The following is a 57,519-nucleotide window of genomic DNA, read 5'->3' on the forward strand; positions in this document are numbered from 1 at the left end:
CAACCCGCTCAATACATTAGGGACCTGGCAGCAGGGCTCGAAGGGAAAATCACGCTGTTCGAACGCTCTCCGATTATTGAATTGACCAAGCAGGGAAGCGGTTGGAGCGCTCGATCTCATAACGGGACGGTGCACGCACCCAAGGTCATCCTGGGGGTTAACGGGCACATTGAGGACTTTGGACATTATCAAGGACGCCTGTTGCACGTCTTCACTTACGCCTCCATGACGGCTGCGTACAGTGATGATGCATTCAAGAAAGACGTGCCGGGTAGAGCCAAGTGGGCATTGTTGCCAGCTGATCCAATGGGAGCGACTGTTCGTAAAATCTCTACGGACGGTCTCTCGCGTATCGTCATCCGGACAAAATTCACCTATGACCCGAGTATCCAGGTCACCCCAGAGCGTGTGGCTGCGGTTGCCAAAGAACAGCGACAGTCTCTGGATGCACGCTTTCCCGAATTGAAATCCACTGCGTTGGAGTTCAGTTGGGCCGGCCGTCTGTGTTTGAGTCGTAACAGCGCCGCTGCATTTGGCGAGATCGAAGAAAACCTGTATTCGGCTTGCTGCGAAAATGGGTTGGGAACGGTCAAGAGCACGCTGGCAGGTGTAATGGCAGCGGAATTGGCTTCGGGTATACGTTCTGATTTTCTGGATAGTTTCAGTCACGCGCCAGGACCCAGCAGGCTCCCCCCCCAAATAATAACGAAGCTGGGCGTCAGTTCGGTCATTCGTTGGCATGAGTTTTGGGCCGGACGAGAAGGTTAGCACGTTTAAGTTGTCGGCTTTTCCTATAAAGGCCGTTTAATAAGTCACTAATAAGAACGGAACAATCCATGAAGAATATTTGGAAGGCATTCTGCGCGCTCGCGTTTGTGGGCATGATGAGTTTGCAGGCACACGCTGAAGAAAAAAACATAGTAATGGGGACCATGTCTTGGGAGGATTTGGTGCCCATTACCGGCATTACCAAGAAGGTACTTGAGAACGCTGGGTATACCGTAAAAGTCGTGGAGTTTTCCGAGTGGGGTATCGCTTACGCTGCACTCAGCAAAGGGGATATTCAGGTATTGGCCTCCCAGATTGATTACGCCGCCGCCGATTATTGGAAAAAGAACAAGAACAAAATCGAGAAGCTGTCACCGGTCTCCTTTGGTCTTTATCAGGGCATGGCAGTACCCAGTTACGTAGACATCGACTCCATCGAACAGCTGAATGCAAACGCGGACAAACTGGGGAACAGAATCATTGGCATCGAACCAGGTTCGGGTTTGATGAGTGACGCGAACAACGTGGTCAAAGCGTACGACATCAAGCTCAAGCTGGTCGAGGGCAGTACTTCGGCCATGACCGCGGCTTTAAAGTCGGCAGTCGACCGAAAAGAATGGGTGGCGGTAACCGTCTGGGATCCTTCCTGGATGACCAGGAAATTTGATCTCAAATTCTTGAAAGATCCAAAAGGGGTCTTCCCGCCGTTGCAGGGTTATTACTGGATTGGACACAAAGGCTTCGCTGAAGCCAATCCGCGTGCGCGTGAACTGATGGCCAGTGTTTATGTGCCTATCACGGACATCACCGCGATGAATGCTGAAGTCAAGGATGGCAAGACCATGGACGAGGCTATCAAGGGTTGGATTGATAGTCATACAGATCTTGTAAATCGTTGGGGAAATATCAAGAACTATTAAGTTTTGTTTGTTTGCCACTGCCGCCCTTTGATTAATTAAAGAAACCAGCAAACAACTGGTTCGATGGATTGCGAAATGACAATGGCCACAATTAATACTGACGAAGTGCTGGTAGATTGCCAGTCGGTTTGGAAAATCTTCGGTAAAAATGCACCGGCAGCCATGGACGCGGTTGTCCAGCAGGGTCTTTCAAAGACCCAGATCCTGCAAAACCATGGCTGCGTGGTCGGGGTTTCCGATGTCAGTCTCCAGGTTCGCCGGGGGGAAATTTTTTGCATCATGGGTTTGTCCGGCAGTGGCAAATCCACCCTTATAAGGTTGCTGAACAAGCTGATCACCCCAAGCTCGGGGAAGGTGCTGGTCAAAGGCAAGGACGTTTCATCCTTGTCGCCGGCACAACTGCGAGAGGTGAGGGCGCGTCACATCGGTATGGTCTTTCAAAGCGTTGCCTTGCTGCCTAACCGTACGGTTCTTGAGAACACCGCGTTTGGCCTGGAAGTCCAGGGCGTGGGCAAGGCTGCACGTTACAAAGTGGCCGAGCAGGCGCTGGCAAAGGTTGGATTGAGCGAGTGGACTTCACGCTATCCAAGCGAACTGTCAGGCGGCATGCAACAACGGGTCGGACTGGCGCGTGCACTCACAGCTGACCCAGAAATAATTTTGATGGATGAGCCGTTCAGCGCGCTTGATCCGCTGATTCGCCGACAGTTGCAGGATGAGTTCCGCCTGCTGACCAAGGAGCTGGGCAAGTCCGCGGTGTTTATTACACACGACCTGGACGAGGCCATCCGCATCGGTGACCGCATTGCAATCATGAAGGATGGCGCCATCATTCAGGTTGGCACCGCCGAGGAAATCGTGCTCAACCCGGCTGACGACTACGTGGCGGAATTCGTCGCCGGCATTTCCCGATTGCATCTGGTCAAGGCTCACTCGGTCATGACGTCTGTCCAGGCCTACAAGGCTGCACAGCCGACTTGCGATATTTCCCGGCTCATCCAAACCTCGCTTGACGCCGATATCGATGAGCTTATCAGCTTGACGATGAAGTCCAGGCGGGACGGGCTTGCCGTGGTCGATAACGGAACAGTGGTCGGGATCATCACGCCTCGTGATCTGCTGCGTGGCGTTCAAGGTATTCCCAACGAGTTGGCGCCCGTAGCTACGGCCAACGCGATGGAGGCGTCCGCATGAGCATGCCGGATTTTTCCAGTCAGTTCGATGCATCCATTGATACAGGACTGGAATGGCTTTCAGATAATGGCGAGTTCGTGTTCGATGCCGTCAATGCGGTGCTCAATGGCATTTACGAAGGCGTGCTGTGGTGTGTCGCCTATCCACCGCACTACGTTGTAGCGATTGTCATGGCGTGGATTGGCTGGCGTCTGGCTGGCGTTCGCTTTGCAATTCTTGCAGGTTTGGCCCTGTTGTTTTGCGACCTCATCGGCTTGTGGCCAGAGACAGTCAGCACGCTTGCCCTGGTGCTCACAGCAACTGTCCTGGCACTGGTTGTCGCCATTCCGCTGGGGGTCATTGCCGGTCTGGCGCCGGCCTTTGATCGCGTGGTTGATCCTTGTCTGGATTTGATCCAGACGATGCCGCCCTACATCTACCTGCTACCGGCCATTGCACTGCTCGGCTACGGCCCTGCCACGGCGCTGTTGGCGACTTTTATCGTCGCGCTTCCCCCTGCGCTACGACTGACCTCCCTGGGTATTCGCATGACACCCAAGGAGTTCATCGAGTTGGGAGAGGCCAGCGGTGTGACTGGAATCCAGATGTTTTTCAAGATCCGCTTACCGTTCGCCTTGCCCAGCATCATGGCCGGTGTCAACCAAAGCTTGATGATGGCGTTCGGTATGGTCGTCATCGCCGGTATTGTGGGTTCGGGCGGTTTGGGCGAGGCGATTTACGGTTCCATCCGTACGTTGGATATCGCCAAGTCGATCAACGCGGCCATCGCTATCGTTATCCTGACCATGATCCTGGATCGTCTGGCGCAGAGTGCTGCACAGGCGCGGGTGAGGGCTTCCCAATGACAACGCACATTCAATTTTCTCCAGGCGATTACCTGGCTCCCGCCGTTGACTGGCTGAACACTAATTTACATGGATTGTTCAAAGGGATCAGTCAGGTCATTGAGGCGGTACTCGGCGCAGTGGAGGGGGCGCTGCTTGCTCCCCATCCGTACTTCTTCATCGGTATTGTCGTCGTTGCGGCGTTCTTTTTTGCCAATAAACGAGTTGCTGTTTTCGCTGTGCTGATGTTGGCTTTCTGTTTGTTCGCGGGCCTTTGGGTCGCGTCCATCCAGACGATTGCGCTGGTCAGCGTGTCGGTCCTGATCTCTGTCGCCATCGCTTTCCCGCTGGGGGTTCTGGCCGCCCGGGTGAAGCGTGTAGATGAAGCGTTGCTGCCGATTCTGAACATCATGCAAACGGTGCCGCCCTGGGTATACCTGATCCCCGCCGTGATGCTGTTCAGCTTGGGACGGGTGCCCGCGATCATCGCAACGATTGTTTACGGCATCCCGCCGATGCTCAGATTGACGACCCTGGCCTTCAAGCAGCTGCCCAAGGATCTCCTTGAGTTGGGCCAGGCGTCCGGTGCTTCACCTAAAGACATTCTGTTCAAAATTGAACTGCCGACTGCCGCTCCCACGCTGTTGGTAGGCCTGAACCAATGTATCCTCATGTCGTTGGCGATGGTGGTGCTGGCAGGTTTGGTGGGGGCGGGCGGTCTGGGGGCTGAAGTGACTCGTGGCCTCTCGAGGATGGAGATGGGATTGGGCCTTCGAGCAGGCCTGGCCATTGTCGCTATTGCGCTGCTGTTGGATCGACTGTCACGGGGCGCGTTGCAGCGTCACTCGCCCAGTAAACTCCTTTGAAGGGGGCGGCTGAACGTCGGCGACGTTCGTCAGTGTAAACAAGCGAGGCTTAAAGTGATCGAACGACGAGACTTCAGCGGGTGTATGAAAGGTAAAAACCTGCGCTATGTGGAAGAGACCCGGAGTGAGTCGACGGCCCATGCCCGGGCAGGATTTTTACTGCTCGAGCACTTCTCGTTGCCTGCATTTACGCAAGCGCTCGATACGATTGTCACTGCCAACCTTTTGCGTCCGGCGTTGTTCTCTTCACGAACCTTCGGGGTGCAGGATGGAGAGGTTACCAGCGACCTTGGCCTGGTCATTCGACCGGATGCGCGTTTGGACGTGGCAGCACTCAAAGACCTTGATTTGCTGGTCATATGCGGCGGCTATCGCACCGAACTCAAAGTCAATCACGAGCTGATCAGCATCCTTAAAACGGCATCGGAACTGGGTATCACCCTGGCCGGGCTGTGGAATGGGGCGTGGTTTTTGGGCGTGTCAGGTTTGCTTGAGGGATATCGTTGTGCGATTCATCCCGAACACCGACCCGCGCTCGCAGAAATTTCAAAAGTCACGCATGTCACCAGTGAAGCATTTGTCATGGATCGAGACCGGCTCACGGCTTCGAGTCCGGCGGGTGCCTATCATATGGCTCTCGAGTGGATCAAAGGGCTGCACGGCAAGGCACTTGTCGAGGGCATCGAAGACATTCTGTCTTTCGAAGAGTCGCGGTATCGGCGTATCAAACCGACACAGAACATCTCGTTGAGTGCCCCCCTCAAAGAGGTGGTCAAACTGATGGATGCCAACCTGGAAGAACCGTTGCAAATGGACCAACTTGCGGTCTATGCCGGTCGTTCCCGTCGACAAATAGAGCGCTTGTTCAAAGAGCAACTGGGTACCACGCCGCAACGGTATTACCTGGAATTGCGCATTACCGAAGCACGGCGATTACTTCAGCACACAGAGCTGTCTCAGGTTGACGTGCTGGTCGCGTGCGGCTTTGTTTCACCGAGCCATTTCAGTAAATGCTACAGCTCGTACTTCGGTTACCGGCCTTCGAGAGAAACGCGGTTGGTGAAGTAAAAACCGGGCTGTCGCAAAAAGTTAAGGGAGGAGGGCATGACCGAGTTGCGATTGAAGTGCGACCAAACAAAAAATGCTGCGCCCACCGTTACCGCTGGTGCTGGCGTCGCAAGGCCTCAACTCGGGATTTTTTTATGCCTGCTTTCAATGCTTATCTTTGCGAGCCAGGACGGACTAACCAAGGTGCTTGTCAAAGACTTCCCGGTTGCCCAACTGGTCATGGTGCGCTATTGGGTGTTTGTCGTTTTTGCCCTCGGATATGCCGCCTGCCAAGGTAGGGGCAAAGAGTCTTTTCGCAGTAAGCACCCTTGGCTCCAAATCATTCGAGCGCTGTTAGCCGTGGGTGAAACCATACTGTTTGCAGTGGGGCTACGATATTTGGGCCTGGCCGAAATGCATGCGCTCTATGCCGTATTTCCGCTGATGGCACTGGCATTGGCGGGGGCCATGCTTGGGGAGTTCATAGGTCTGCGGCGCTGGATTGCCGCCGCCATAGGGTTCACCGGGACACTGATCATCCTTCGACCAGGCGCGGGCGTTTTTGAACTCGCGGCGCTGATTCCCCTGCTGGCTGCTTTAGCATTCGCGGTGTTCAACGTACTGACGCGCCGGATTAGCCAGCACGACGCCTTTGCTACGAACATGCTCTTTATGGCAAGTGTGGGTGCCCTGACAGTCACATTTGCGGGGCTACCCGCATGGGTTTCTCCGACTCCGGTCCAGGGCCTCTTGATGGGGATCCTGTCATTGACGGGCGTAGTCGCTCAGATTCTGTTCATTCAAGCACTGAAATACGCAACCGCTTCTACCCTGCAACCTTTCAACTATGCGCTTCTGGTGTTCGCCACTTTGATTGGTGTGATCGTCTTTGCCGAGCACCCCGACACATGGGTAGTTGTCGGAGCAGCGTTGGTTATTATCGGTGGGCTGTATGCGATTAAAGCCAAGGCGTGAACACTCCAGAGGAAGAGAATGCAGCGAAGTATGTCCCGGTTGGCAGGGCAGGTCGCCCAGGGGAACTGGCTGCTGCCGTTACGCTCCTGGCGTCACCGGAGTCCGGTTACATTACCGGTGAATTGCTGGTGGTCGATGGTGGCAATTGCCTGATAGAGAACAAAGCGCCCAAGCAATCAATACGTGCCCGTCACGAAATTTTGCAGCGGAGGAGAGTAAGTGACTCCCTCCGTTGCAAGTCAGGTTGTCAGGCTGATTCGATCAAAACGGCAGTGGCAGTTTCGCTGTGCGCCCCCCATCCACCACGAGCACCTGTCCGGTAATGAAGGCCGATGACTGCGAAGCGAGGAAAACGACTGTCCCGCCAACATCCGCCGGCAATCCGGTACGTCCGACCGGGTGAAGACGCTGGAGTGCCTGGCGCGCCGCATGCGGATCAGCTTGAGCGGCGAGATATGCATCACTCAACTCGGAGTTTATCCACCCTGGAGCAATGGCATTGCAGCGAATGCCGTCCCGTCCGAGATCGACTGCCAAGGCTCGGGTCAGCCCATGGATGCCAGCCTTGGAGGCACAGTACGCGGCATGTTCAGGGTTGGCGCCTATCCCTTCGATCGACCCGATGTTGATGATGCTGCCACCGCCTCGCTGACGCATCTGAGGCACCAACGCCTTGCACAAGAACGCTGGTGCCCGCAGATTGACAGCCATCATGCGATCCCAGTCCTGCTCGGTCATCTCATCAATCGATTTCTCGAACATGAACCCCGCATTATTCACCAGGACATCGACTCCGCCGAGCTGCTCCCGGGCTATTTGCGCGATCAAACCTGGAGACTCCACCGAAGCGAGATCTGCCTCGACGAAATAGACCTGAGGGTGACTTTGCAAGTCGACGTCCAGTGCCTGACGCTGAGCGATCAACACAGTAGCTCCCGCCTCAAGCAATTGTTCGGTGATGCCTCGGCCAATCCCTCTGCCGCCCCCGGTCACCACTACATTTTTACCGTTGAGCATCGCTACCTCTCCTTAGCCGGACACCGGCTTGGCGCCTGTGACTTCTACCGTTTCACCGGCGATGTACCTGGCCTCGTCGGACGCCAGAAATGCGATGACATCCGCAATGTCTTCGGGCTCGGCGATACGGCCTAGTGGGACGCTCTTGTTTAGCTCTTGCACGGCTTTGTCCGGATCCAGGCCGCGACGTTCAAAGCCGCTGCGTATCATCGGGGTATTGATTTCGTGCGGGCACACGGCGTTGACACGGATGCCCAAAGGGGCGCAATCGCGGCCCAGATTTTTGGTTAAAGCCGCAACGGCCCCTTTGCTTGTGCAATACGCCACGTGGGCGGGGCCTGGATAAATTCCCCAGACAGATGATGTGTTGACGATTGCGGCGCCCGGGCGATTTTTCATGTGCGGTATCGCGGCACGGCAGATGAAGAACACCGCATTCAGGTTTACGCCCATGGCGTCGAACCACATGTCGTCAGTGGTTTCCTCTATCGTGCCACGGGGAATGATGCCCGCATTGTTCAATACGATATCGATCCCCGAAAAAACATCGACGGCCGTTTGGACAATCGCTTCGCAATATTCTTTTCGGCGTAAATCGCCTGCCACATAGAGTACTTCCGCGCCCAGGTCACGAACTTTGGCTAAGATTGATTTGCAACCGGCTTCGTCAAGATCAGATAAAACAAGCTTTGCGCCTTCTCGGGCGAACAATAATGCTAACGCCTGTCCGACACCTCCGGCAGCGCCCGTAATGACCACCACTTTATTATTGAATTTCATAGGACAACCTACCTGGTAAGTTTTTGGCGGAGTCATTATTTAATTTCAATGGATCGCAGCGTCCAGCAACTTTTTTACAGGGCCAAAGATAACGTGGCGTTATCCTGAAATTTCTGACTCGATAGTTTTTCTGGTGTCGGCGAAGTCTTGATAAAAGTGTCCGCACTTTTTCAAAAAATTAATTGATTCGGGTCATTGATGGCGTGCTCTATTGATTTGGCGATTGATCGTCTCGAAAATGTACGCCCCTGTACATGCCGTGTACGCCAAAGATCCTGGGGTGTACAGTGTCGAAGAATTTTCAAATAAAGGTGCACCCGAATGTCACAGACAGGAAGGGCGAAAACCAAAGCGCAGGACGCCGGCTGGCGAGGCTCCGTCGATGGTTGGCTGGACGCCGCCTATGATGCCCTGAAGGAGTCGGGTGTTGATGCTGTGCGGGTGATGCCGCTGGCCAAACGCTTGAATTTGTCCCGTACCAGCTTTTACTGGTTCTATGAAGATCGCGAACAGCTGCTCGCGGCACTCCTGGCTCGATGGCGGGACAAGAACACCGGCGGTATGGTCAGCCAATGCGAGAGTTACGCAGAAAGTATTTCCGAAGCGATTCTCAACGTCTTCGAATGCTGGGTGAACCCTGAACTGTTCGACTCGCAGTTCGAATTTGCCGTGCGCAGTTGGGCGCTGCAATCGGACGAGGTCACTGCTGAAATCGCTTTGGCCGATGAGGCTCGGATGAATGCCCTGGCCGCGATGTTCCGACGGTTTGGCTACGACGGCGAGGGTGCCGACGTTCGGGCCAGGACGATCTACCTCACGCAGATTGGCTACATCTCCATGAAAACCAGTGAAGATATCGTCGTTAGATTTCGACGGATTCCTCAGTACGTGAGTGTGTTCACCGGCAAAGTACCTAAGCGGCGAGAGCTGGACCGCTTTTATGGAAAGTTCGGCTACGCGGAAAAAGAGCCCGGCGTTTTCGTTCCCTTGGTCGATACATTCGAGGAGTCGACTGCCGATGGAGAATAGAACTCTGGGCATCATCGGAGGTACCGGCTGGCTCGGGCGCGCAATCGCCCAGGCGCTGCTCGATAGCGGGGTCATCGGGCCTGACCGCTTATTGATCTCGAACCGCTCCGGCGTCAGTCCCTTCGAGCCAGGCGTGAGACTGCTGGCTGACAACCAGCAGTTGGTGGACCTCAGCGATATTGTCGTGCTGTCCATCCGACCGGAGCAGTTTCGTGAACTGCAGATCAACGCCCGCGGCAAGCGGGTGATTTCCCTGATGGCCGGAGTTCCGGCGGCATCCATCAGCGCGGCCACCGGTGCGGATGCAGTGGTGCGGGCCATGCCGAATGCGGCCGTGGAAATCAGGCAGTCGTTTACGCCCTGGTACTGTGCCGGAAACCTTGTTGAATGCGACCGCCAGTGGGTGCAACGACTGTTCGAGTGCGTAGGTTCAGCGGACGAAGTGCCTGATGAGGACTGTATTGATTACCTCAGCGCCTTGTCCGGGACTGGGCCGGCCTTTCCGGCAATGTTGCAAATGGCACTGACTAATCAGGCGGTGGCAGCGGGAATTCCCCTTGCCATCGCACAGCGCGCTGCACAAGGCGTGGTGGTGGGGGGCGGCCAGATGCTTGCCAGCCGCGATCCGCGGCAAATGATTGAGTCGTTGATGGCTTACCGTGGCGTGACGGCAGCAGCGCTGCAGTCGATGGCCGATCAGGGCATCGACTGCATTGTGGGGCGGGCAGTCAATGCAGGCGCTGAGGTTGCGCGGCGGGGAATGTAGCAGGGCAGGGGATAACAGTGAAGGGCCGTGAAGGGCCTTCACTGCCGAAGGCGTCATGGGAAGCTCCGTGCGTCCCTTGACCGCACCAGACGTGCCAGGGGTTCAGATTTCTTTCACCAGGCGCAAAGCGTCGTAGATGGCCGCGTGAGTGTTGCGAGCAGACACGGCGTCGCCGATCCGGAACAGTTGGAAGCGTCCTTCGGGATGGGTGACGATGTTCTGTGCCGTGCCAGCGATCAGGTCATGCTGCTCTACCGCGCCGCCATTGGTGGAGAGAGGACGCAGCTCGAAGTACAAGTCATCCAGCGGAAGGGTGCCGTGGTTGACGACCACCTGATCGACCACGCGCTGCTTGTGAACCTGTCCGTAATCGCTGCCAAAGGTTGCAACGAGCCCGCCATCACGTTTTTCCACTGTATCGACCCGGTAGGTCACGGTGAAGGTGACGTCCAGATCCTGCAGGCTGCGCATGTAGGGCACCAGGTTCATGGCCATGACTTCAGGTGCAAACGAGCGGTCAGGGGTGACGATTTCGACTCTCGCACCGCTTTGCGCGATGACCTCGGCAGCCTGCAGGGCAGCATGATCCCCCGCATCGTCGAAGATCAGTACGTTGCGACCGGGCTTGATGTCGCCAGAAATGATGTCCCAGGTTGAAACCACGAGTTCGTTGCCTTTGCTGAGCACCTCGGTATCCGGCAGGCCGCCGGTCGCGACGATAACCACGTCTGGCTCGAAGGCTTGCACAGTGTCGGCTTCGGCCCAGGTATTGAAGTGAAACTTCACCCCCAGCCGTTCGCATTGTGCCATCCGCCAATCAATGATGCTGATCATCTCGCGACGACGCTCGCTCAGCGCAGTCAGACGAATTTGCCCACCAGGTTGATCAGCCGCTTCAAGCACCGTCACGTCATGGCCGCGCTCACCGGCGACCCGCGCCGCTTCCAGCCCGGCAGGGCCGGTTCCGACCACCAACACCTTGCGCTTGACCGCGGCTTTGGGAATGTCATGAGGCATGGTGGTTTCCCGCCCCGTCGCGGCGTTGTGGATGCAGTAGGCCGCGCCGCCCTGATAGATGCGATCCAGGCAATAGTTGGCGCCCACGCAAGGGCGAATGTCTTCTTCGCGCTTCTCGATGATTTTGCGCACGATGTGCGGATCGGTCATATGCGCGCGGGTCATGCCCACCATGTCCACTTTGCCCGAGGCGATCGCGTAGCGCGCGGTGGCCACGTCGGGAATCTTCGCCGCGTGGAAGGTCGGAAAGCCCGTAGACGAGCGGATCTCGCCAGCGAAGTCGAGATGGGGCGAGTTGCGCATACCCTGAATCGGGATGACATCGGTCAGCCCTGCATCCGTATCGATGTGACCGCGTACGACGTTCAGGAAGTCGACCAGTCCGCTGTCCTTGAGCATGTGAGAAACCTGCATGCCCTCGCTGGCAGTGAAGCCGCCGGGCAGTTCTTCATCACCGGTGTAGCGAACTCCCAGCAGAAAATCTTCGCCTACCCGCTGGCGGATGCCACGCAGGATGTCGAAGGTAAAGCGCATGCGGTTTTCCAGCGACCCGCCGTAAGGGCCGTCGAGGTCATTGGTCAACGGCGACCAGAACTGATCCATCAAATGCCCGTAAGCCTGAAGCTCCAGGCCATCGAGACCTGCCGCCTTCATGCGCTCCGCGGCGTCTACATAGTCCTTGATGATCCGCTCGATGTCCCACTCCTCCATTTTCTTCGGGAAGGAGCGATGCGACGCCTCGCGGCGGTGTGACGGCGACACCACCGGCAACCAATCGGCCTTGTCCCAGCGGGTGCGACGGCCCAGGTGAGTCAACTGGATCATCACTGCCGCGCCATGTTCGTGGCATTCATCGGTCAGGTCCTTCAACCATCCGACTACTTCGTCCTTGTAGGCAAGCACATTGTTGAACACCGGCGGGCTGTCTCGGGATACGGCAGCGGAACCGGCGGTCATGGTCAGGGCGACACCGGCTTTGGCGCGCTCCACGTGGTAGGCGCGATAGAGATCCTTGGGCATACCGTCCACAGGGTAGGCCGGTTCATGGGAGGTGGTCATGATCCGGTTTCTGAGGGTCAGGTTTTTGATTTTATAGGGTTGCAGCAAGGGATCGCTGGACATCGTGGTGCGCTCCAAAGTGGGCCTCATCAGGCTCGACGACTTAAAATTAGGATAAATGTACACCTGTGTCAACGATTGGTGACACATGTGTACATTTTGCTTGCGTGCCAAAAAAACCAGGATTAACATCCGCCCAAACAAGGACGAATGTCGCTCGTCCGCGTCTGTCATCCATTTAGAAAGGAGAGAAGCGTGACTGAGTTATTTGATATTCGTTTGGCCAGCAAACAAACTGCCTTCACTGAAATCCCGGTCATTGATATTTCGCCACTCATAAACGGCGAAAATCCGCTGCGGGTGGCAAGCCAGATAGGTGAAGCGTGCGAAAAGGTGGGGTTTTTTTATATAAAAAACCATGGTGTTTCGCAGCAACTGATAGACGAGATGTACAGGCTCACCAAACTTTTTTTCAAGCTTCCAGCCGACGAGAAGAACTCACTTAATATCGTGAACTCTGGGCTTACGCTACGTGGTTACATCCCGATGTATGCGGAAAACGTAGATCCAGCCAATACGCGCGATTTCAAAGAGTGCTTTGATTACGGCGCCCATTACGATGAAGTTTCTCCGTTTTTTGGCCCTAATCAAATGCCGGCCGGGCTGCCGCAATTCGACACGGTTGCCGAGGCTTATCATTCAGCTGTATTGGCGCTTGCGAGAACGCTCATCGGCGGCATCGCGCTGAGTCTGGATTTGCCGCAAAATTATTTTGAACAACGCCAACGCAAGCCCATCACTATTCAGCGCGTTTTGCGTTATCCGCCTCAGATAGGAAAGGTCTCCCTGGAAGAGATCGGTATTGGTGCTCACACGGATTACGGCTTCCTGACAGTCCTGTCTCAAGACACAGTTGGCGGTTTACAAGTCAAGAACCGTGCAGGGGAGTGGGTTACTGCCCCACCCGTTGAAGGCACTTTTATCGTCAACATTGGTGATCTGGTTCAAACCCTCACCAACGATCGCTACACCTCGACAATGCATCGCGTCATAAATACTAGCGGTCTAGAGCGCTATTCAATTCCTTTCTTTATTGATTTGGATTTTGATGCAATTGTTGAGCCTGTGCCAACCTGTGTGAGTGAAGCGCTACCCGCGAAGTATGAAGCGTACACTTGTGGTAAACACAAATTTAAGCGTTTCGTTGATAGCTATGCGCACCTGAAAGTCGAATAGGGAGTTTTCTATGTGCATCCTGTATATGGCCGACCCCGCCGATGCGCAGAAATGGCGAGATTGCCTGGCAACGCTCGCCCCACAACTAGAGTTCCGCCAATGGCCTGATATCGGTAGCCCGGCAGGGGTGCACTACATCCTGGCTTGGGAGCCTCTAACCAACCTGGTGGAACAGTTTGGTAATCTTCGGCTTCTCTACGCTGCAGGGGCTGGAGTTGATCAGTTCGATCTGGCTCGTTTGCCTGCTAACGTGTCGCTGATACGGCTGGTAGATAGCTCGATGGCTGACATCATGGCCGAATATGTTCTGTTTGGTGTTCTTGCCTTGCATCGAGAAATCCTCGCTTACCAAGAGGACCAGCGAAGTGGTCGCTGGCAACCTCGACCAATCGTGCATGCTTCACAGCGGCGTGTTGGTGTCATGGGGGTTGGCAATCTCGGACGTGCCGCGCTTGATCGCCTTCAGCCATTGGGATTTCAGCTCAGTGGCTGGAATCGTTCTTTGAAGGAGGTGCCAGGTGGTCACTGTTACGTCGGCCCGGACGAACTGGAGGCGTTTTTAGGGCAGTGCGACATCCTTGTGAACATGTTGCCACTGACTCCCGAAACAGACGGGATACTCAATGCTGCGAGGCTCGATTGCCTGCCTCATGGAGCTGGACTGATTAACGTGGGGCGTGGCGCCCACGTTATAGAAACGGCTTTGCTTTCAGCGTTGGATGAAGGCCGTATGGGAGGAGCCATACTGGATGTCCTGGTACAAGAACCTCCTTCTCAAGACAACCCACTTTGGAAACACCCTCGAGTGCTCCTGACCCCTCATGTTGCAAGCGATGTGCAGATTGAGGGGGGTGTGGCAGTGATAGTTGAGAATCTCCGAAGAGAGCGTGAGGGAATGCCTCTGTTGAATGTGGTTGATCGGTCTAAAGGCTATTAGTGAGGGAGGGGAAGAGTGGAAGCTCCAGTCGAATACCATCGATACTGACCTATAACTTAGCTAAACTAAACAACCATTTAGTTTAGTTATAATTTCTGGTTATTAATGAAGGAGGGGAGTTGACCAGATGATCCAGAGGCAGCTCACCCTTATTCGCTATCTTCCAAATATGTGCTGTATCTTTCAAACATACGTGTATTCGGTAACAAGCCCCGTAAATAAAGGGCTACAGCCATCTGCGGTGGCCACTCAAAGGAGTATGCAATGGCTCATTTTCCAAGCTGGATGCTTTAATGCGCTCACAATTACCTGAAAGCCGCTGAGATTCTGGATGTGCAGAACCTACCGCACGTTGCCCAGGTCGATGCGGCGATTGACATGGAAACCCTGCTCAAGAGCTTTATTTCCGTGCCTGACCAGCATCAAGGCACATCCGGCGAGATCTACAAACTCGACGTCTAGCGTTGGCCGCGGCATAAGCACGATCTATTGACGTTGTTCCATGCGATGCCCGAACCGATTCGTAGCGGCTTGGCCCTGGACAGCCAGGAAGATTCCTTCGAGAGATACCGCGACGTGTTCACCAACAGCCGGTATCCGTATGAGTCGAGCAGCTGGAAATTTTCCGATCCGGTACTGATGAGGAGCTGCGGTGGACTCTGGCCAATATGGTTGGCTATTCAAGGTGCAAGGTTCTCACGATCCGTGAGGTCCTGGATTACCTGATTGAGGTGCAGGCACGAACTGCAGCAGAGTGATCGAGGCCTGTGCCTGGCTTCAAATCTGACCACCATGCGCTCCCAACTCCGCGTATGATGTTACGCATAATGTATATTATGTTAAATGGCATATCATTTGTCGCTCATTGTTCGACAATCAACCATCCGGGGCTTGACGGCGAATTGGCTTTTGGTGTTTCCTGAAACCGGTTTCAGTGCTATCTCACGAAGCACCCGACCTTATAAATCCAATAAGAAGGTTTCAGACCGTGAACGATTTCTCCGCCGCCCAGCGCAGCCGCGTGACCATGCTCGACGTGGCCGAACACGCCAAGGTCTCCAAGGCCAGCGTTTCGCGGTTCATTGGCGATGATCGCGCCCTGCTTTCCGATGCCATTGCCCAGCGCATCGAACAGGCAATTGCCGAACTCGGCTATCGCCCGAACCAGATGGCCCGTGGCCTGAAACGCGGGCGCACTCGCCTGATCGGCATGCTGGTGGCCGATATCCGCAACCCTTATTCAATTGCCGTGATGCACGGGGTGGAAACCGCCTGCCGTCAGCACGGCTATAGCCTGGTGGTGTGCAACACCGACCGCGACGACGAGCAAGAGCGCCAGCACCTGGCCCTGCTGCGCTCGTACAACATCGAAGGCCTGATCGTGAACACCCTCGGTCATCATCGTGACGAATTGCACGAACTGCACCGGGAAATGCCCCTGGTACTGCTGGATCGCAAGGTGGAGAACCTTGGAAGCGATATGGTCGGGCTGAACAACCCGCAGGCCATCGACATGGCCCTTAACCACCTTGAAGAACGCGGTTATTGCGATGTATTGCTGGTGACTGAGCCGCTTGATGGCACCAGTTCGCGAATTGAGCGGGTCAGCAGCTTCAAGGCACAAATCGAGCAACGCCCGGCGCTTCGCGGCACGCACATCGAAACAGGCAGCGAACTGACCGCACAATTGAAATCCTTCCTCGACACGCCTGGCCCCGGCCCGAAGGCGCTGTTTTGCGCGAACGGGATTGCCGCGCTCGCCAGCACTCATGCGTTGCGTGAACTCAAGTGCAACCTGTTCGATGACGTGGGCTTGATTGCCCTCGATGACCTGGATTGGTACCCGCTGGTGGGCAGCGGCATTACCGCCCTCGCACAGCCGACCACCGAGATGGGCGCCAGTGCTTTTGAGTGCCTGCTCAAGCGGCTGCGCGGGGATGACGGGGCGGTGCGGACGCTGGATTTTTCGGCGCGGCTGATTGTGCGGGGGTCGACCCGTGGGAATTTGCGTTGAATGTTAAGGCCTGCTCGCGAAGAGGCCCCAAGTAGCACTGAAAATTTTTTTGAACAAAAATGAAACCGGTTTCAGAGGTAGAAAAACAATGAATAGACCAGCCGTTTCCATCAGCCTTTCCAGCTACGGCGCCGACCTTGTGCGTCAACGCGGCCAGGGCAGCTTCATCGAGATTCTCGCCGCCGCCGGCGCCACGCGCATTGAGTGGCGCGAAGAGTTACTGACCATCGAAGACCCCGCTCAACTGGCCGATGCCACACAAGCAGAAGGCCTGCAGAGCGTGTATTCGTCGCCCATGGAGCTATGGCTGGCCGGGCAATCCAAACCCAACGCCGAACTGATCACGGCCCTGCAACGCGCCCAGGCATTCGGCGCCAAATGGCTGAAGGTGTCGCTGGGCTATTTCACCGACAACAGTGATCTGCAAACCCTCGCCCGTGTGCTGGGCGAAAGCGCCGTGCAGTTGCTGGTGGAAAACGACCAGACCCTGCACGGCGGCCGAATTGAACCCTTCCAGCGTTTTTTCGCGGACGTCGAGCAGCACAACTTGCCGATAAAGATGACCTTCGATATCGGCAATTGGCACTGGCAGGACCAGTCTGCCGCCAGCGCCGCGCGCTTGCTCGGGCGTCACGTCGGTTACGTGCACTGCAAAGCGGTGACCCGCCGCGCCGACGGCAAGCTGGTGGCCATCCCACCCGCTGCCAGCGATTTTCAACAGTGGGAACACCTGCTGCGGCACATGGCCCAAGGCGTTATGCGGGCCGCGGAATATCCGCTGCAAGGCGATGACCTGGTGCAACTGACCACCGAGCACGTCGCTGCCCTCGCCCACCTCGGCCAATCGCAGCTGGAGAGTGCTCATGTCTGAGATCGATATTCTGTCCTTCGGCGAGACCATGGCGATGTTCGTCGCCGAACAGGCTGGCGATCTGGCCAGCGTCGGCGCTTTCCACAAACGCATTGCCGGGGCTGACAGCAACGTCGCCATTGGCCTTTCCCGACTGGGCTTCAACGTGGCATGGCTGAGCCGTGTCGGTGCCGATTCGTTGGGCCGGTTTGTGGTCGACACCCTGGAAAGACAAGGCCTGGATTGCCGCCACGTCGACATCGACACCGCCCACCCGACCGGTTTTCAACTCAAGTCCCGCACCGACGATGGCAGCGATCCGGTGGTCGAGTACTTCCGCCGTGGTTCGGCGGCCAGTCACCTGTCGCCGCACTCGATCGTGCCCGAATTGCTCAAGGCCCGACACCTGCACGCCACTGGCATTCCCCCGGCGCTGTCGGAGTCGGCGCGGCAGATGTCGTTCGAGTTGATGACCCGCATGCGCGAGGCCGGGCGCAGTGTGTCCTTCGACCCGAACCTGCGCCCGAGCCTGTGGGCCAGCGAACGACAAATGATCACCGAGATCAACCGCCTCGCCGCCCTCGCCCATTGGGTCCTGCCGGGGTTGAGCGAAGGTCGCTTGCTGAGCGGTTTCGAAGACCCGGCCGACATCGCCGCCTTCTACCTCGACCAGGGCGCCGAAGCCGTGGCGATCAAGCTTGGCCCACACGGGGCTTACTACCGCACACATCTTGATCAAGGTTTCGTGGCTGGCGTACCGGTGCAAACAGTGGTCGATACGGTGGGTGCCGGCGATGGTTTTGCCGTCGGCATGATCAGCGCGCTGTTGGAAAACCAAAGCGTTGTCGAGGCCGTGAAACGCGCCAACTGGATTGGCAGCCGTGCGGTGCAGAGTCGGGGGGATATGGAGGGGTTGCCGACCCGCGCCGAAATGGCCAGCGAATTTGAGGCCGCCATCGCGAGCAAGCTCGTTCCCACAGGGGATATGTGTCGAACCTAGATCCCTTGTGGGAGCGAGCTTGCTCGCGATGAGGCCAGTAAAGGCACCGAAGATTTAAACCGTTACCTGCTGCGACAAAAACAACAAGCTCAGGAGCACCACCATGAAAACCGCAACGCTCGCCACCCGCCGCTGGTGGTACATCATGCCCATCGTGTTCATCACCTATAGCCTGGCGTATCTGGATCGCGCCAACTATGGATTCGCCGCCGCGTCCGGCATGGCGGCGGACCTGATGATCACACCAGGGCTGTCGTCGATGCTCGGCGCGCTGTTCTTCCTCGGCTACTTTTTCTTCCAGGTACCCGGCGCGATCTACGCGCAGAAACACAGTGTGAAGAAGCTGATTTTCGTCAGCCTGATCCTCTGGGGCAGCCTGGCGACGTTGACCGGGATTGTCTCCAATGCCTACTGGCTGATCGTCATTCGCTTCATGCTCGGCGTGGTCGAAGCGGCAGTGATGCCGGCAATGCTGATCTACCTGTGCCACTGGTTCACCCGCGCCGAACGTTCCCGGGCCAACACCTTTCTGATCCTCGGCAACCCGGTGACCATGCTGTGGATGTCGGTGGTCTCGGGCTATCTGGTGCAGCATTACAGCTGGCGCTGGATGTTCATCGTCGAAGGTTTGCCAGCGGTGTTGTGGGCATTCATCTGGTGGCGTCTGGCCGATGATCGTCCATCACAAGCCAAGTGGCTCAACGATCAGGAAAAACAGGACCTGGAAAGCGCACTGGCCGCCGAACAGGTCGGCATCAAGGCCGTGAAGAACTACGCCGAAGCGTTCCGCTCACCCAAAGTGATCATCCTGGCCCTGCAGTTTTTCTGCTGGAGCATTGGCGTGTACGGTTTCGTGTTGTGGCTGCCGTCGATCCTCAAGGCCGGCGCGCAAATGGACATGGTCCAGGCCGGCTGGCTGTCGGCGCTGCCGTACCTCGCGGCCGTGATTGGCATGCTGCTGGTGTCCTGGGGTTCGGACAAGCTGCAAAAACGTAAACGTTTCGTCTGGCCGCCGCTGCTGATTGCTTCGATTGCCTTCTACGGCTCGTACGCATTGGGCGCTGAACATTTCTGGTGGTCCTACACCTTGCTGGTAATTGCCGGGGCCTGCATGTACGCGCCTTACGGGCCGTTCTTCGCAATCATTCCGGAAATCCTCCCGGCCAACGTGGCGGGTGGTGCCATGGCGTTGATCAACAGCATGGGCGCGCTGGGTTCGTTCGGCGGTTCTTATCTGGTCGGTTACCTGAACAGCTCCACCGGTTCGCCCGGCGCGTCGTACTTGTTGATGAGCGGTGCGCTGATGCTTTCGGTGGTGCTGACGATGTTCCTCAAACCCGGCGCCAGTGACCGCGAGCGGCCCACAGTAGCGCGCACCGCCACTGCACACTCTTGAATCGATGTTGAGATAACCACCATGAAAAAGCAGGTCGTTCTATACAAGAAACTCTCGTCGCCGCTAATGGCTCGCTTGCAAGAGCAGACCGAGGTAACAGTGATCGACAGCCTCGACGCCGAGGGCCTGGCGAGACTGCGTGATGCCCTGCCCCGTGCCCATGGCTTGCTCGGTGCAAGCCTGAAGCTGGATGCCGGACTACTCGACCTGGCACCGAACCTTGAAGCCGTCGCCAGCGTGTCGGTGGGGGTCGACAACTATGACATCGATTACCTGACCGAGCGGCGCATCCTGCTGACCAATACGCCGGATGTACTGACCGAAACCACCGCCGACACCGGTTTCGCGCTGATCCTGGCAACGGCCCGGCGGGTGGTGGAACTGGCGAACCTGGTACGCACAGGCGGATGGCAGCGCAATATCGGCCCCGCACATTTCGGCATCGACGTGCACGGTAAAACCCTGGGCATCATCGGCATGGGCCGCATTGGCGAGGCACTGGCCCAGCGCGGGCATTTCGGCTTCGGCATGCCAGTGATCTACCACAGCCACTCGCCCAAACCGGCGGTCGAGCAGCGCTTCGATGCGCAATACCGCAGCTTGAACGACCTGTTGCTGCAGGCGGATTTCATTTGTCTGACCTTGCCGCTGACTGCGCAAACCGAGGGGCTGATCGGCACCGATGAGTTTGCTTTGATGCGCCCGGAAAGCATCTTCATCAACATTTCCCGGGGCAAGGTGGTGGACGAAACCGCGTTAATCGACGCATTGCGCCGAGGACAGATTCGCGCGGCCGGGCTGGATGTGTTCGAGCGTGAGCCGCTGAATCCGGATTCGCCGCTGTTGCAGTTGAGTAATGTGGTGGCGACACCGCACATCGGCTCGGCGACACATGAAACACGGGAGGCGATGGCCAGGTGCGCGCTGGATAATCTGCTGGCGGCGCTGGCGGGTGAGCGGCCGGCGAATCTGGTGAACACCGGGGCATGGAAGCGTTAGCCGTTCATCAAGCCACTGCTCCCGACAAGATTGAGGCAGCGGCTCAGCGATTGGTCGCTGCCGACGCCACGTATATCTCGCTGAACTTCGACAATCCTGAATTGAAACGGATCTTGCCGTGGACTTTATCCTTGGGGGCTAGCAGCACAATTGCCCCCACGATCACTTCGAAAATCCCGGCACCGACAATAACCAGGCCGGTTTCAAAGCGGGCATACAGCGCAGCACCGCAGGCACCGGCAATCAGAATCGACGCGCCCAGCGCCGCAAAACGCAGCCGTGCCAGCCCGGCGATTTCGCTTTGTCTGAACCGGGTTTGAATCAGCAGAATGAAGGAGATGTCGATCAGTGGCCCGCCGAGTGCCGCAAGACTTGCGCCGACCATCATCCCCGTGAGGACGTGTTCCGGTGGCAGGTACAGCACCGCCGCACCGATGATCGCGATGCCCAGGCCGTTAACCACGGAACCGAAGGTAAACCCGTGATACAAGCGACGGATCTGCAGATTGCCCACAACAAAAATGGAGATCAGGTTCCCTGCCCCGTAAGCCCCCATGATCAGGCCGTAGGCAGCAAACCCCTGTACCCCGAATCCCTGGATATCGTATTTGACGACTGCCAGCGCCATGCCGATCGATATCCCCACACTCCAGGCAACATTGCCCAGTCCCGCACACACATACACCGCCTGCATCTGGCTGCGTCCCGCAAGACTTCTCCAACCGGCGGTAAATCCGGCACGCCGGCTTGTTGCCTTGACAGGTTGGCGCGGCAACGCCTTGCCCAACTTCATGACCGCCCACGCGTAGATCAGGAAGGTGATGCTATTCAGGGTAAATAGATGCTCGATCGGGATCAGCAGCGTAATCGCCGCTGCCAGCATTGGCCCGATCACCCGGGCGACCCGGATGATCGCATCGAACAGCGCATTGACCGATTGCAGCTGGTCCGGCGCCGCGGCAATCCGCGGAAGACTGGCGCGCAGCGCCGGCTCGAACAACGAGTTGACGATCATCATGAGCATGAGCGGCACCGCCAGCATCCACAGACTCATGATGCCGAATCCCCAAGCAAGCACCGGAATCAAGGCAAGCCCGGCCCGCGCCAGGTCGGCGCCGATCATCGTGCGACGGTGGTCCCAGCGCTCAGCCCATATTCCGCCCAGCAAAGCACCTGCCAACGCGGCAGCACCGCGTAAAGCACTGAGCCAGCTTGCATCGGTTCCGGCGATCTGCACCGCCATCCAGGCGATGGCAATCGCGAAGAGTTCGTCACCGATCGAAGAAAGCGCCAACCCTCCCCACAGCAAGGCTACGGGCCGCTGAAGCAACGGCCTGAACAATTTCATATCATCAACTCCGCACAGTCACTCAACAGGTCTGAAAAAAGCCTGTCGTCTCGTTACCCGCGATCCTGAACACCCCACTCGCGAGCACTCCCCTCTCCTCCACCTCAATGCAGTCTCCGATGTGGGAAGGGCACGAACCCACTAGACTTCCGGTGGGTGAAGCACCACCTACATTTACAACCCGCATTGCCAGGCCAACGACGATGCCTTGCAGATGGCGCGCGCCTGCATTCCCCACATCGCCATCGTTCACTTATTGGACAACCTGAGAACGGAGTAACGGATGCTTTATTTTCAGCAAATGTTGGGCACCGCCGTGTTTGCCATTACCGGATTGTTAGCTATCCAAAAGGTAGGTGTCGATCTGTTCGGGGCCGTAGTGCTGGGCATCATCACTGCTATTGGTGGTGGCACCATTCGAGACCTACTGCTGGATCAACCGATTTTCTGGATTGCAGACTTCAACTACATCTGGGTCGCATTGGTTACCTCACTACTGGCATTTTTTCTCACCAATAGATTGCACAAACGCTATCAGCTATTGCTGTATCTCGATGGTTTTGCGGCCGCACTGTTCGGATTAGTCGCTACTGAGAAAGTGATGGCATTACAGCTTGGTGCACCTTTGGCAGTGATGATGGGCGTGCTGACCAGTATTGGAGGCGGCATAGCGCGTGATGTGCTAGCCGGCAGGGCCTCGTTGTTGATGTCACGTGAGATCTACGCCACGCCAGTCCTGCTGGGGTGCACCTTGTATGTCTTGCTGCGCGATACATTTCCGTCAATCCGGATCGCTGGTTGGATCGCTTTGATACTTACCTCTGGATTCAGGTTTCTCGCCATTTATAAAGGGCTCCAAATGCCAGCGATTTTCTCCACCAGGCAGAGGTAAGTCACGCGAGCTTGATGGCCCCGCCTTGGATATCGTCCCGCGCCATTCGCAAGTCATTGGCGTCTTGGTTGAGCCGATGAATCAAGTTCAGTAATCGTTGGCGCAACACCTCATCCTGGAGCTGCTCTGCAGCACGCATCACATCAAGCGCCGCTGCCTCATTGTTGGTGGCAACGGAATCGAGCAGTTTGCGCATGCTTCTTGATGGCCGATTCATCTCCAACCCTCCCTGGTTTCGGTGGTGCGAATCATATGGCCGGAATGTTTCGTTAGTGTTTCAGCTGTACGAACTGGTTTTGAATCATCGACCCTGGCTGGTTTGACACTAGCTGGAGTGACACCCCTGAGGGGACGATTACACTTGTAACAGCCCATCCGCGATGAAGCTAAGCGGCCCGTTCCAGGGCGTCCAGCAAGCCAACAAACTCCAGCGAAAGCTTATGTCGCGGGGCCAAATGGACGATGGGAACTGACATTTCGTGAGATTCGCGCATCTTGACGGAGCTGCTCAGATAGACCGGTAGCACTGGCAAGCCTTCGGCCAGCAACTCATTCACGAGAGATTGGTGTAGGCCGGTATACCCGGCGAACTGGTTGACCACCACCCCTTCCACTTTCAGTGATTCATTGTGATCAAGACGTAGTTCTTCTACCTGTGCGATAACACGGTACATCGCCTGGCGAGAAAAGCTGTCGCAATCGAATGGAATCAGCAATCGATCTGCAGCCACCAGCGCGCTGAATGTGTAGAAATTCAGCGACGGAGGCGTATCGATATAGATGCGCTCATAGTCCTCGGACAGCTCTACCAGTAACTTGCGCAGCTTGTTGATCTTGAACCTGCTCTCGAGTTTTGACTGGAGGTCTGACAGTTCAGAGCTAGCAGTCACCAGGTGAAGGTTGTCGTAAAGGGTCTCGGTGATGGCCACTCGATTCCTTCTGCCTTCAAAGCCACTGGACAGTGTTTGTTTGAAGAAGTCCGCTATGCCTGCGGGAATGTGCTCGTCGGTCAAGCCCGTGAGGTAGTGAGTCGAGTTTGCCTGGGGGTCGAGATCTACCAGCAGCGTTCGGTAACCTTCGGCAGCACTCACGGCGGCAAGGTTGCAGGCAATGCTGGATTTCCCAACGCCCCCTTTCTGATTGAATATGACACGACGCATAGGGCTTGCTCATCCATGAAAAAGGCCAAAGGCCGGCTGAAGTGTGTAAGAAGTCATGTCAATTCTATGACGGCAACATTACAGTTTTGCGACAGCGATTGGCCAAAGCTGCGCACTAGAGCATTTGACTGCCAACACAAGGTGGTAGCGATAGATTTACACGGATGAGCAATCCCCTGGGTTTGCCAATGTTAGCCGCTGCAGCAAACCTTCCACGTCAGCTAGCGCTGGAGCATGGGCTCCGGCATGGCGGCAAGATATGGATGCGCAAGCCGCTGAAAATTGCAGGCGCTCTCTCAAGTCCGCGATCCCCAACAACTCCGCAGCCAGCCAACCAGCCATACACGCGTCTCCTGCTCCAACCGTGTCCTCTACCTTCACGGCAATAGCCGGCTGATCGAGTTGGCTGTCCGGGGTGTGGAGAACCATCCCGTGTTCCCCTCGGGTAAAAAGGATCTGCGCCTGAGGATTAAGAGCGCGAAGTTCATCCATTGCCTGGTGTTCTGTCAGCCCTGGATAAACTTGCCGAAGGTCTTCGTCGGAAAGCTTGATCATGTCAGCAAGGGTGGTCATCGTAGGGAAGGTCTGCTCCCGATAATGGCTATCCATTAAATTGCGCCAGTTCGGATCATAGCTAATCCGTTTACCGGCTACTTTGGCCTGCTGAGCAATTTTAACCAGCCTGTCTGCGAGTGGCTGTCGAGCCAAACTGATGCAGCTGAAATGACACAGCTCTGCATGGTTGATCCATCCATCGGGCATCAGATCCGGATCAAAAAACAGATCGGCATCTCCAGCAAAAAAATACCTTGGAGGACGGCTCGATGGAACGATGGCGACCAAAGGATCTCGGTCTACCCGTTGGATAAACCTCATATCCAATGCTGCCGCTTCCGACTGTGAAACTATCTCGTCACCCAGTGAATCCATGCTCACCGCCCCAGCAAAAGCGCTGCTGACACCCAAGCGACTTAGCGCTCGTGCAACGTTCCAGGGAGCACCACCCGGGTAGCCCTTCCACTGTCCAGGAGTGCCTTGGACAAGATCGGTCAGGGCTTCGCCAAACACTACTGCGCGAGGCAATACCATCGTCATTTCCTCAATTTTTTGTCGTAGGGAACTGCTGGCTGATCAGATTCGACCGGTAATCACTGACTCAATGCGTTTTGATGAAAGGCAGGGTTTGTTGAAGTTAGAGAAGTTCTCATGGCCAACCTCAAAGCAGATGTTGGCCGAACGCGCTTGAATATTAAAACCAGGTTTCCATTTGTATGCCGTATTGCCATACACCTCCGGCTTTGAAGTCCGTCATGCCAAAGGAGTCTGTGGTACTGAATCTGTCCAGATCCGAAGACCAGTTCATGAAGCTTGCGAACACTCGCAATTCGGGACGTGTAAGAAGATCTCCAACCTCGGGTTTAAATGTCGGGGCGACAGTGAATTTCCAAAAGTTACCGTCGACCGCATTACGTTGTAGATAGTCCTTCGGATCAAGGTTCATGGTTTGCCAGCTTATTTCGTAGGCCATCTCGAAATTGCTGTTGATTTTATTGGCCAAACGCACGTTCAGGGTCAGCCAACGGTAGTCGTCACCCTTGACGTATCTATCCTTGCTCTGTTCGGCCAGCAAGCTGGGGCCGATACGCCAGTCAGGCGCAAGGGGTGTCTCACCGTAAAGTGCCAGACGCAGAGCGCGGGCATCGTCGATCAGTTCACCATCCGAGCCGACGTTCTTGACCTCAGCTCCCAGACCTTGCCCATAGAGCAGCGCCGTTTTGAAGAAGCCTTCCCTGCCGAAAAAGTTTTTCTGGTGATTGGCCAGCATGCTGTGCAAGCCGGAATCCGCAGGCGTCAAACCCGCTGCATTGGTTCGGGTAGCGAAATCGTTTTTCTTTGCGCCGATGGCATTGAACATCCACTGCCACTGACCATCCTCGAAGAACTGGTTGGAGGTCAGGATGTAGCTTTCCACATCGGCACTAAGACCGCCTTGACTGAAATCCCCGTAGTTGCGCCCGATCAAAGAGTAGTTCGAACGCCAATTCTTGTTCATCTGCATATCGTAGATTCCACCCCCGGTGCCGGCCAGATAGACAACGTCCGAGTCCAGCCAGTGGATATCGAAATTATCTCTATCGAATCGCTTGCCTGCCCACAGGGTGGCGTTCTCGAACACTGAATTGCCCTTGAATGCCGCGAGATGGTCAAGCGCTGTGAATACCTGGCGCACGTTCAGTTTGCTTTCGTCGGCCGTCCAGTCATTGGAACTTTCCACACCGTCGGCGATGGAGACCGTGAATTTGGAACGGGTGCCGTTTTGCGCATAGATTTCTTTCGACAGGTCTATACGCATGTAGGTGTCGTCTTCGTTACCGAGTCGCCCGACTGCACCACCGACTGAACCGGCAGGAGTTTCATAAGGGCCGCCACGACCACCCCCCAGCCGATCGTTGATCAGCAATCCGGAGCGGGCGTAGCCGTTGAAGCTGAACCCATCAGTGAGGTGTCCGGTACTGCCCTCTTTCTCCAGGCTTTGCTGGCGGGCCTCGAGTTTTGCCAGTCGGGTATCCAAAGCGGGCGCCGAAATTACTGCCGCAGTAGACGCGGCAGGCTGCAAGGGAGCAGTGGCGAGTTTGATCTGCTGCAATTCCCTGGCAAGTGCCTGGGTTTGCTGTTCGGCTGCGGCCGCACGCTTCTCCGCTGCGCTGGTACGGGCTTCAAACGCGGCCATGCGGTCTTCCAGAGTCGCGGCCTGAGAGGTTACCGCCGAGGTGCCGAGCACGCCTGCGAGTAGCCAGCTTGATGCTTTCTGCATGTGAATTTCCTGTTTTGTTTTTATTTTTCTGTTCCCGCGAACGGCCTTTTTTCGTCAATTGTGAATTGTCAAAATTGACGAAAAAAAGGATGCCTCATCGCAAATACGCTGCTACATTTGGCGATGTTAACGTTAACTTTTCTAAAAACAAAAATAAAGAGGGCTTTATGAAACAGCTAAAATCTCTCCTCCCAGCCGCACTAGTCACCCTCTGTGCCGGATTTCCATGCCTCTCGAGCGCAGCCGACTTAACGATCTCGTGTGGTGCGGTGGGTGCGGAGTTGCAGCTCTGCAAGGAGGCTGTCGAGGCGTGGTCGAAACAGACCGGCAACAACGTCGAGGTGGTTTCCACCCCTAACTCGGCGACCGAGAGGTTGTCGTTCTATCAACAGATCCTCAGTGCGCAATCCAGCGACATCGACATCATTCAAATCGATATGGTGTGGCCAGGGATGCTGGCCAAACACTTGATGGATCTGCGCGAGGTGCTACCTGCCAACGCGACCCAAGGCTACTTCCAGGCACAGGTGGATAACGCCACGGTGAACGGACGGTTGGTGACGATGCCGTGGTTCACCGACTCGGGCCTGCTGTATTACCGCAAGGACTTGCTCGAGAAGTACAACCAGCAGGTTCCCCAGACCTGGGAGGAGATGACTGCTACCGCCAGGAATATTCAACAGGCTGAGCGCAATGCCGGGAACCCCAATGCGTGGGGTTACATCTTTCAGGGGCGCGCCTACGAGGGCCTGACGTGTAATGCCCTGGAGTGGATCAGCAGCCAACCGCAAGGCGGGCTGGTCAATCCGCAAGGCGACATCGTGGTCAACAGTCAGGCTTCAAGAGCTGCTTTGACCCTGGCGAAAAGCTGGGTGGGAGACATCTCCCCGCGTGGCGTACTCAACTACACCGAGGAAGAAGGTCGTGGCGTATTCCAGTCGGGCAATGCGCTGTTCATGCGTAACTGGCCTTATGTCTGGGCGTTAGTGCAAAGCCAGGACAGTGCGGTAAAAGACAAAGTCGGGGTCGCTCCCCTGCCCCGCGGCGGCGAGACCGGCAGCCATGCCTCCACCCTCGGTGGCTGGGGCCTGGCGGTATCGCGCTACAGCGCCCATCCCAAACTTGCCGCCGAGCTGGTGAGCTACCTGACCCGTGCCCAAGAGCAAAAACGCCGTGCCCTGATCGGCGCCTATAACCCGGTTATCGAGTCGCTGTATCAGGCCCCCGAATTGCTCGCGGCCATGCCTTATTACGCCCAGCTGCACAGCATTCTCAACGATGGGGTCATGCGCCCCGCCTCCATCACTGCCGATCGCTATCCACGAGTCTCCAATGCGTTCTTCGATCGAGTGCATGGCGTGCTGGCGGGCGAGTTGCCTGTGGATCAGGCGCTGGCCGAGCTGGAAAGCGAACTCACGCGCATCAAACGCCGGAACTGGTAAGCCACAAGGAAGAAAATCGCCATGTTTGTCTCTACGACCCATGTCCCCTGTGACGAGCTTCTGCTCACCAGGGAAACGCCCGTACAACGACGCCGGGTACGCGCCGCCTGGCTGTTTCTGACACCGATGCTGTTGTGTCTGACGCTGGTGGCAGCCTGGCCGCTACTGCGTACATTCTGGTTCAGCCTGACCGACGCCAGTCTGTCGGACACCGCTGGCGGATCCTTCGTCGGCCTGAGCAATTATCTGTTCCACAACGGTTCCACCTGGTCGGGCATCCTGGTCGATCCTCAGTGGTGGAACGCTGTGCACAACACCTTGCATTTCACTGTGGTATCGGTGGGACTGGAAGTCGTCCTGGGGCTGCTGGTGGCGTTGCTGCTGAACATCAAGTTCACCGGCCGTTCCCTGGTGCGGGCGTTGATTCTGATTCCCTGGGCGATTCCGACCATTGTCTCGGCAAAGATCTGGTCATGGATGCTTAACGACCAGTTCGGCATCATCAATCACCTGATGCTGAGCCTCGGCCTGATTGACGCGCCCCTGGCCTGGACGGCCGATGCGGACCTGTCGATGTGGGCGGTGATCCTCGTCGACGTCTGGAAGACCGTGCCGTTTGTCACGCTGCTGATGCTGGCGGCCTTGCAGATGTTGCCGAGCGATTGCTACGAAGCCGCGAGGGTCGATGGCATTCATCCGCTGAAAGTGTTCTGGCGTGTCACCCTTCCCCTGCTGATGCCCGCACTGCTGGTGGCGGCGATCTTCCGCATCCTCGACTCGCTGCGGGTATTCGATGTGATCTATGTGCTGACCTCGAACTCGTCGAGCACCATGAGCATGTCGGTGTATGCCCGCCAGCACCTGGTGGAGTTCCAGGACGTCGGTTACGGCAGCGCGGCCTCGACGCTGCTGTTTCTGGTGGTTGCGGTCATCGCCATGCTTTATCTCTACCTCGGACGCCGTCAACTGGAGGTCCGGTCATGAACCTGCGCCTACTGAAAAAAGCACTGTTGCGCCTCGGGTTCTGGTGCCTGATCGGAGTATTGCTGCTGTATGCGGTTTTCCCTTTCTACTACGCCATCGTGACTTCACTGAAGCCGTCCAGCGCCTTGTTCGAGGTGAGCTACTGGATCGACAACCCCGACTTCTCCAACTACGCGGCGGTACTCCATCAAGCCTCATTCCTGCGGGCTATCGGTAATTCGCTGGTGGTGGCGCTATGTGTGGTGACACTGGCGCTGTTCCTCAGCCTGACCGCCGCCTATGCCTTGGGCCGGGTGAAGTTCCGAGGACGTGGCACGGTGTTGATGCTGGTTCTTGGTGTGTCGATGTTTCCCCAGGTCGCTGTGCTGTCGGGTCTGTTCGAAGTGATCCGTGCCCTGGGCCTGTACAACACGTCCTGGGCATTGATCCTGAGTTACACGATTTTCACCCTGCCCTTCACCGTCTGGGTGCTGACCACATTCATGGGGCAACTGCCTCATGAACTGGAAGAAGCGGCCATCATGGATGGCGCTTCACCCTGGGTCACACTGACCCGGGTGCTGTTGCCGCTGCTCTGGCCTGCGCTGGTTACCACCGGTTTGTTGGCCTTCATCGCCGCATGGAACGAGTTCCTGTTTGCCCTGACCTTCACCCTCACCGACACGCAACGCACAGTGCCGGTGGCCATTGCCCTGATTTCCGGCGGCAGCCCCCATGAGTTGCCTTGGGGATTATTGATGGCTGCATCGGTGCTGGTCACTGTCCCACTGGTGATTCTGGTGCTGATCTTCCAGCGCCGAATCGTTTCCGGTCTCACTGCCGGCGCGTTAAAGGGTTGATGCCCAACAAAGACAAGGAACAGCATCGTGATCAAATTGAAACTGGACAACGTGAACAAACAATTGGGCGGCGCGCGGATTCTTCGCGACGTCAGCCTGGAGATCGCTGCGGGTGAATTCGTGGTGTTCGTCGGCCCTTCGGGCTGCGGGAAATCGACCCTGCTGCGGCTGATCGCCGGGCTGGATTCGATCTGCGGCGGCGACCTGCTGATCGACGGGCGACGGGTCAACGACCTGGAGCCGCGCGAGCGTGGCGTCGGCATGGTGTTTCAGTCTTATGCGCTGTACCCGCACATGAGCGTCTACGACAACATCAGCTTTGGTCTCAAACTGGCCAAGACTGAAAAGAGCAGCTTGCGCGAGCGCGTACTGAAAACTGCGCAAATCCTGCAGCTGGACAAACTGCTGCAACGCAAGCCAAAGGAACTGTCTGGAGGGCAGCGTCAGCGTGTGGCAATGGGCAGAGCCATGGCGCGTGAGCCGGACATTTTGTTGTTTGATGAGCCGCTCTCCAATCTGGATGCATCCTTGCGGGTGCAGATGCGCAACGAAATCGCCCGGCTGCATGCCCGACTGGGCTCGACCATGATCTACGTCACTCACGATCAAGTGGAAGCGATGACCCTGGCCGACAAAATTGTCGTGCTCAATGGCGGTCACGTAGAACAGGTCGGCTCACCGCGCGAACTCTATGAGCGTCCGGCGAGCCGCTTTGTCGCCGGTTTTCTCGGTTCGCCCAGAATGAACTTTCTGGCGGCACGCCTGCATGCCCCGGGTGAAACCAGCCTGGTCGAATCTCCCGTCCTGGGTATGACCTCCCTGCCCTTCGACAGCTCGAACCTGGCGGCGGACGCCCCACTGAGCCTGGGGATTCGCCCGGAACACATGTCGCTCAAGGCGGCGCAGGGAACTGCTGGCGTCGTCGTGACCGGGGTCGAATACCTGGGCAGTGAAACCTATGTGCACCTGGATACAGGTCAGGACGAGCCACTGATCTGTCGTTGTGAGGTCAACGCCGGATGGCAGGTGGGCGATCGGGTCGAGCTGCAACTGGACGTCGACAACCTGCACCTGTTCGACGCCGACGGCACGGCCTTCAAGCGCCACCCACACGCCATTGAAACCCTGCCGGATGGCGTCCCTCTACGCTCGGCACGAGCAGGCGCCCTATGACTGTGTCTTTGAATTCCATGAGTGTTCCAATGTCCACTGCCCTTGAGATTGCGCAGCATGCGCTCAGTGATGGCCTGTCTCGTGTCATCCACGATTATCGACCCGATTATCATCTTGCCCCCCCCGTGGGCTGGATGAACGACCCCAACGGGGTGGTGTACTTTCGTGGCGAATACCATGTGTTCTATCAACACCACCCTTTCGAAGCGAAATGGGGCCCGATGTATTGGGGGCATGCCAAAAGTTCCGATCTGGTCCATTGGCAACATTTGCCCATTGCGCTGGCGCCCGGCGACGACTTCGACCGTGACGGTTGCTTTTCCGGTAGCGCGGTGGTGTGTGGCGATACCCTGGCACTGATCTATACCGGGCACACCTGGCTGGGAGAAGTGGGTGACGAACGCTCGATCCGCCAAGTCCAGTGCCTGGCCACCAGCACCGACGGCATCCGGTTCGTCAAGCATGGCGCCGTCATCGAGAACGCGCCGCAAGACACGATCATGCACTTTCGTGACCCCAAGGTATGGCAGGAGGATGACTATTGGTACCTGATTGCCGGCGCGCGTCTGGCTGATAAACCGCTACTGCCGCTATACCGTTCCACGGATCTGCATGCCTGGGAGTTCCTCGATTATGTGTCCAGCGGCAGTGAGGGCGATGGCTATATGTGGGAGTGCCCGGATCTGTTCCGACTGAATGGACGCGATGTGCTGCTCTACTCCCCTCAGGGCATGCAACCCGAGGGTTACGAACGGCTCAACAAGTACCAGACCGGTTATCGAGTGGGCCGACTCGACAGCAAATGGCACTTCACCGGCGGGCCTTTTATCGAGTTGGATAACGGCCACGATTTCTATGCCGCGCAAACGCTACTGGCCGCCGATGGTCGGCGTCTTGTGTGGGCGTGGCTCGACATGTGGGAAAGCCCGATGCCGAGCCAGGCCCATCACTGGTGCGGCATGCTCGGGTTACCGCGCGAACTTGAACTGCATGCAGATCGTCTTTGCGTGTATCCAGCTCGGGAGCTCGCCGCCTTACGCAAGGAGCCAATACCGGGCACGTCCTGGTGGGATGGGTCGGGAGCCCGATGGGTGCGGGAAGTGAATGGCGACAGGCTCGAAATCCATGTGCATCTGGATTTGCTCGACTGCACCGACGGCCACCTGGGAGTCGCCTTGCGTTGCAGCGATGATGGCCAGGAAGAAACCCTGCTCTATTACGATGCATCACTGCAGCGTCTGGTGCTTGACCGCAACCGCTCGGGTGCACAAGTCACCGGTCAGCGCAGCGTGGCGATAGACCTGACACAAGAGCGACTGGAACTGCGTGTGTTTCTCGATCGCTCGTCCATCGAGGTGTTCGACGCGAACGGGCGCTTCAGCCTCAGCAGTCGCTTCTATCCGCGGCCCGACAGTCTGGGCGTGAAGCTGTTTACCAGCGGAAGTGGCGGGCGTGTCTCGATTCCCAGGGCATGGCCTCTCGGCTCTGGATGGCTATGAGCAGCGTCATTCGAGTCGCGAGAAGCCCGGGCCCTGTGTCATGATTCTGCGTCAACCTGACCGGTCTCATCTCGCATGACTTCAGTGAAAGATGTTGCACAGCTGGCCGGCGTGTCCCTGATGACGGTTTCTCGAGCGCTCAATAATCCGGAAAAACTGAGTCCCGAAACCCTTCAGCGGGTGCGTCGCGCCATTGATGAACTGCAATTCGTACCGAGCCTGTCGGCGCGCAAGATGCGCGGCGACAACCTCCAGTCGCGAACCATCGGAGTGTTCGCGCTAGACACCGCGACCACACCGTTCGCGGTCGAACTGTTGCTGTCCATCGAACAGACCGCACAGCAAGCCGGCTGGAATGTCTTCATCCTCAACCTGTTGAGCAATCCGCCCACCGACCAGAACATCGACCTGATGTTGTCGCACCGTCCCGACGGGTTGATCTTCAGCGCCATGGGGTTTCGCCAGGTGAGCATTCCCGAGCGCTTGAAGAGCAAACCCCTGGTCCTCGCCAATTGCCTGGCCGATGACAGTCACCTGGTCAGTTATGTGCCGGACGACGAATCGGGGCAGTATCGCGCCGTACATCACGCGTTGAGCCAAGGCTATCGACGCCCTCTGTGTATCAATCTGCCCAAACAGAGCCTGGCCTGGGGCCTGCGACAAAAAGGCCTGCAGCGTGCCTGTCAGGCATTCGGCCTGGCGCCTGACGCACTGCTGCAATACGACCTTTCCGATCATGATGCCTATGGTGAAACCGCAGCCATCCTCGACCGGCACATCATCGAAGGTCGTCCCCAGTTCGATGTTCTGATCTGTGGCAACGACCGCATTGCCTTTTGTGCCTATCAGCTGTTGTTGGGCCGTGGCCTGAAAATTCCCGACGATGTCGCCGTGCTCGGCTACGACAACATGATCGGTATTGCTGAGCTGTTCATCCCGCCGCTGACCACGGTGCAACTACCGTACTACGAGATCGGTCGCAAGGCTGCCCGGCACCTGATCGAGACCCTCGACGTATCGGGAGCCCAGCCCGTTGATTGTCCATTGGTGGTTAGGGCATCGCTATGAGATTCAGTTAATTCGGTGATGCCCGAACGAGCGACTAGCCGCCCTTCTCTTATGCAGCCTGTCGACGCATGGTCAGGATGGCGGCTCCGAAGCAGATGAACGTCGACCCTACCACCCGGCTAACCCACCGGGACAAATCAGGCCGCGTCAGCACGCCCTTGGCCCGGGAGGCAAGCGCGGCATACAGGCTCAGCGACGTAACCGACAACGCCATGAAGATCGAGGTGAGGATCAGGAACTGCGGCAGCAACGTCGCGCTCTGATCGATGAATTGCGGGAACAGCGCAGTGAAGAACATCGTCGCCTTAGGGTTGGTCACTGCCGTCAGGAAAGCCGACTTGTACAGTTTTAAGCGAGTGGGCCTGCTCTTCTTCGAGCCATCCTGCATACCTTCCGCGAGCATCGGGCTCTTTTTGAACAACTGCCTTAGCCCCAGGTAGAACAGGTAGCCGGCACCGATGATCTTCACCACATTGAACAGCCATTCGGAACTGGCAAGCAACGCCCCCAGCCCCAACATGGCAGCGGCCGACAGGCAGAACAGGCCACTGGCATTACCAAGGGACGACCACACGGCGCTGCGCTGTCCGTGGGCCAAGCTGTTGTTGATCGCCATCAGGGTCGCAGGTCCTGGACTCGCAATGGCAATTGCAGCGACCAGGGTAAAGGCAAGAATCGAGTGAAATTCCATTTTCAACGCTCATAGTGGGATGTGCGTTGCATATTACAGAAGATGATCTGGCGCGCACTACCATGCGTTGGTCATGGAGTCGATTTATGGAGACCGTGGCATTAAAGCAGGCTCCAGTGTGTCGGTTGACTACAACGGGGCTACGTCAAAGGCAGGGTTTCAAAAGGTGATCTACCCCTGCCCATTCACTCCTTGCTCGATTTGGGTATCGCTATACGGCTACTGGTCTTGACCTCGCGTAAAGCCAGACTGGACTGGATGGACGCAATACCCACCTGACGCCTGAGCACCTGCTCGATAAAGTCACTGTAGCTATCAAGATCCTCTGCCAACACTTGCAGCACGTAATCGGCATCGCCGGTGATCTTGTGACAGGACAATACTTCGGGCAATTGCGCAATCACCGCCTCGAAGGCGTCCGGAGCGTGATCGGCGTGGGTGGAAAAACGGATGTGCACGAACGCCATGATATCCAGCCCCAGCATTCGTCGATCAAGGTTCGCCTGATAGCCCTTGATCACACCCGCCTCCTCCATTCTCTTACGCCGCCGCCAGCAAGGTGTGAGGCTTAACGACAAGCGCTCACTGAGCTCAGCGTTGGAAATACTCGCATCTTCTTGCAGCAATGCGAGGATTGCCAAGTCGGTATCGTCGAGACTGATGCTTTTGGATAATTTTTTCTGCATTACGCCATTCCAGAGTAAAAACGCCCGAACAATCTAGCAAACCACGAAAACAAAGCAAAGAAAGCGCATCCCGGCCGGAACAGAATACTTGCACTGGCTCACATTAACGGATGCGCAGAATGTTTACAGTTTTCAGTGATTCTCACCGCTTGCACCACGGCACCGAATTGAAAGACGGCGTGCTCAAGCCATCGTTCGAACAGCCCAGTCGGGCCGATACCGTCCATAGGCGTGTCAAGCAGGTAGGCCTTGGCCAGATCGTCGAACCGCGAGCATTTGACCGGTCGTGTTATGTCAATGCGCACAGCGAGCGCTACGTCAGCTTTCTAGAAGGCGCCTGGACTGAATGGTGCGCCACCGGACGTACGCACGACGCCCTACCGCTGGTATGGCCAGTGCGTGACCTGTCCAACGAGCAAGTCCCGACGTTCATCGACGGCAAGCTCGGTTTCTACGCCATGGACGCCGGCTCCCCGATTACCGCCACCACTTGGCAAGCGGTGAAAACCAGTGCAGACATCGCGCTCACCGGCCTGGCACTGATCGATGAAGGCCATGACAGTGCTTTTGCCCTGTGCCGACCGCCCGGCCATCACGCAGCGCGTGAATACATGGGCGGCTATTGCTATCTCAACAACGCCGCCATTGCTGCACAACAGGCCATTACCCAAGGTGCCAATCGTGTCGCGGTACTGGACGTCGACTTTCATCACGGAAATGGCACCCAGAACATTTTCTACGAGCGTAGTGACGTCATGTTTGTCTCGCTGCACGGCGAACCGGCGGTGTCTTACCCGTACTACTCAGGCTTCAGCCACGAAGCCGGCACAGGCGAGGGCGAAGGTTACAACCTGAACTATCCGCTGCCGAAGAACACCACCTGGGAAAGTTATCGCAACGCCTTGCTCCACGCCTGTAAGAAACTCCAGCAGTTCGCCCCTGAAGTGCTGGTGATTTCACTGGGCGTCGACACGTTCAAGGACGACCCCATCAGCCACTTCCTGCTGGAAAGCGAAGACTTCATCGGTATCGGAGAGCTGATCGCGAGCGTCGGCTGCCCCACCCTGTTCGTCATGGAAGGTGGCTACATGGTCGATGAGATCGGGATCAATGCGGTCAACGTGCTGCATGGCTACGAGAGCAAACGCCCCTGAGTCATCCCCTGAATCGCAACGCTTCAACTATTGAATCGGAGAATAAAAACATGACTCTTTTTATAGACGTCGATCATGCTGCACGCCTGTTCGCCACGGTGGGAATTCGCCGGGCAATCCGCGAAATGGCCACTTATATCGAAGCGGACTATTTGCGCTGGGCACAGTTTGATAAGTCGCCCCGTACCGCCAATCATTCGGCCGACGGTGTGATCGAGTTGATGCCCACCGACGATGGCCAACAGTACTCGTTCAAATACGTGAATGGTCACCCGGGCAACGGTCAAAGCAATATGCTGACGGTCATGGCCTTCGGTGTCCTGGCCGATGTCCACAGTGGCTATCCCACTTTACTCAGTGAACTGACGCTGACCACAGCTGTGCGCACGGCAGCAACTTCCGCATTGGTCGCACAATCTCTCACCCGCCCCGGTGCAACCTCAATGGCAATCATCGGCAACGGTGCCCAGAGCGAATTTCAGGCCCTCGCCTTCCACGAAATGCTGTCCATCAAGCAAATCCGCATTTTCGATCTCGATCGCGACGCTTCACTCAAGTTGAAGCACAACCTGTCAGCGTTCCCGGATATTGAGGTGATTCTGGCCAACTCGGTACAGGAAGCGGTCAAGGGCGCGCACATCGTCACCACGGTCACCGCAGACAAAACCTATGCAACGATTCTGACGCCCGAGATGATCGAGCCCGGCATGCATATCAATGCCGTGGGTGGTGACTGCCCAGGGAAAACCGAACTGCACGCCGACATCCTGCGCAACGCCCGGGTCATCGTTGAGTTTGAACCTCAAACCCGAATTGAAGGCGATATTCAACAATTGGAGGCCGACTCTCCCGTCGTCGAATTCTTCCGGATTGTTCAGGGCGAAGCCCCGGGCCGCGAGAACGACGCACAGGTCACCGTGTTCGATTCGGTGGGTTTTGCCCTCGAAGACTTTTCGTCACTGCGCTACGTGCATGACCTGGCGCGGGAGCATGCCATCGGAGAGCGCATCCATCTGGTGCCGACGCCTGACAACATAAAAAACCTCTACCAGCTGGTTGATCAACCGCCAGCAATCGTCCCCTCGCGCCTACGCACAGTGAGCTGATAGCCATTGGTGATACCCCTGAGCAAAGTGCCGGGGAGCTACTCACCCTGTGAGTGGACGACAAACCCTGCCACCCGCAACCCACCATCGTCAGTAGCCGTTGGATCTCTAACAAGAACGCTAGACACCCACTTTCTGCCAAAACTCAAAAACATAAAATCAAGAGGTTTTGTAATGAAATCGACTCCGTCCGAGCGGGTTGAACAGCCCGCGCTGCAGCGCACGCTCAGCAATCGTCACATTCAGTTAATGGCCATGGGAGGCGCCATCGGTACCGGTCTGTTTATGGGGTCCGGCAAGATCATCGCCCTCTCCGGCACGTCGATCATCCTCATCTATATGATCATCGGTCTGTTCGTCTACTTCGTCATGCGCGCCATGGGCGAATTGTTACTTTCCAACTTGAACTTCAAAACCTTCGCGGATTTTGCCGGTGCCTACCTTGGCCCACGCGCAGCATTCTTTCTCGGCTGGTCATACTGGTTAAGCTGGAGCGTTGCAGTGATAGGTGATGCAGTGGTGGTCGGCGGATTCTTCCAGTACTGGTTCCCCGACGTACCCGCCTGGATACCGGCCATCGGTATGCTGATAACACTGTTTGCCTTGAACGTGCTGACTGTCAGGCTCTTTGGTGAAGTGGAGTTCTGGTTCGCAATCATCAAGATCATTGCCGTCGTCACCCTGATTGGCGTCAGCATGGTCCTGATTGCCAGCTCCTTTGTCTCACCCAGTGGCGTCACCGCATCCCTGAACCACTTGCTGGATAAACAGGCCGCCTTCCCCAACGGCTTGTTCGGTTTCTTTGCCGGGTTCCAGATGGCGATTTTCTCATTTGCGGGCACCGAGCTGATCGGTACTGCAGCCGCCGAAACACGCTCCCCCGAGAAGACCCTGCCTAAAGCCATCAACTCGATTCCGCTGAGAATCATCCTGTTTTATGTGCTGGCACTGGCCTGCATTATTGCAGTGACTTCCTGGCAACAGGTTTCGCCCAACAAGAGCCCCTTCGTCGAACTGTTTCTGGTTGCAGGGTTTCCCGCAGCAGCCGGCATCGTCAACTTCGTGGTACTGACATCCGCCGCCTCATCGGCCAACAGTGGCGTATTTTCATCCAGTCGCATGCTGTTTGGATTGGCTAATCAGGACAACGCTCCGGGGATTTTCCGACGTCTGTCGAGCAATAGCGTGCCTCTGCTGAGCCTGGCGTTCACCACACTGTTGATGCTGGTAGGCGTGTTGTTGCTGTTCATCGTTCCAGAAGTCATGACCGCGTTCACCATCGTCTCTACCGTGTCGGCAATCCTGGTGATTTTCACCTGGTCGACCATCCTCGCGTCGTACATTGCCTATCGCAAAAAACGACCCGATTTACATGCGATATCGGCCTACAAGATGCCGGGCGGCGTGCCGATGGCCTGGTTTTCCTTGGGGTTTCTGGGTTTCGTTCTCTGCCTGCTGGCATTGAGACCTGACACCCGTATTGCCTTGATGGTCATGCCAGGGTGGTTCATATGGCTGGCGATTGCCTATCAGCTGACCCATACCAGGAAACTCAAACCCGCTGCTGGCTCGGCAAGTCATTACAGCTGATGTTCACCTATTGATGGTATTAATTGGCTGAAAGGCTTTTTTCCAGCACAAAACAAACGCCCCGAACATGTCGGGGCGTTTGTTGGCGACTTCGCTAACATCGAAGGACGCTATAGATCTCAGAAATAACCTGCATCGTTGCGTCTTCTATCGTTCCTTCATTGCGGCATAAAACCCAGCCGTGATCTGCAGTCGCTTGCTCGAACGCCTTGGTACAAGCGACATGTTCTTCCAGCTTATGGATCACGGTACTGCTCAGCCCACGCCGTCGTGCCGCTGCCCTCGCCCATGAAATTTCAGGGGCGGTGACAACCCCGACATGCAGGTCTGGCACTCGCACGTTTCGATCGATGTTCAACTGTAGAATCTCTGCAAACGGGACTATCCGGCGAAACGCGGCATCAGACGGGTACCAGCGATCGATCAAGATGATGCTGCCTGGTGGCTGTTTAGCCAGCACGTGCCGGGAAATCCAGGTACGGCTATCAGCAAAGCGCTCACAAACCTCCAACTCCAAATCGCGGGTGGGATTTCTGACGAATTTGTTCACGAGGGTCATTGTTTCACCCCTATAGGGATCGCTTTTTTTCTCGCAAAGTCGGATCACTTTTTTGTTGCCTGCCCTCAGTACTTTCGTGACGGCCTCCAACAGTGTGGTTTTGCCGGCTCCCTTGGGCCCATCCAGAGAAACAAACAGCGGACGATTCATTTTTCACATAACGATTGATATACGGTTTTTTTGCCCTGTTCGTTCGCTGGAACCCTTTGGCGCAACTACGCGAATCGAGTGGAGGGCCCCTTATGAACAGAGATTGATGAACACTCTAACCCGGTTTCGGGCTAACGGGTCTCAAAACCCGGGGTTACAGCCGCTTATGAACATCGGTCATCGCCCATAAGCTAAATCATGTATGTAGCAGTAGCCCACTCTTAACGATCATCGGTGGAATTCGCGGATGGGCAATACCATCCCCAAAAACCGCAGTTGACGCTCAAACATCAATGTCATGGGTTGTGACGCGTTTCTGTCGACCCGAAGACGTAGGCCCACTTGAATCGCCCAGGATCCTCCAGGCACCTTCCACACTGCTTTGCGCCAACTCCTTGGCTGGTCCACTGCAACCTCGCTACCGAGCGAGCGTCAACAAAACGTTATTTTTTCGAAACATCTCATAACCGCTAATCAGTTGGTTCTGTTTTCTTGACGTTTCCCCGATATGCGGTCGCAACTTTTGCGCTCCGTTGGGTCATAAAGCCTTAGCTGTCGATTGAATATTGGCACTACCGAGGTTTTCGCCTGATACGGAGATAAACTCATGATTTTCAATGTACAAAATTTTGGCGCCAAAGGAGATGGCATCACTGACGACACGGCGGCGATACAAAATGCAATTAATGCGGCGGCCGCTGCAGGCGGGGGGCAGGTGTACATGCCGACCGGAACTTATATCGTTTCGGGAGGTGAGGAACCCTCCGACGGCTGCCTGATGCTCAAGAGCAACGTCTACCTGTACGGCGACGGCATGGGCGCAACCACCGTCAAGGTGGCTGACGGCTCCGACACCAAGATCACCGGAGTCATCCGCTCCGCCTACGGCGAGCAAACCCACGACTTCGGCGTGAGCAACCTCACCATCGACGGCAACCGTGACAACACCACGGGCAAGATCGACGGTTGGTTCAACGGCTACATTCCAGGCGAAGCGGGCTACGACTCCAACGTCACCCTCGACAGCGTCGAGATCAAGGATTGCTCCGGGTACGGTTTCGACCCCCACGAGCAGACCGTCAACATGGTCATCAAGAACAGCGTGTCCCACGGCAACGGCCTGGACGGTTTCGTTGCCGACTTCCTCAGCGACAGCACCTTCGAAAACAACGTCGCGTACGACAACGACCGGCACGGTTTCAACATCGTTACCAGCACCCACGACTTCACGCTCACCAATAACGTTGCCTACAACAACGGCGGCACTGGCATCGTGGTGCAGCGCGGCAGCGAGGACATCCCCTCCCCCAGCAACATCACCATCACCGGTGGCGAGGTGTACGGCAACGGCGCCGAAGGGGTGCTGATCAAGCTGTCCAGCGAGGTGACCGTCAGCGGCGTCGACATTCACGACAACGCCAGCGCCGGTGTGCGCATCTACGGCAGCAACCACGTCGAGATCATCGACAACACGCTCAACAACAATTCCCTGGGCAGCCCCGTCCCAGAGATCATCATCCAGTCCTACGACGACACCCTGGGCGTGTCCGGCAAGTACTTCAACGGCAGCGATAACACCATCCAGGGCAACCTCATCAGCGGCAGCGACCTGTCGACCTACGGCGTCGCGGAGCGCAATGAAGACGGCACTGATCGCAACGCCATTATTGGCAACACCATCAGTCACACCAGCAGCGGCGCCACGCTGATCTATGGCGACGGCAGCTACGTCAGCGCCACGGTGCCGATGACCATCGTGCAAGGTACGGCCGGCAACGACACCCTGCTGGGCAGCGCCGACAGCGAGATTTTCTACGGCGTTGCCGGCAACGACACCCTCAATGGCGGAGCCGGTGGCGATATTCTGGTGGGGGGTGCAGGCATCGACAAACTCACCGGCGGTACCGGCGCCGATACGTTCCGTTTCACCGCTCAGTCCGACAGTTACCGCAACGCAACCACAAGCTTCGATGACACCATCACCGACTTCGACGTCACCCAGGACAAGATCGATCTCGCCGGCCTCGGCTTCACAGGACTGGGCAATGGCCGTGGCGGCACCCTGCAGGTCAGCTACAGCGCCAGCAGCGACCGCACCTACATCAAGGACTATGATGCCGATGCCAGCGGCAATCGCTTCGAACTGATTCTCTCGGGCAACCTCACCGGCACCCTGACCGCCAGCCACTTCATCTTCAATCGTGTGATCACCGGCACCGGCGCCAGCGACTCGCTGCTGGGCAGCGATTCGGCCGACACCCTGCTCGGCCTGGCGGGTAACGACAGCCTCAGTGGCGGCGCGGGCGACGACAGCCTCAGTGGCGGCGCGGGCGACGACAGCCTCAGTGGCGGCGCGGGCGACGACAGGCTCGACGGCGGCGCGGGTATGGACACCCTCACCGGAGGTGCCGGAGCGGACGTCTTTGTGTTCTCCAGTCGCCTGGACAGTTACCGCAACTACAACACCGGCGGTGCCAACCTTGGCGACCTGATCACCGATTTCGATATCACCGCCGACAAGATCGACCTCTCGGCCATGGGGTTCACCGGCCTGGGGGATGGCAAGAACAATACCGTGTACCTGGCACTCAACAGTACCGGTACCAAGACTTACATCAAGTCCCTGGCCGCCGACGCCGATGGCAACCGTTTCGAAGTGGCGCTGGACGGCAACTACCTCGACAAGCTGACCAGCGCCAACTTCGTCTTCGCCACGTCGGCACCGACCAACCAGGCACCGGTGCTGGCCAATCCGCTGCTGGATCAGAGCGCGACCGAAAACACCCCGTTCAGTTACGTGGTGCCAGCGACCAGCTTCACCGATCCGGACAATGACAGCCTCGGCTACACCGCCAAACTGGCCGATGGCAGCGCCCTGCCCGGCTGGCTGGTCTTCAATGCCGCCAACCTGACCTTCACCGGCACGCCGCCCAGCACCGCGTCCGGTAGTTACAACGTGCTGGTCAAGGCCACGGACCCGGCCGGAGCATCGGTCAGTGATAGCTTCACCCTTGTCGTGGCCGATGTACCCGCCAATACCATCACCGGCACCAACAACGCCGAAACCCTCAACGGCACGGCGGGTGCGGACCTGATCCTCGGCCTCGGTGGCAACGACACGATCAAGGCTGGCACCGGCGCGGACATCGTCGACGGTGGCGCCGGACGCGACTCGCTGTACGGCGGCGACGGTGCCGACACCTTCCGCTACAGCAACGTGCTCGACAGCTACCGTGACTACGACACCGGCGGTGTCTCGGCCACCGACACGATTTATGACTTCACCGCGGGCGTCGACAAGATCGATGTTTCAGGCCTGGGTATTATCGGCCTCGGCGATGGCAACAATGGCACGTTGTACATCACCCTCAACGCGGCCGGCGACAAGACCTACATCAAGTCCGCCGAAGCGGATGCCGATGGCAATCGTTTTGAAATCGCCCTCAACGGCAACTACATCAACACCCTGACCGCCAGCGACTTTGTGTTCGGCGAGAGCCCCCGGCAGGACATTCTCTACCTGCCCACCCTCGGCCAATCCAATGCGCGCCTGCTGCGCATGACCGAGGACGACGGTCAGTCCGGCACCTCGATGCTGGTCAACGACCTGGACCGCTACACCCCCTATGATGTGCGCAGCCAATTCACCGACGCCGATGGCAACGGCATCGACATCGCAGTGGGGGGCAGCACGGTCACCGGCCTGTCGACACTCAGCGCCGGGGAGCTCGAGTTGTGCTGGTGGCTGACCGACACCAACCAGCCCGGCGCTGCGTTATTGCGCGCCGTAACGCTGCTGCGAGGCCAGCTCAGCGAACTGCAATCGATCAATAACGTCACCATGGGCATCATTTGGGGCCAGGGCGAGGAAGCCGCCCAGGAGATCGGCCGCGCCACGGACAAAGCTGCAGCAGCAGCGGCGTACAAGGCCGCGACCCTGCAGGTGTTTGATTACCTGCATGCCCAGTTCGGCAACTTCAGCGTGTACTTGATGGAAACCGGTCACTACGACCAGGACGCGGCGCGGGCCCGTGGTTATTCAGAGGAAAAAATTGCCTCCATCGTCGAGGGGGCTGGTTATGTCCGCGCCGCCCAGGAAGCCATCGCCGCCGAGCGCGTCGACGTCAAGCTGGCGGTGGACTACACCGACCTCCCCTTGCGCCACGAAGTCGATCCGCTGACGTATCCCGACGACGTCTGGCACCTGCACGAGGAGTCGGCGGAGATCGTCGGCCAGCGTTTGGCCGACTACATTGCCGGTGACCTTGGCTTGCAGGGCAACCCCAACGACAACAACAGCGTGCAGGACATTTTCGACAACGCCCGGAACATGATTTCCGGTACCGACCAGGCCGATACCCTGGCGGGCAGTTCGGGCAACGACACACTGGATGGAGCCCTTGGCGCCGACACCCTGACCGGTGGCAATGGCAACGATATCTATGTGGTCGACAACGCGTTGGACCGCGTGGTGGAAACCAGCACCTCGGTCTCGCAGATCGATACGGTGCAAGCCTCGGTCAGCTGGGTTTTGGGCGCCAATCTGGAAAACCTGGTGCTCAGCGGCGTGTCGGACATCAACGGCACCGGCAATGAGCGGCACAACTTCATCACCGGCAATGCCGCCAATAACGTGCTCGACGGTGCCGCCGGGGCCGACAGCATGAGTGGCGGCGATGGCAACGACACCTACTATGTCGACAACGCCGATGACGCCGTGATCGAGACCAACAGCAATGCGGTGTCTGGAGGGAGCGACCGTGTGCACAGCGACTTGGCAGCCTATACCCTCGGCGACAACGTCGAGCATCTGTATATCGATAGCACTGGCGCCGCCAATGGCACGGGCAACGCGCTGAACAACACGCTGTTCGCCGGAGCCGGCAACAACGTGCTGGACGGGCGCGATGGCACTGACACGGTGTCTTATGCGCGCGCCCTGTCCGGCGTTAACGTAAACCTCTCGACCTCGGCGCAACAAAACACCGCGGGCTCCGGGCTCGACACCTTGAAGTTCTGCGAAAACCTGACGGGAAGCGCCTACGCCGACAGTCTGTCGGGCAACAGCGCCGCGAACGTTCTGAACGGTGGTGCGGGCAACGATACGCTGGTGGGCGGTTCGGGCGATGACCGACTGATCGGCGGTGCAGGCACCGACAACCTCACCGGTGGCACTGGCGCGGATACCTTCGCGTTCAGTGCGCTGTCGGACATGGGCGTCGGGGCTTTGCGCGATGTGATCAACGGTTTCAAGAGCACCGAGGGTGATCATCTGGATTTCACCGGCCTGGACGCCAAGCCGCTGACCACCGCTGTCGACGCCTTCACCTTCATTGGCAGCAACGCTTTCGACCCGGCCAACGCCACCGGCCAACTGCGCTTTGCCGATGGCGTTCTCCAGGGCAGTGTCAACGCCGACGCCACCCCGGAATTCGAAATCCAACTGGTGGGCGTCCAGGAACTGCACGCCAGCGATTTCACAGGCTTGGGTTGAGCGCACACCCTGCGGGAGCGGGCTCGTCTTGATCGGTAAGGCTTCCTGGCTGACGTTAGCGCTTTTTGGACTGGTGCTTGGCGGCTGTGCCGCGGTGGGTGCCGGGAGCGGAGGCGCTGGCGAGACGGAGATTCGCTCGGGAAAAATCGAGGAGATTACACAGACCCAGATGCAGAGAAAAGGCATGAACGTGTATGTCGAGGGTGCCGGAAACTAAGCGCGGGGGGTGCCACAAAGCTAGCGGCAGCTACTGGACGTTGCGCAGCGGACAAGCTGCGCAACATCATCATGCCGAGCAAGTTCGGTTGACACTCAATGACTCATGCACAACTTCAGGCCAGTTGTTGGCTACCCATGGATCCATACCTCTGACACACTTAGACTTTGAGTCTCTCGCCCTCCTCGCCGATTGTTGAACGGGTTTCATGACTGAGCATGCCCAGTACCATCACGTCTCCGAAGTACCAGGCCTGGTGCTGGGGTCCGCACGTTTTGCGGATGTCGGTTTCGATCGTCATTACCACCTCGATTTGCACATTGGTTTTGTCTCCGAGGGCATCCAGCGCCATCGATCCAAAGGCGAGTCGTTTCTTTTAGGACCAGGAGGTGTTGCCCTGATGCCGCCGGGTGAAATTCACGATGGCGTGTCCGAGGGCGGCGGCGCTTATACGCTCAAGACATTCCGCCTGTCCCAGGCGCTGGTCGCGAGCCTGGCCGAGGAAATCAGCGGTCATCCGAAAGAGCTTGAATTGGCCGGTGTATTGCTCGAAGACCCGGGGCTTGAAGGCAACCTGCGCGGCTTGCACGAAGCGATGCAGCAGTGCGTTGGCCCCGGCAGCCTCGCGGTGCAGACGCAATGGTTCACCCTGCTGGAACAGTTGTTGAGCCAGTCACGGGCGATCAAGCCCGAAACGATTACCGGCACCCTGTCGCCTCTGCAATGGTCTCGCGTCAGGGACTATTGTTTCAGTCACATCGATCAGCGAATCACCCTTGATGATCTCGCAGGCCTGTGCGGATTGGGCCGTTTCCCGTTTCTCAAGCAGTTCAAGCGCACGGTCGGCATGACGCCCCACGCGTGGCTGCTTCGCCTGCGTCTCGAACGGGCCTGTGGTCTGCTCTCTCGCAGCGCGCAACCCATCGTCGAGGTCGCCCACGCCGTCGGCTTCTATGATCAAAGCCATTTCAACCGCGCCTTTCGGCAGGCATTCGGCGTCGCGCCATCGCGCTACAGGACTTAGGCCTTCAGCTGTCAATTTTTTACAAGCGCAACAACCTTCCCTCTCCATAGGATGCGCCAATCCGGGCGAAACACCTTCGCCTGCGCAGCCGAGAACTGGATGATGAACGCTGAAACAAACAGACCGCCCGCGCTGGGTTTTTCAAGTGACAACATCGCCGGTGCTTCGCCGGAGGTGGTACAAGCCCTGGTCAAACACAGCTCGGGCCAGGCGAGTCCCTATGGTACCGACGAGTTGACGGCGCAGGTCCAGCGCAAGTTCTGTGAAATCTTCGAACGCAACGTGGAGGTCTTTCTCGTGCCCACCGGCACCGCCGCCAACGCACTTTGCCTGAGTGCGATGACGCCACCCTGGGGCAACATCTACTGCCATCCGGCCAGCCATATCAACAACGATGAATGCGGCGCGCCGGAGTTCTTTTCCAATGGCGCGAAGCTGATGACCGTCGACGGCCCGGCGGCCAAGCTGGATATCGTCCGACTGCGCGAGCGCACCCGCGACAAAGTCGGCGACGTGCACACGACCCAGCCCGCTTGCGTCAGCATCACCCAGGCCACCGAAGTCGGCAGCCTCTACACCCTGGACGAAATCGCAGCCATTGGTGACGTCTGCAAGTCCTCTTCCCTGGGATTGCATATGGATGGGTCGCGCTTTGCCAACGCCCTGGTGTCGCTTGGCTGCTCCCCGGCCGAGATGACGTGGAAGGCCGGCGTGGATGCCCTGTCATTCGGTGCCACCAAGAACGGCGCGCTGGCGGCGGAAGCCATCGTGCTGTTCAACACCTCCCTCGCCACCCAGATGAGTTACCGGCGTAAGCGCGCAGGCCATCTCTCTTCCAAGATGCGTTTTCTATCGGCGCAGATCGATGCGTACCTGACCGACGATCTCTGGCTGCACAACGCACGCAAGGCCAACGCTGCCGCCCAGCGCCTGGCCCAGGGACTTGCTGGCCTGAGCGGGGTTGAGGTACTCGGCGGCACCGAGGCGAACATCCTGTTCTGTCGGCTGGACTCGGCAATGATCGGTGCCCTGCTAAAGGCCGGGTTCGGGTTCTACCATGATCGCTGGGGACCGAATGTCGTTCGCTTCGTCACCTCGTTCGCCACCACCGCCGAGGATGTCGATCACCTGTTGAACCAGGTGAGGCGTGCTGTAGATCGGGAACGCGAGTAACACTCGTCACCCAACACAGGGATTTGATGGTGTGCCGAGGCCGTTGCGTAGACTTCGGCGCCCAGGTACTTGGCAATCTGCACGGCCATGCTGCCCACGCCACCGGCCGCGGCATGGATCAACACTTTCTGGCGACGTTGCACGCCAGCGTGCTCGGTCAGCGCCTGCCAGGCCGTCAGGGCCGTTGCCGGGGATCTGCCGCCGGGGCCGGCGGCGAGGTGGTTGATCGACCGTTTCGTTCAACAATGCCCGGTGCAGGAGACATCCCCTTGATGTCTGGAACCACAGTGCCGCTCGAGCCGCCCACAATGAAACCACGATTGGTGGCGCTGCTCGACTGATTCGCCTTCAACCGTTCGATTCAAGACTCGTCGGCAACCACCCTCACTCGGTGGCAGTCGGACGGTCCAAGTTTCTGACCGCTCGCGGAGCGAACTTCAATCGGCATCAGGGACTGGCCGTACTCATTGTCCAGCAATACCGAGCGCGTCTCTTCCCGCGTGAACATAAACCGTTCGCCCCACTGCCTCATACTGACCACCACCGGAAAGATCTCCCGTCCTTTCTCCGTAAGGACGTATTCCTTGTAGGCACTGCCATCGGACGCAGGCTGAACGTCGAACACACCGACCTCAACCAACGTCTTCAGGCGCGATGCCAGAATGTTCTTGGCCACCCCCAGGCTTTTTTGAAATTCGCTGAATCGGCGAATGCCGTCGAACGCGTCGCGAATGATCATCAGCGACCAACGATCCCCAATGGCTTCCAGTGTTCGTGCTACCGGGCATTCGCTGCCTTGCGGTGAAGGGTCTGCGGCCATGGTGTTTACCTTTTTGGATAAGGACGGCCAGTTCAGTCGTCTGGTATTGAACAATGTGGTTGCAATATGAAACCTGATTCGATAACAATTGAATCAAGTTGCTAATTGAAACCAGTTTAGCGCCACGGAGGCTCACATGAAAGCAGATATCGATTCAGCCACCCTTCCCTTCGCCGCGCAGGCGTCGGAGCTTTCTGCGCAACTCACGTTTGTGTTTTCTGTCACCTGCGCACTTGCCGTCGCCAACGTCTACTTCGCACAACCCTTGCTCGATTCAATGGCCCGGAGCCTGGATGTGGCCCCCTCAATGATCGGGTTTGTGGTGACGGCGACTCAAGTCGGTTACGCGCTGGGGTTACTGTTCATCGTCCCTTTGGGCGACTTGTTGAACCGTAAAGGGCTGATTCTGACGCAAATGCTGCTGTCTGCGATTGCACTGGCGGGAGTCGGCGCCGCACAGCAATGGCTGACCCTGTTGGGGGCCATGATCGCCGTGGGTTTGCTGGCAGTGATGGTTCAAGTGCTGGTGGCCTGCACCGCCGCGCTGGCAACGCCGGCACAACGTGGCCAGGCCGTGGGGACCGTGACCAGTGGCATTGTCCTGGGCATTCTTCTGGCGCGGTTCACCTCCGGGCTGATCGCCGATCTGGCAGGCTGGCGCGCCGTGTATTTCGTTTCCTCGGGATTGATGCTGACCCTTGCGGCGGTGTTCTGGAAAGTCTTGCCTCGCGCAGCAACGCCACGCAGTCGATACACTTACCCGGCACTCATCCGCTCGCTCTTCACGCTGTTCATGACCGAACCGGTGTTGCGAATCAGGGGGCTGTTGGCCTTGCTGATCTTTGCCGCGTTTTCCGTACTATGGACATCCATGGTGCTGCCGTTGAGCGCTCCTCCGTTGTCGCTATCACACACGGTCATCGGGCTGTTTGGCCTGGCGGGCGTCGCCGGTGCCCTGGCTGCCAGAAGATCCGGACGCTGGGCCGACCAGGGTCTGGGGCAACGGGTCACCGGCATTTCGCTGGTGATCCTGACGCTGTCCTGGCTACCCATCGCCTTTGCGCAGTCTTCGCTGATCGCGCTGGTTTGCGGGGTGATACTGCTCGACTTCGCGGTGCAAGCCGTACACGTCATCAACCAGAGCCTGATTTTCGCGACACGGCCCGACGCCCAAAGTCGCATGGTCAGCGCCTACATGTGCTTTTACTCGGTGGGCAGCGCACTGGGTGCCGCTGCCGCGACGCAGGTGTATGCGCTATGGGGCTGGACTGCCGTTTGCCTGCTGGGAGCCTCGATCAGTGCGACGGCCCTGGTCTTGAGTACGCTGCCCTTCAGTAAACCCCCGCCCGCACCGAGCGCCTGACCTCAGCCTGTATGGCATAAGCCGGCGCCTCTACCGCATTGAAATCCTGCGTATACCGCTGGGCAAATCCCGACACCCCCCATTCCTGATACTGCTGCACATGTTTGAGTTCGTGAGCCCAGAGCTCGATGTCCTGTTCTGCGGATTGAGCGTCCCGGAACAGGATGATATCGATCAGTGTCACGGCACCGACATCGGGGTTTTGCAGCATGGCAGTGGCGGCGTTGAATTGGCCGTTGTCGCTTATTCTGTAGCGCGCGGTATCGAGGACGCCGGGCTCGTACCAATGCAGCAACTGCTCGCGGATGCGCGGTGGAATGGCTTGGGTGCCGGCGTTCGCTGCTTCAGCACGGGCCTGGGTCAGCCACAATGCCAGGGCAGGCGCCGCGATCTGGTAGATGCCATCAGGCACCACGTCTGGCAGGCAGATGCAGCCATCCAGGCACACTTGTTTCTCGCCAGCCGGGCAGGCATTGGTCTGGGCTGTCACATCAAGCGCCAGGCAAAGAATCAGCAGCGCCCCCAGGCGCGTGATGATGGGCGGCATTGGACTCTCCAGGTAGCGGACAGTGGTGACCTCTAGCGACCGAGCAGTGGACTGGCCAAGAGCGCCTTTAAGCTCATCGGCTTGGCAAAATGATAACCCTGGGCCTGCCCTGCCCCCATTTCACGCAGCAACTCCAGCGTCGCTTGATCCTCGACGCCTTCGGCCACCACGCTAAGGTCCAGCGATTCGGCCATTCGCACAATGGCCCGGACAATCGCGCGACTGCGGGGGCTGGTGGTCAGTTCGAAGATGAACGACTTGTCGATTTTCAAGCCGCTGAAACGGTATTGATGCACATAGCTCAGGGATGAAAACCCTGCACCGAAGTCATCGAGCACCACTGACATGCCGTTGTCGGCCAGTTGTTGCATGGTCTGTCGGGCAATCGCCGGTTCGGCGACCAGTGCCCCTTCGGTCAACTCCAGGCAGATTCGCGATGGCGAAACCCGGTGCTGCGCCAACAGTGCAAGCACCTCACCGGCGAATTCGGGGCGAGTCATGCTGTAGCTGGAGCAATTGACGTGCACCGGCGGCCAGTCGGCGTGTTCGGGCTGTGCGAGGATCGCGGCAATGCTGGCGAGCATGTACAGGTCCAGTCGACCGATCAGGCGCAACCCCTCGACATCCGGCAGGAACTCGCCCGGTGCGATCACCCGGCCGCCCGGCTGGTGCCAGCGGATCAGCGCTTCAAGGGCCAAGAGTTCACCGGTTTCGATGCTGACGATCGGCTGGAAATACGGCAGCAGTTCGTCGGTGCGTTTGAGCGCGTTGCGCAAGGCGCCTTCTCGCTCGACCTGGTCCGAGACTTCACGGCGCACTTCCTGGTTGAACACGGCGTAGCTGTCGCGCCCGGCACTCTTGACCCGGTACATCGCCGCATCGGCATCGCGCAGCAAGTCGGCGGGCTCGTGATGGAACTGACTGTCGGCGCTGACGATACCGATACTGCAGGACGAAAAAACTTCATGGCCATTGATGAAAAACGGCAGGTCGAATGCCACCAGGATCCGTTCGGCGATTTCAATCACCACCTCCAGCGATGCCTCGGGAGCCATCACCGAAAACTCGTCGCCCCCCAGGCGCGCCAGCATGTCGGTGTCGCGCAGGCAACCGCGTAAGCGGTGGGCGGCCTGCATCAACAGCAGATCACCAAAATGGTGGCCGAGGCTGTCGTTGACCATCTTGAAGCGGTCGAGGTCGATGAACATCACCGCCAGGTGCCCGCCTTCGCTGCCGAACCGTGACCAGGCCAGGTTGAGGCGCTGCTGCAGATAGGTGCGATTGGGTAGCCCGGTCAGCGCATCGTGGGAGTTTTCGTGCTGTAGCTTGGCATTGGCGTGATCGAGTTCGCGGGTGCGGCTCTGCACCCTGGCTTCGAGCTTGAGGTTGGCGGCATGAATCGCTTCGGCGGCCGTGCGTCGCGACAACGCTGTGTCGATGTGCCGCGACACGAAGGTCAGCAGTTCCTGGTCGCGCAGGGTATAGCGCACCTGCGAGGTATAGCTTTGCACCGCCAGCACACCACGCACCACGTCGCCTTCGAACAAGGGGATGCCCAGCCAGGAGAAGGAGCGCACGGACTCATGGGCAATTTCGATTTCACCCTGCGCGGACAATCGTTCTGCCTCGCCGACATCTATCAGGCACGGGCGGCGCTGACGGATGACGTACTCGGTCAAGCCCCGGCGGCCTCGGCGTGCCGCCGGGCAAGTGGTCTGGCGTTCATCCACGTAATAGGGAAACGTCACTTCGCCGGTCCCGTCGTCAAACAGCGCAATGTAGAAGTTCTGCGCGAACAGCAGATCACCGACGATGCCATGCAGGGTCTGGAACAACTCGGCCATGTCACCCGGCTGGCTCGACAGTTCCGCAATCTGGAACAGCGCGCCTTGCAGATGTTCGGCACGCTCCCGGTCTGTGACTTCCTGGCGCAATGCGTCATTGACTGCCGAAAGCTCCAGGGTGCGACGTAACACCGTTTCTTCCAGGTCCTCCCGGTGCAGAATCCGGTCCAGCGCCATGGCCACGTGGCGTGCGACCACCAGGAACAGCGCGCGGTCTTCGGCGCTGTAGATGCGAGAAACGTCGTAGACCTGCATCGCCAGCATGCCAAACACCTCGTCCGAGGCATTTTTCAACGGCGCGCCCATCCAGAACTCGGGACGATCACCCACGCAGTGGAAACGGTTCTCGGCCTGGGCCGCAAGAATCCCGGCGGCATCGATCAGCAACGGCTGGCCCGTGGTCAACACCTGGCCGGTCAGCGACAGGCGCGAAGGGTCAAGGTATTCGTAGTTTTCGGATTCCAGGGCATCAACGTCGATGATGTCGACGTAATACGGGTAGTCGATCTTGCCAGTGTGCGGGTTATACAAGGCGAGATAGAAGTTCTCGGCGTCGATCAGGCTGGCCAGCAGCCGGTGAGCCCCCACCAGGAACTCTGAGCGGTCACGGGTCGAACTGGCCAGGTAGGTAATTTCATACAGCACACGCTGAGTGATCTGCGCACGGGCCAGGGTATTGGTCTGTAGCTCGATGCCCAGGCGCAGGGCAAGTTCAGCAAGTGCCGGTTGCGTCGCATCGTCGACGGGTGCGAGCAGCCAACCCAGCTCACTTTCGCCCCTGCCGGTGGGCCAGCGGTGCAGGTTCGAAGCCAGGCAAAAGGCTTCGAACTCGTCATTCGCAACACTCGAAGGCCACGGTACCCGTGGGTCGCCCTGGCCAACCCGAAGCATCTGTTCACCGGCACGGTAAAACACCCACGCGGTGGTATGGTCCCAGTTGCGCGCCGAATCCAGCAGTTGTTCGATCCTGTCGTCGTTGCCGGCGCAAGCCATACCGACAGTATCCGGGTTCCCTGGAGGGTGAAATGCGGCAACTGCGTCATTGCTCGATTGCCGCGGGGGGCCGGTCAACGTACGAAAACTCATCAGCGCTCCCTGAGCCAAAACTGCTGAAACTCACTGGCTGAATGCATTCAATGTGCCATTTGACTTTCCGTTTAAAGCTTATGGCGGTTTTTTTCAATGAATTTGTTCAATTTAGTGCCAGGTCTGAGACGGGCTGCAAATTATTCGCTGTGTTGTCCAAACCTGGCGTCTATCACTCGAAGCTAACGTATCAGTCGTCGTTGTCATCGCGATCACGGTAGCGACGGTGATCGCGATCATAGTCACCACGATCATAGTCACGGTAATAACCCCGATCATCGTCCCCTCTGTGGTCGTAACCCCGTCGATGGTCATGATCGTGATACCGCCCGTACCGTTCTCCGTCATCCCAATGCGGGCCGCAGCCTCCCAACAAGACGGCGCTGGAAATGGCCACGATCAAGATTACTGCGCGATTCATAAAAAACGTCCTAAACGTCGGAGATATGGAAGGGTCATGGCTGCTCGAGTCTTTCATCCGGGCAGTGTTCAGCCGTAACTATGACCATTCGGTAATCCGATGATTCCGCTGAAAAATACAAACAACTGATGGCCACTCTCCCCATCGAATGCCCGCCGGGACCGCCCGGGCCTGTCATCAATAGCCAAGGGGTTGTCGTCGAATGAAAAGTGCCCCTGATACGGGAGCTATTTAATGGCAGTACTGAAAAGGTCTTTGGCGATGAGTCGACGTGAGCGTCTGCTGCGCCTGAGTCACGAGTTGCCTGGTACGCCAGGCAGGAGAATAACAATATGAAATTCGTGAAAAGTCTTCTGGCTGCTGTACCCCTCATGGCGCTGGCCATCGATGCCCAAGCCTATGTGTCGAGCCATGAAGCCGCCCGGCTGGGCACCAGCCTGACGTGGGTGGGAGCCGAAAAGGCCGGTAATGCCGACGGTTCCATTCCTCCCTACAACGGTGGCCTGACCACCGCCCCCTCCAGCTTCAAGGCCGGCGACAGCATGCGCCCGGACCCCTTTGCGGGCGAAAAACCGCTGCTGGTGATCAACGGCAAGAACGTCGACGCGCACAAAGGCATGCTGACCGCCACCACAGTGGCCTTGGCCAAGCGCTATCCCGACTTTCGCATTGACGTCTATCCGACCCACCGCACGGCATCGTTGCCACAGGCGATCCTGGACAACAGCCGCAAGAATGCCACCAACGCCAGGTCTCTCAATGGCGGGATCGCCATCGACAATGTGATGCCCGGGGTGCCGTTCCCGATCCCGCAATCCGGCGCCGAAGCGATGTGGAATTTCCTGCTGCGCTACCAGGGCGTCAACATCCATTCCAAGTACGACTCCTGGAGCGTCGACACGGCGGGCGTACCGAGCCTGGCGGTGACCGGCGAGGCATTCATCTCCTTCCCGATCTACGAGAACCTGTCGAAGCCGTTCAACAGTTCCGACATCTACTATCAGTTGAAACTGTCCTATACCGGACCTGCCCGCCGGGCCGGCGAATCGATCATGCTCAAGAACGCCACCAACCCGACGCAGTTCCCTGGCCGCGCCTGGCAGTACATGCCTGCCCAGCGCCGGGTCAAACAGATTTCGATCCTGGCCTACGACACCCCCAACCCCGGTACCGCCCGCGCGCTCGAGTTGTACGACTGGACGCTGGTGGGCAAGCAGGAAATGATCGTGCCCTACAACACCTACAAACTCACCTACGCTCGCACTGCCAAGTCGCTGACCACGCCCAACTTCATTGCCCCGGACTTCGTACGCTGGGAAAAGCACCGGGTCTACGTCGTGGAAGGCAGCCTCAAGCCTGGGGCCAAGCACATCTACCAGAAGCGCCGCTTCTACCTCGATGAAGACACCTGGGCCGCGGTCGCCTCCGATCAGTACGACACCAGTGGCCAGCTATACCGCGGTTCCTTCGCGTTCTTCAGCCAGAGCTACGACCAGCAGGTACCGGACGCCACTCCTTTCATGACTTACGACCTGTCGAAAGGCACCTATAACATCAATGGCGTGGTGGGCCCGCATGGCGGCATCCGCTACATCGAGCCGCTATCGACGGCGCAGTGGGTACCAGAGTCCATGGCGGGTGCCGGTATCCGCTAGGTCCGTGGCGAAACAACGCACACTCATGCAGGAGCGATGAATGACAAAGCCCCCAGGTTCAGAAGAACCGGGGGCTTGAGATTTCGGGTGAGTGTTTTTGTGAAAGGCCCCTGACGTTGCCGACTCAAATGACCGGCTGCCTGACACCTTTCGAGACGGCAGAAATTGTCCCGAAGTGATCGGTCAAATGTAGCAAGGCAGTCTGGTCATTCAAAGCCGCGAAGCGTCTTCGACCTGGAGGAAGGGTTCGACCACGTCTACGCGGTCCGACCTGAATCAGCTCTCAGAGGCGATGGTTGACTCGTCAGTGGTTTGTGCAGCCAGCTTCAATCGGTCCGCTTTGCAAATGTATTTATCCTTGCTCTTCGGTGCCAGTTTGGCACTGGCCTTTTTGGCCTTAGCCTTGAACAGCTGCTTTAATTTCTTTTGACGATTCATTTTTTCTACTCGGTATGTCAGGCCTTGAATGATACCAGCTTAAGATATTGGCCCCATTGTGCCGTTACCGACCAGCGAGCAAGAACGCCCGATAAAACGCCGAAAAGCCCGCCACCCTCAAGAGAATGGCGGGCTTTTGTGTTTTTGGCTTTACGTCATTTCAGGCTTCGTGCGTGCCAGTTGCTCCCGGGCAAATGCGCCGAGGGTCTTCAACGCCTTGGCCGCCGAACGCAGGTAGAAGGCTTGCAACTGGAACACGTGCCAGCGTGCGGCATACACCTCCAGGCGGCAATTCACCCCGCAGTCAAGCGCATGCTCGGCCAATCGGGTGGCGTCAGACAACAACAGCTCATGGTCACCGACCTGGATCAACATCGGCGGCAGCCCTTGCAGGTCCACCTCAAGCGGACAGTCCATCACTTGCGTACCGGCATACCAGCCCAGCCCCTGCTCCAGCCAGCCGCGACGGATCATCGGATCCTGTTCGACCCGCGAAACCATGGAAGCACCGCTCAGGCTTTCGTCAGCCACTGGCGACAACAGAAGCATGCCGGCGGCAAAATGCGGATGCAGATCACGCAGCTTGAGCGCCAGAGCCAACACCAGCGAGGCGCCCGCCGAATCACCGGCCAGGAAGATTCGGTCAGCGGCATACCCCTGAGCCCGTAGTGCCTCATAGCAAGCCAGCGCATCGTCCAATGCCGCCGGGCAAGGATGTTCTGGCGCGAGGCGATAATCAGCTACCCACACCGACATCCCCGAGGTCTTGGCCAAGCGGCTGGTGATGCTCCAATGTGTATCCGGCGAGCCAAGGCAGAACGCCCCGCCATGCAGGTACAGAATGACCCCGCCGTTTTCACCCTGCTTCGGTGCGACCACTTGCACGGGAACGCCGTTTGCCTGCTGACGATAACGAATCACGCCGCCAGTGCCAGGCATCAACCTGGACAATAGGCTCACGACCTTTCTCTGCGCTGGCGCAGCCAACCCAGGCCCGATCAGAGAGCGAAACGTGGTGCGCAAAAAAACCCTCAGGAATCCGGCGCTCAACGTTTCCGCCCAGTCGCGGGATTCGCCAACGGTCGCGCCGCCTTTAAACTCGCGTGTGAAGCGGTATGCATGCAACCCGGAAAACCGCGTCAGCCAGCGATAGCTCAAGGTGAACCCAGGCCAGTTGGTGCTGTTGTTGCCAGCGTCATCCACATACCAGCTCTTGCAGCCGTTCCACACCGTGTTGACCAGGCGCTGCCGGACCTGCCCATGAAAGCGCTCATACACGCTGGAGTCGACTTCCACGGTGTTGGCGCCGTTGCCCTTCATCGCGCGCCAACAGCGCATGACGTGGGCGATCTGGCTTTCCAGCATGTAGACAATCGAGTTGTGGCCCAGGTTGGTGTTGGGCCCATACAACATGAAGAAATTGGGGAATTGCGCAACCGTCAGCCCCAGATACGCGCGGGTGCCATCGCGCCAGGTATGGTTAAGGTCCACGCCATTGCGCCCGACGATACGCATTGGCGACAGAAACTCGGTAGCCGCGAACCCCGTGCCGTAGATGATCGCATCGACTTCATGCCGCTGGCCGTC

49 protein-coding genes and 2 pseudogenes (2 of these 51 running past the window's edge) are annotated in these 57,519 nt (G+C 57.7%); 33 read left to right on the plus strand and 18 right to left on the minus strand.

What is annotated here, in order from left to right:
- The 8 genes and pseudogenes from ACM6G4_RS20335 to ACM6G4_RS20370 form a co-directional block, all read left to right on the plus strand.
- A protein-coding gene (locus tag ACM6G4_RS20335) for an NAD(P)/FAD-dependent oxidoreductase (RefSeq protein ID WP_056724839.1) crosses the window boundary here: on the plus strand, positions 1-768 show its 3' portion. It extends 579 nt beyond the left edge of the window; 768 of the gene's 1,347 nt are visible here — the last part of the coding sequence; its start codon lies beyond the left edge, outside the window; its stop codon occupies positions 766-768.
- A 68-nt stretch (positions 769-836) separates the two neighbouring features.
- Positions 837-1,688: a glycine betaine ABC transporter substrate-binding protein gene (locus ACM6G4_RS20340; RefSeq protein WP_056724841.1), complete on the plus strand. Its 852-nt coding sequence runs from the start codon at positions 837-839 to the stop codon at positions 1,686-1,688.
- A 75-nt stretch (positions 1,689-1,763) separates the two neighbouring features.
- Positions 1,764-2,882, plus strand: coding sequence for a quaternary amine ABC transporter ATP-binding protein (locus ACM6G4_RS20345; RefSeq protein WP_414914497.1), 1,119 nt, complete (start codon positions 1,764-1,766; stop codon positions 2,880-2,882).
- Complete coding sequence (locus ACM6G4_RS20350; RefSeq protein ID WP_414914470.1) at positions 2,879-3,727, plus strand: ABC transporter permease; 849 nt, start codon at positions 2,879-2,881, stop codon at positions 3,725-3,727. The genes ACM6G4_RS20345 and ACM6G4_RS20350 overlap by 4 nt, the downstream gene beginning before the upstream one ends.
- Positions 3,724-4,572 (plus strand): ABC transporter permease, encoded by an 849-nt coding sequence (locus ACM6G4_RS20355; RefSeq protein WP_056724848.1) that lies wholly within the window; start codon positions 3,724-3,726, stop codon positions 4,570-4,572. Before ACM6G4_RS20350 ends, ACM6G4_RS20355 begins: the two co-directional genes overlap by 4 nt.
- A 54-nt stretch (positions 4,573-4,626) precedes the next feature.
- Positions 4,627-5,640 (plus strand): GlxA family transcriptional regulator, encoded by a 1,014-nt coding sequence (locus ACM6G4_RS20360; protein ID WP_177336472.1) that lies wholly within the window; start codon positions 4,627-4,629, stop codon positions 5,638-5,640.
- A gap of 36 nt (positions 5,641-5,676) precedes the next feature.
- Positions 5,677-6,594: a DMT family transporter gene (locus tag ACM6G4_RS20365; protein WP_082562963.1), complete on the plus strand. Its 918-nt coding sequence runs from the start codon at positions 5,677-5,679 to the stop codon at positions 6,592-6,594.
- A pseudogene (locus ACM6G4_RS20370) lies at positions 6,588-6,764 on the plus strand (SDR family oxidoreductase); the annotation flags it as partial. The gene ACM6G4_RS20365 and the pseudogene ACM6G4_RS20370, both read left to right, overlap by 7 nt.
- Positions 6,765-6,855: 91 nt before the next feature.
- Here the strand turns inward: ACM6G4_RS20370 and ACM6G4_RS20375 are convergent.
- Both ACM6G4_RS20375 and ACM6G4_RS20380 read right to left on the minus strand, forming a co-directional pair.
- Positions 6,856-7,611: an SDR family NAD(P)-dependent oxidoreductase gene (locus ACM6G4_RS20375; protein ID WP_056724851.1), complete on the minus strand. Its 756-nt coding sequence runs from the start codon at positions 7,609-7,611 to the stop codon at positions 6,856-6,858.
- A 12-nt stretch (positions 7,612-7,623) separates the two neighbouring features.
- Complete coding sequence (locus tag ACM6G4_RS20380; RefSeq protein WP_056724853.1) at positions 7,624-8,391, minus strand: SDR family NAD(P)-dependent oxidoreductase; 768 nt, start codon at positions 8,389-8,391, stop codon at positions 7,624-7,626.
- A gap of 321 nt (positions 8,392-8,712) precedes the next feature.
- Between ACM6G4_RS20380 and ACM6G4_RS20385 the strand changes: the two genes are divergently transcribed.
- A complete protein-coding gene (locus ACM6G4_RS20385) occupies positions 8,713-9,420 on the plus strand; it encodes a TetR/AcrR family transcriptional regulator (protein ID WP_056724856.1) in 708 nt (235 codons plus the stop codon).
- Positions 9,410-10,186 carry a pyrroline-5-carboxylate reductase family protein gene (locus ACM6G4_RS20390; RefSeq protein ID WP_056724857.1) on the plus strand — a complete coding sequence of 259 codons (777 nt, stop codon included), beginning with the start codon at positions 9,410-9,412 and terminating at the stop codon, positions 10,184-10,186. Before ACM6G4_RS20385 ends, ACM6G4_RS20390 begins: the two co-directional genes overlap by 11 nt.
- 102 nt (positions 10,187-10,288) lie before the next feature.
- Here ACM6G4_RS20390 and ACM6G4_RS20395 read toward each other — a convergent pair whose 3' ends face one another.
- Positions 10,289-12,325: an NADH:flavin oxidoreductase gene (locus ACM6G4_RS20395; RefSeq protein ID WP_056724858.1), complete on the minus strand. Its 2,037-nt coding sequence runs from the start codon at positions 12,323-12,325 to the stop codon at positions 10,289-10,291.
- 192 nt (positions 12,326-12,517) lie between these two features.
- Here ACM6G4_RS20395 and ACM6G4_RS20400 point away from each other — a divergent pair, with 192 nt between their 5' ends.
- The 8 genes from ACM6G4_RS20400 to ACM6G4_RS20435 all read left to right on the plus strand — a co-directional run bounded on the left by ACM6G4_RS20400 (position 12,518) and on the right by ACM6G4_RS20435 (position 20,694).
- Positions 12,518-13,498 (plus strand): isopenicillin N synthase family dioxygenase, encoded by a 981-nt coding sequence (locus ACM6G4_RS20400; RefSeq protein WP_056724860.1) that lies wholly within the window; start codon positions 12,518-12,520, stop codon positions 13,496-13,498.
- 10 nt (positions 13,499-13,508) lie between these two features.
- Positions 13,509-14,435, plus strand: coding sequence for a 2-hydroxyacid dehydrogenase (locus tag ACM6G4_RS20405; protein ID WP_056724862.1), 927 nt, complete (start codon positions 13,509-13,511; stop codon positions 14,433-14,435).
- A gap of 333 nt (positions 14,436-14,768) precedes the next feature.
- Positions 14,769-14,897 carry a hypothetical protein gene (locus ACM6G4_RS20410; RefSeq protein WP_263291639.1) on the plus strand — a complete coding sequence of 43 codons (129 nt, stop codon included), beginning with the start codon at positions 14,769-14,771 and terminating at the stop codon, positions 14,895-14,897.
- A 526-nt stretch (positions 14,898-15,423) separates the two neighbouring features.
- On the plus strand, positions 15,424-16,449 hold the full coding sequence (locus ACM6G4_RS20415) for a LacI family DNA-binding transcriptional regulator (RefSeq protein WP_414914471.1): 1,026 nt from the start codon (positions 15,424-15,426) through the stop codon (positions 16,447-16,449).
- 88 nt (positions 16,450-16,537) lie between these two features.
- The gene (locus ACM6G4_RS20420) at positions 16,538-17,320 is read left to right on the plus strand and encodes a sugar phosphate isomerase/epimerase family protein (RefSeq protein WP_056724865.1); all 783 of its coding nucleotides are present in this window, start codon (positions 16,538-16,540) and stop codon (positions 17,318-17,320) included.
- Positions 17,313-18,299, plus strand: a complete 987-nt coding sequence (locus ACM6G4_RS20425) for a sugar kinase (RefSeq protein ID WP_414914472.1) — start codon at positions 17,313-17,315, stop codon at positions 18,297-18,299. The genes ACM6G4_RS20420 and ACM6G4_RS20425 overlap by 8 nt, the downstream gene beginning before the upstream one ends.
- 103 nt (positions 18,300-18,402) lie before the next feature.
- Complete coding sequence (locus ACM6G4_RS20430) at positions 18,403-19,695, plus strand: MFS transporter (protein ID WP_056724869.1); 1,293 nt, start codon at positions 18,403-18,405, stop codon at positions 19,693-19,695.
- A 21-nt stretch (positions 19,696-19,716) separates the two neighbouring features.
- Positions 19,717-20,694, plus strand: a complete 978-nt coding sequence (locus tag ACM6G4_RS20435; RefSeq protein WP_414914473.1) for a 2-hydroxyacid dehydrogenase — start codon at positions 19,717-19,719, stop codon at positions 20,692-20,694.
- 43 nt (positions 20,695-20,737) lie between these two features.
- Here the strand turns inward: ACM6G4_RS20435 and ACM6G4_RS20440 are convergent, their stop codons facing one another.
- Entirely contained in the window at positions 20,738-22,042 is a 1,305-nt protein-coding gene (locus ACM6G4_RS20440; RefSeq protein ID WP_414914474.1) for an MFS transporter, read from the minus strand.
- 283 nt (positions 22,043-22,325) lie between these two features.
- On the opposite strand from ACM6G4_RS20440, the gene ACM6G4_RS20445 reads away from it, so the two are divergent.
- Complete coding sequence (locus tag ACM6G4_RS20445; protein WP_056724874.1) at positions 22,326-22,934, plus strand: trimeric intracellular cation channel family protein; 609 nt, start codon at positions 22,326-22,328, stop codon at positions 22,932-22,934.
- Between the two features lies 1 nt (position 22,935).
- On the opposite strand, the gene ACM6G4_RS20450 is transcribed toward ACM6G4_RS20445, so the two are convergent.
- From ACM6G4_RS20450 to ACM6G4_RS20465, 4 genes are all read right to left on the minus strand, one after another.
- Positions 22,936-23,151: a hypothetical protein gene (locus ACM6G4_RS20450; RefSeq protein ID WP_056724876.1), complete on the minus strand. Its 216-nt coding sequence runs from the start codon at positions 23,149-23,151 to the stop codon at positions 22,936-22,938.
- A 169-nt stretch (positions 23,152-23,320) separates the two neighbouring features.
- Positions 23,321-24,094 (minus strand): ParA family protein, encoded by a 774-nt coding sequence (locus ACM6G4_RS20455; protein WP_056724878.1) that lies wholly within the window; start codon positions 24,092-24,094, stop codon positions 23,321-23,323.
- 156 nt (positions 24,095-24,250) lie between these two features.
- The gene (locus tag ACM6G4_RS20460) at positions 24,251-25,183 is read right to left on the minus strand and encodes a carbohydrate kinase family protein (protein ID WP_414914475.1); all 933 of its coding nucleotides are present in this window, start codon (positions 25,181-25,183) and stop codon (positions 24,251-24,253) included.
- Between the two features lie 160 nt (positions 25,184-25,343).
- Positions 25,344-26,909, minus strand: coding sequence for a carbohydrate porin (locus tag ACM6G4_RS20465; protein WP_414914476.1), 1,566 nt, complete (start codon positions 26,907-26,909; stop codon positions 25,344-25,346).
- Positions 26,910-27,076: 167 nt separating this feature from the next.
- On the opposite strand from ACM6G4_RS20465, the gene ACM6G4_RS20470 reads away from it, so the two are divergent.
- From ACM6G4_RS20470 to ACM6G4_RS20495, 6 genes are all read left to right on the plus strand, one after another.
- A complete protein-coding gene (locus tag ACM6G4_RS20470; RefSeq protein ID WP_414914477.1) occupies positions 27,077-28,351 on the plus strand; it encodes an ABC transporter substrate-binding protein in 1,275 nt (424 codons plus the stop codon).
- A 21-nt stretch (positions 28,352-28,372) separates the two neighbouring features.
- The gene (locus tag ACM6G4_RS20475; RefSeq protein ID WP_414914478.1) at positions 28,373-29,335 is read left to right on the plus strand and encodes a carbohydrate ABC transporter permease; all 963 of its coding nucleotides are present in this window, start codon (positions 28,373-28,375) and stop codon (positions 29,333-29,335) included.
- Positions 29,332-30,174: a carbohydrate ABC transporter permease gene (locus ACM6G4_RS20480; RefSeq protein ID WP_056724890.1), complete on the plus strand. Its 843-nt coding sequence runs from the start codon at positions 29,332-29,334 to the stop codon at positions 30,172-30,174. The genes ACM6G4_RS20475 and ACM6G4_RS20480 overlap by 4 nt, the downstream gene beginning before the upstream one ends.
- Positions 30,175-30,201: 27 nt before the next feature.
- A complete protein-coding gene (locus ACM6G4_RS20485) occupies positions 30,202-31,347 on the plus strand; it encodes an ABC transporter ATP-binding protein (RefSeq protein ID WP_414914479.1) in 1,146 nt (381 codons plus the stop codon).
- On the plus strand, positions 31,344-32,846 hold the full coding sequence (locus tag ACM6G4_RS20490) for a glycoside hydrolase family 32 protein (RefSeq protein WP_414914480.1): 1,503 nt from the start codon (positions 31,344-31,346) through the stop codon (positions 32,844-32,846). The genes ACM6G4_RS20485 and ACM6G4_RS20490 overlap by 4 nt, the downstream gene beginning before the upstream one ends.
- A 75-nt stretch (positions 32,847-32,921) precedes the next feature.
- Positions 32,922-33,914 (plus strand): LacI family DNA-binding transcriptional regulator, encoded by a 993-nt coding sequence (locus tag ACM6G4_RS20495; RefSeq protein WP_223541187.1) that lies wholly within the window; start codon positions 32,922-32,924, stop codon positions 33,912-33,914.
- Between the two features lie 49 nt (positions 33,915-33,963).
- Here the strand turns inward: ACM6G4_RS20495 and ACM6G4_RS20500 are convergent, their stop codons facing one another.
- On the minus strand, positions 33,964-34,605 hold the full coding sequence (locus tag ACM6G4_RS20500) for a LysE family translocator (protein ID WP_056724897.1): 642 nt from the start codon (positions 34,603-34,605) through the stop codon (positions 33,964-33,966).
- 185 nt (positions 34,606-34,790) lie between these two features.
- The gene (locus tag ACM6G4_RS20505) at positions 34,791-35,291 is read right to left on the minus strand and encodes an Lrp/AsnC family transcriptional regulator (protein ID WP_414914481.1); all 501 of its coding nucleotides are present in this window, start codon (positions 35,289-35,291) and stop codon (positions 34,791-34,793) included.
- A gap of 119 nt (positions 35,292-35,410) precedes the next feature.
- Here ACM6G4_RS20505 and ACM6G4_RS20510 point away from each other — a divergent pair, with 119 nt between their 5' ends.
- The 3 genes from ACM6G4_RS20510 to ACM6G4_RS20520 all read left to right on the plus strand — a co-directional run bounded on the left by ACM6G4_RS20510 (position 35,411) and on the right by ACM6G4_RS20520 (position 39,141).
- Entirely contained in the window at positions 35,411-36,445 is a 1,035-nt protein-coding gene (locus ACM6G4_RS20510) for a histone deacetylase family protein (RefSeq protein WP_414914482.1), read from the plus strand.
- Positions 36,446-36,495: 50 nt separating this feature from the next.
- Complete coding sequence (locus tag ACM6G4_RS20515; RefSeq protein ID WP_414914483.1) at positions 36,496-37,551, plus strand: ornithine cyclodeaminase; 1,056 nt, start codon at positions 36,496-36,498, stop codon at positions 37,549-37,551.
- A gap of 174 nt (positions 37,552-37,725) precedes the next feature.
- Positions 37,726-39,141 carry an amino acid permease gene (locus tag ACM6G4_RS20520; protein ID WP_414914498.1) on the plus strand — a complete coding sequence of 472 codons (1,416 nt, stop codon included), beginning with the start codon at positions 37,726-37,728 and terminating at the stop codon, positions 39,139-39,141.
- Positions 39,142-39,235: 94 nt separating this feature from the next.
- Here the strand turns inward: ACM6G4_RS20520 and ACM6G4_RS20525 are convergent, their stop codons facing one another.
- Positions 39,236-39,850, minus strand: a complete 615-nt coding sequence (locus ACM6G4_RS20525) for a dTMP kinase (protein WP_409079234.1) — start codon at positions 39,848-39,850, stop codon at positions 39,236-39,238.
- A gap of 607 nt (positions 39,851-40,457) precedes the next feature.
- On the opposite strand from ACM6G4_RS20525, the gene ACM6G4_RS20530 reads away from it, so the two are divergent.
- From ACM6G4_RS20530 to ACM6G4_RS20540, 3 genes are all read left to right on the plus strand, one after another.
- A complete protein-coding gene (locus tag ACM6G4_RS20530; protein WP_414914484.1) occupies positions 40,458-45,344 on the plus strand; it encodes a M10 family metallopeptidase C-terminal domain-containing protein in 4,887 nt (1,628 codons plus the stop codon).
- Between the two features lie 425 nt (positions 45,345-45,769).
- Positions 45,770-46,585 carry an AraC family transcriptional regulator gene (locus ACM6G4_RS20535; protein WP_414914485.1) on the plus strand — a complete coding sequence of 272 codons (816 nt, stop codon included), beginning with the start codon at positions 45,770-45,772 and terminating at the stop codon, positions 46,583-46,585.
- Between the two features lie 102 nt (positions 46,586-46,687).
- Positions 46,688-47,758, plus strand: coding sequence for a threonine aldolase family protein (locus ACM6G4_RS20540; RefSeq protein ID WP_414914486.1), 1,071 nt, complete (start codon positions 46,688-46,690; stop codon positions 47,756-47,758).
- A 26-nt stretch (positions 47,759-47,784) separates the two neighbouring features.
- Here ACM6G4_RS20540 and ACM6G4_RS20545 read toward each other — a convergent pair.
- Positions 47,785-47,949: pseudogene (locus tag ACM6G4_RS20545) on the minus strand (NADP-dependent oxidoreductase); the annotation flags it as partial.
- Positions 47,950-48,119: 170 nt separating this feature from the next.
- Positions 48,120-48,578 (minus strand): winged helix-turn-helix transcriptional regulator, encoded by a 459-nt coding sequence (locus ACM6G4_RS20550; protein ID WP_414914487.1) that lies wholly within the window; start codon positions 48,576-48,578, stop codon positions 48,120-48,122.
- A gap of 136 nt (positions 48,579-48,714) precedes the next feature.
- Here ACM6G4_RS20550 and ACM6G4_RS20555 point away from each other — a divergent pair, with 136 nt between their 5' ends.
- The gene (locus ACM6G4_RS20555; RefSeq protein WP_414914488.1) at positions 48,715-49,941 is read left to right on the plus strand and encodes an MFS transporter; all 1,227 of its coding nucleotides are present in this window, start codon (positions 48,715-48,717) and stop codon (positions 49,939-49,941) included.
- Here the strand turns inward: ACM6G4_RS20555 and ACM6G4_RS20560 are convergent.
- From ACM6G4_RS20560 to ACM6G4_RS20570, 3 genes are all read right to left on the minus strand, one after another.
- Complete coding sequence (locus ACM6G4_RS20560) at positions 49,910-50,488, minus strand: DUF4157 domain-containing protein (RefSeq protein WP_414914489.1); 579 nt, start codon at positions 50,486-50,488, stop codon at positions 49,910-49,912. The two genes, ACM6G4_RS20555 and ACM6G4_RS20560, sit on opposite strands and share 32 nt — an antisense overlap.
- A gap of 32 nt (positions 50,489-50,520) precedes the next feature.
- Entirely contained in the window at positions 50,521-53,418 is a 2,898-nt protein-coding gene (locus tag ACM6G4_RS20565) for an EAL domain-containing protein (RefSeq protein WP_414914490.1), read from the minus strand.
- Positions 53,419-53,608: 190 nt separating this feature from the next.
- Positions 53,609-53,839, minus strand: a complete 231-nt coding sequence (locus ACM6G4_RS20570) for a hypothetical protein (protein WP_082562964.1) — start codon at positions 53,837-53,839, stop codon at positions 53,609-53,611.
- 332 nt (positions 53,840-54,171) lie between these two features.
- On the opposite strand from ACM6G4_RS20570, the gene ACM6G4_RS20575 reads away from it, so the two are divergent.
- Positions 54,172-55,494 (plus strand): DUF1329 domain-containing protein, encoded by a 1,323-nt coding sequence (locus tag ACM6G4_RS20575; protein ID WP_414914491.1) that lies wholly within the window; start codon positions 54,172-54,174, stop codon positions 55,492-55,494.
- Between the two features lie 276 nt (positions 55,495-55,770).
- Here the strand turns inward: ACM6G4_RS20575 and ACM6G4_RS20580 are convergent, their stop codons facing one another.
- Both ACM6G4_RS20580 and ACM6G4_RS20585 read right to left on the minus strand, forming a co-directional pair.
- Positions 55,771-55,932, minus strand: a complete 162-nt coding sequence (locus ACM6G4_RS20580) for a DUF2986 domain-containing protein (protein ID WP_414914492.1) — start codon at positions 55,930-55,932, stop codon at positions 55,771-55,773.
- A gap of 150 nt (positions 55,933-56,082) precedes the next feature.
- Positions 56,083-57,519: the 3' portion of an alpha/beta hydrolase fold domain-containing protein gene (locus ACM6G4_RS20585; protein ID WP_414914493.1), read on the minus strand. Its footprint extends 1,002 nt past the window's final position; the window shows 1,437 of its 2,439 coding nt (coding positions 1,003-2,439); its start codon lies beyond the right edge, outside the window; its stop codon occupies positions 56,083-56,085.

Source organism: Pseudomonas sp. IT-P258 (assembly GCF_949767825.1).
GTDB lineage: Bacteria > Pseudomonadota > Gammaproteobacteria > Pseudomonadales > Pseudomonadaceae > Aquipseudomonas > Aquipseudomonas monachiensis.

What these genes read in the sequence shown, in the direction of transcription:
- ACM6G4_RS20340 (WP_056724841.1), top strand. Translation starts at nt 837, where the DNA reads ATGAAGAATATTTGGAAGGCATTCTGCGCGCTCGCGTTTGTGGGCATG.
- ACM6G4_RS20345 (WP_414914497.1), top strand. Translation starts at nt 1,764, where the DNA reads ATGACAATGGCCACAATTAATACTGACGAAGTGCTGGTAGATTGCCAG.
- ACM6G4_RS20350 (WP_414914470.1), top strand. Translation starts at nt 2,879, where the DNA reads ATGAGCATGCCGGATTTTTCCAGTCAGTTCGATGCATCCATTGATACA.
- ACM6G4_RS20355 (WP_056724848.1), top strand. Translation starts at nt 3,724, where the DNA reads ATGACAACGCACATTCAATTTTCTCCAGGCGATTACCTGGCTCCCGCC.
- ACM6G4_RS20365 (WP_082562963.1), top strand. Translation starts at nt 5,677, where the DNA reads ATGACCGAGTTGCGATTGAAGTGCGACCAAACAAAAAATGCTGCGCCC.
- ACM6G4_RS20375 (WP_056724851.1), bottom strand. Translation starts at nt 7,611, where the DNA reads ATGCTCAACGGTAAAAATGTAGTGGTGACCGGGGGCGGCAGAGGGATT.
- ACM6G4_RS20380 (WP_056724853.1), bottom strand. Translation starts at nt 8,391, where the DNA reads ATGAAATTCAATAATAAAGTGGTGGTCATTACGGGCGCTGCCGGAGGT.
- ACM6G4_RS20385 (WP_056724856.1), top strand. Translation starts at nt 8,713, where the DNA reads ATGTCACAGACAGGAAGGGCGAAAACCAAAGCGCAGGACGCCGGCTGG.
- ACM6G4_RS20390 (WP_056724857.1), top strand. Translation starts at nt 9,410, where the DNA reads ATGGAGAATAGAACTCTGGGCATCATCGGAGGTACCGGCTGGCTCGGG.
- ACM6G4_RS20395 (WP_056724858.1), bottom strand. Translation starts at nt 12,325, where the DNA reads ATGTCCAGCGATCCCTTGCTGCAACCCTATAAAATCAAAAACCTGACC.
- ACM6G4_RS20405 (WP_056724862.1), top strand. Translation starts at nt 13,509, where the DNA reads ATGTGCATCCTGTATATGGCCGACCCCGCCGATGCGCAGAAATGGCGA.
- ACM6G4_RS20420 (WP_056724865.1), top strand. Translation starts at nt 16,538, where the DNA reads ATGAATAGACCAGCCGTTTCCATCAGCCTTTCCAGCTACGGCGCCGAC.
- ACM6G4_RS20425 (WP_414914472.1), top strand. Translation starts at nt 17,313, where the DNA reads ATGTCTGAGATCGATATTCTGTCCTTCGGCGAGACCATGGCGATGTTC.
- ACM6G4_RS20430 (WP_056724869.1), top strand. Translation starts at nt 18,403, where the DNA reads ATGAAAACCGCAACGCTCGCCACCCGCCGCTGGTGGTACATCATGCCC.
- ACM6G4_RS20435 (WP_414914473.1), top strand. Translation starts at nt 19,717, where the DNA reads ATGAAAAAGCAGGTCGTTCTATACAAGAAACTCTCGTCGCCGCTAATG.
- ACM6G4_RS20440 (WP_414914474.1), bottom strand. Translation starts at nt 22,042, where the DNA reads ATGAAATTGTTCAGGCCGTTGCTTCAGCGGCCCGTAGCCTTGCTGTGG.
- ACM6G4_RS20445 (WP_056724874.1), top strand. Translation starts at nt 22,326, where the DNA reads ATGCTTTATTTTCAGCAAATGTTGGGCACCGCCGTGTTTGCCATTACC.
- ACM6G4_RS20450 (WP_056724876.1), bottom strand. Translation starts at nt 23,151, where the DNA reads ATGAATCGGCCATCAAGAAGCATGCGCAAACTGCTCGATTCCGTTGCC.
- ACM6G4_RS20455 (WP_056724878.1), bottom strand. Translation starts at nt 24,094, where the DNA reads ATGCGTCGTGTCATATTCAATCAGAAAGGGGGCGTTGGGAAATCCAGC.
- ACM6G4_RS20460 (WP_414914475.1), bottom strand. Translation starts at nt 25,183, where the DNA reads ATGGTATTGCCTCGCGCAGTAGTGTTTGGCGAAGCCCTGACCGATCTT.
- ACM6G4_RS20465 (WP_414914476.1), bottom strand. Translation starts at nt 26,909, where the DNA reads ATGCAGAAAGCATCAAGCTGGCTACTCGCAGGCGTGCTCGGCACCTCG.
- ACM6G4_RS20470 (WP_414914477.1), top strand. Translation starts at nt 27,077, where the DNA reads ATGAAACAGCTAAAATCTCTCCTCCCAGCCGCACTAGTCACCCTCTGT.
- ACM6G4_RS20475 (WP_414914478.1), top strand. Translation starts at nt 28,373, where the DNA reads ATGTTTGTCTCTACGACCCATGTCCCCTGTGACGAGCTTCTGCTCACC.
- ACM6G4_RS20480 (WP_056724890.1), top strand. Translation starts at nt 29,332, where the DNA reads ATGAACCTGCGCCTACTGAAAAAAGCACTGTTGCGCCTCGGGTTCTGG.
- ACM6G4_RS20490 (WP_414914480.1), top strand. Translation starts at nt 31,344, where the DNA reads ATGACTGTGTCTTTGAATTCCATGAGTGTTCCAATGTCCACTGCCCTT.
- ACM6G4_RS20495 (WP_223541187.1), top strand. Translation starts at nt 32,922, where the DNA reads ATGACTTCAGTGAAAGATGTTGCACAGCTGGCCGGCGTGTCCCTGATG.
- ACM6G4_RS20500 (WP_056724897.1), bottom strand. Translation starts at nt 34,605, where the DNA reads ATGGAATTTCACTCGATTCTTGCCTTTACCCTGGTCGCTGCAATTGCC.
- ACM6G4_RS20505 (WP_414914481.1), bottom strand. Translation starts at nt 35,291, where the DNA reads ATGCAGAAAAAATTATCCAAAAGCATCAGTCTCGACGATACCGACTTG.
- ACM6G4_RS20510 (WP_414914482.1), top strand. Translation starts at nt 35,411, where the DNA reads ATGTTTACAGTTTTCAGTGATTCTCACCGCTTGCACCACGGCACCGAA.
- ACM6G4_RS20515 (WP_414914483.1), top strand. Translation starts at nt 36,496, where the DNA reads ATGACTCTTTTTATAGACGTCGATCATGCTGCACGCCTGTTCGCCACG.
- ACM6G4_RS20520 (WP_414914498.1), top strand. Translation starts at nt 37,726, where the DNA reads ATGAAATCGACTCCGTCCGAGCGGGTTGAACAGCCCGCGCTGCAGCGC.
- ACM6G4_RS20525 (WP_409079234.1), bottom strand. Translation starts at nt 39,850, where the DNA reads ATGAATCGTCCGCTGTTTGTTTCTCTGGATGGGCCCAAGGGAGCCGGC.
- ACM6G4_RS20530 (WP_414914484.1), top strand. Translation starts at nt 40,458, where the DNA reads ATGATTTTCAATGTACAAAATTTTGGCGCCAAAGGAGATGGCATCACT.
- ACM6G4_RS20535 (WP_414914485.1), top strand. Translation starts at nt 45,770, where the DNA reads ATGACTGAGCATGCCCAGTACCATCACGTCTCCGAAGTACCAGGCCTG.
- ACM6G4_RS20540 (WP_414914486.1), top strand. Translation starts at nt 46,688, where the DNA reads ATGAACGCTGAAACAAACAGACCGCCCGCGCTGGGTTTTTCAAGTGAC.
- ACM6G4_RS20550 (WP_414914487.1), bottom strand. Translation starts at nt 48,578, where the DNA reads ATGGCCGCAGACCCTTCACCGCAAGGCAGCGAATGCCCGGTAGCACGA.
- ACM6G4_RS20555 (WP_414914488.1), top strand. Translation starts at nt 48,715, where the DNA reads ATGAAAGCAGATATCGATTCAGCCACCCTTCCCTTCGCCGCGCAGGCG.
- ACM6G4_RS20560 (WP_414914489.1), bottom strand. Translation starts at nt 50,488, where the DNA reads ATGCCGCCCATCATCACGCGCCTGGGGGCGCTGCTGATTCTTTGCCTG.
- ACM6G4_RS20565 (WP_414914490.1), bottom strand. Translation starts at nt 53,418, where the DNA reads ATGAGTTTTCGTACGTTGACCGGCCCCCCGCGGCAATCGAGCAATGAC.
- ACM6G4_RS20570 (WP_082562964.1), bottom strand. Translation starts at nt 53,839, where the DNA reads ATGAATCGCGCAGTAATCTTGATCGTGGCCATTTCCAGCGCCGTCTTG.
- ACM6G4_RS20575 (WP_414914491.1), top strand. Translation starts at nt 54,172, where the DNA reads ATGAAATTCGTGAAAAGTCTTCTGGCTGCTGTACCCCTCATGGCGCTG.
- ACM6G4_RS20580 (WP_414914492.1), bottom strand. Translation starts at nt 55,932, where the DNA reads ATGAATCGTCAAAAGAAATTAAAGCAGCTGTTCAAGGCTAAGGCCAAA.